Origin of the sequence: Chitinibacter sp. ZOR0017, assembly GCF_000799095.1 — a bacterium.
Lineage (GTDB): Bacteria > Pseudomonadota > Gammaproteobacteria > Burkholderiales > Chitinibacteraceae > Chitinibacter > Chitinibacter tainanensis.
The window spans coordinates 55,720-107,949 of sequence record NZ_JTLG01000029.1; the positions used below are offsets into that span (position 1 = coordinate 55,720).

Below are 52,230 nucleotides of genomic sequence, written 5' to 3' on the forward strand. Positions count from 1 at the left end.
CCCGTATGTCTGGTTGGTGCTGATTGTCACCCTGAGTACCGGGGTGATTGGCTTTGTGGATGATTACAAAAAAGTCGCACTGAAAAACCCGAAAGGCCTGTCGGCCAAGGCCAAGATGATAGGCCAATCGGCGATTGCCATTGGTGCGGCGCTGTTTCTGGTGAACGTAGGCCCGGATGCATCCAACACCGGCTTTATCATCCCGTTTTACAAAGAAATCATCTATCCATTTGGCGCGCTGGGCTTTTGCGTGCTGACCTATTTCGTGATCGTCGGTACCAGTAATGCAGTGAACCTGACCGATGGCTTGGATGGCTTGGCGATTATGCCGACCGTGCTGGTGGCTGGGGCATTCTGCATCTTTGCCTATGTGGCCGGTAATGCCAAATTTGCCACCTATCTGGGCGTGCCGCATGTGGTGGGCGCGGGCGAATTGATTGTCTTCTGCGCGGCCATGGTCGGTGCGGGCTTGGGCTTTTTGTGGTTCAACGCCTATCCGGCCGAAGTGTTTATGGGCGATGTGGGCGCGCTGGCGCTGGGCGCCGGCTTGGGTACTGTGGCAGTGATCGTACGCCAAGAAATCGTGCTGCTGATTATGGGCGGCGTGTTTGTGGTGGAGGCGCTGTCGGTGATGATTCAGGTCGCCAGCTTCAAAATGACGGGGAAACGGGTGTTCCGCATGGCGCCGCTACACCATCACTACGAACTCAAAGGCTGGAAGGAAACCCAGGTGGTGGTGCGCTTCTGGATTATCACCATGCTGCTGGTGTTGGTCGGCCTGGCCACGCTGAAACTGCGCTGAGGCAAAGATGACGCTCGATCAATTGCACAATCAACATTGCATCGTGGTGGGGCTGGGCGATACCGGCCTGGCGACCGCGCGTTGGCTGGCCAGTAAAGGCGCCCGGGTGACGGTGGCCGATTCACGCGCCACCCCACCCAATCTGGAACATCTGCGCACCGCCTTGCCTGAGGTGGCCGTGCGCTTGGGCGCTTTTCATGCCGACACGTTTGTCGACGCCGATGTGCTGATTACCAGCCCGGGCGTGCCACTGGCCACGCCTGAAGTGGCGGCCGCACTGGCGCGCGGGGTTCCGGTGCTGGGCGATGTCGAATTGCTGGCGCTGGCTTTGCAAGGCCAGCCGGGTAAAGTGATTGCCATTACCGGCTCGAACGGTAAATCCACCGTCACCACCATGGTGGCGCAAATGTGCGAGGCCAGCGGGCTGCGCACGGTGATGGCCGGCAATATCGGCGTACCGGTGCTATCGGCGCTGACCGAATGGGAAGCTCGTGGTGAATGGCCTGATGCCTGGGTGCTGGAGCTATCAAGCTTTCAGCTGGAAACCACCTATTCGCTGCGCCCTGCTGCGGCCACAGTGCTGAATGTGTCGGAAGACCATCTGGATCGCTATGCCGGCATGAAAGAATACGCCGCCACCAAGGCACGGATTTTTGAAGGTCTGGGCGTACAAGTGCTGAATCGCGAAGATGGTTATTGCCGGGGTATGGCACGTCAAAGCCGCGATGTGATTTGGTTTGGGGCCGATACACCCCGCAATGACAGCGAATATGGTCTGGTGGAAATCGCCGGTGACTTTAGTCTGCGCTGTGGCGAGTTTGAATTGCTGCGCGCCAGCGAATTGCCGGTGGCCGGTTTGCACAATGCCGTGAATGCCTTGGCGGCCATTGCCCTGTGCCGTGCGGCCGGTATGGCCACTGGCCCGCTGGTGGCCGCACTGAAAGCCTTTAAAGGCCTGCCCCACCGGGTGGAATTTGTGGCCGAAGTGGCTGGCGTGAAGTATTACGACGACTCGAAAGGCACCAATGTGGGCGCTACCGAGGCCGCACTCAAAGGTATGACCCAGCCAGTGGTGCTGATTGCCGGTGGCGATGGCAAAGGGCAGGATTTCCGCCCGCTAGTGCCTGCGTGCGAGCGGATTTGCCGCGCAGTGTTGCTGATTGGCCGCGATGGCCCGCAAATTGCCGAAACCCTGAACGAAGCCCGTTCGGCCTTCCTGCCCGACGATGAGGATAATTTCCTGCCGGTGCTGCAGCTGCCCTCACTGGAAATGGCGGTGATGATGGCCAGCAATATCGCCGAAGCCGGTGATGTGGTGCTGCTGTCGCCTGCGTGCGCCAGCTTGGATATGTTCCGTAACTACCATCACCGCGCCGAGGTGTTTATCGCCGCCGTGAAAGGGCTGGAGCAGCACTAATGCGCCAGATTTTCTATCAGGCCATGCGCCGCATGAAACCCACCATGAGCAGCTACGATCAGGCGCTGTTCTGGACGGTATTGCTGCTGCTGTCGATTGGCCTGGTGATGGTGTATTCAGCCTCGATTGCGATGGCCGAGGTGGATAAAGACACCGGTTTTCGCTCGCATTATTTCCTCGTGCGGCACGCGATTTTCCTGTTTGTCGGCGGCTGTGCAGCGCTAGTGGCGTTTAATATCCCGACCGAAAAATGGCGGCAATGGGCGCCATCGCTATTTATTGTGGGCACGATTTTGTTGGTGTTGGTGCTGATTCCGGGTATTGGCCGTGAGGTTAACGGCAGCCGGCGCTGGCTGAGCCTGGGCCTGATCAATCTGCAGCCATCCGAGCTGATGAAGTTTTTTGCCGTGCTATATGCCGCCGATTACACCGTGCGCAAAGCCAATAGCATGGAAGCCAAGCTGGGCGAGAGTATTAGCAAAGTGTTGCTACCCATGGCCTTGGTAATGGCGGTGGTGGGGGGCTTGCTGCTGCTGGAGCCGGATTTTGGTGCGTTTACCGTGATCACCGCGATTGCGATGGGTGCTTTGTTTCTTGGCGGTTTTAACTGGCGGCTGTTTCTGGGGCTGATTGTCTTTCTGGGTGTGGCCTTTGTCGGGTTGATTGCCTCGAGCCCGTATCGGCGCGCGCGGGTGCTGGGTTTTCTAGATCCGTGGCAAGACCCGTATGGCAAGGGCTATCAGCTGAGCCACTCGCTGATCGCGTTTGGGCGCGGCGAATGGCATGGCGTGGGTCTGGGTGGCAGTGTGGAAAAACTGTCGTACCTGCCGGAGGCACATACCGACTTTTTGATGGCAATTATTGCGGAAGAATTTGGCCTCATGGGCGTGGCGGTGGTGATTTGCCTGTTTGCCTTTCTGGTGTTCCGCACCTTTGCGATTGGCGTGCAGGCCACCAAGCTTGAGCGGCATTGGCATGCGCTGGTGGCACAGGGTGTTGGGATCTGGATTGGTTTTCAGTCGTTTATCAATATGGGCGTGAATATGGGCCTGATGCCCACCAAGGGGCTGACCTTGCCGCTGTTGTCGTTTGGTGGCTCTGGCATTGTGGCCAATCTGCTGGCCTTGGGGCTGGTGATGCGGATCGATTATGAAAACCGGCAGCAAATCCGGGGGTATCGCGTATGAGTAAGCGAACCTTGCTCGTGATGGCCGGTGGTACCGGTGGGCATATTTTCCCCGCGCTGGCAGTCGCCAATGCGCTGCGCGACAAAGGCTGGGATGTGGTTTGGCTCGGGGCTGCCGGCGCGATGGAAACGCGGGTGGTGCCACAGCACGGAATTGATTTGGTAACTCTGCAAATCACCGGGGTGCGCGGCAAGGGCTGGCTGAAAAAGCTGGTGCAGCCGTGGGTGCAGCTGAAAGCGATTTATAGCGCGCTGGATCTCATTTTCCGCCGTCGCCCCGATGTAGCGGTTGGGTTTGGCGGATTTACGGGTTTTCCGGGCGGCGTGGCGATGCGGCTGTGCTGGTTGCCGCTGGTGATTCACGAGCAAAACTCGGTGGCGGGGCTCACCAACAAGGTGCTGGCCAAAATTGCGAATCGGGTGCTGTTTGCCTTTCCGAGCGCGTTTCCTGGTCGCGAAGGCTGCATTGGTAACCCGATTCGACCCGAGCTACAGCAAGTGGCCTTGCCTGCGGCACGTTTTGCCGGGCGAACTGGGCCACTGAAAGTATTGGTGGTCGGCGGCAGTCTGGGGGCGCAGGTATTTAACGAAGAAGTGCCCAAGGCACTGGCGCAGCTAGCGCCGGAGCAGCGCCCGCACGTGATTCACCAAGCCGGTGAAAAGCATATTGATGCGCTGCGGGCCAATTATGCTGCGGCCGGGGTGACGGCGGAGTGCGTGGCTTTTATCGCCGATATGGCGCATGCCTATGCCGAGGCTGATCTGGTGTTGTGCCGCGCGGGGGCGCTGACGGTGTCTGAGCTGGCGAGTGTGGGTGCCGCGGCGATTTTGGTGCCATTTCCGCATGCGGTGGACGACCACCAGACAGGGAATGCCCGCTATTTGAGTGCGCAAGATGCCGGCATTTTGTTGCCACAACAGGAATTGAACGCCGCGAAGTTGGCGGATTGGTTTAGTCGACTGGATCGCGGTGCCTGCCAGCAAATGGCTGAGCGGGCACGGGCGCTGGCCCAGCCGGATGCGACGGCCAAAGTCGTGGCCGCCATTGAGGAATTAGCCGGATAGGAGTATGGGGTAGTGCCTTGAAAGGTATATAATTCTTGCCTTTCGGGCGTATACCCTAAGAAAAGATGAAACATAAAGTTAAACGAATTCATTTTGTCGGGATTGGCGGCGTCGGCATGAGCGGGATTGCCGAGGTTTTGCTCAATCTGGGCTTTGAGGTCAGCGGCTCTGACCTCGGTAGCAACGCGACCACCCAACGCCTGGCGGCGGCCGGCGCTGAAGTGCATCAGGGGCATGCGGCTGAGTTTGTTGCCCATGCCGATGTGGTGGTGATTTCCAGCGCTGTGAAAGACGACAACCCGGAAGTGGTGGAAGCGCGTGCGCGGCAGATTCCTGTGGTGCCGCGGGCCATGATGTTGGCCGAGCTGATGCGCCTGAAGCAGGGTATTGCGATTGCCGGCACCCACGGTAAAACCACCACCACCAGCCTGAGTGCCAGTGTGCTGGAAGCGGCCGGCTTAGATCCGACCTTTGTCATTGGCGGCAAGCTGCATGCAGCCGGCTCGAATGCCCGTTTGGGCCATGGCGATTTTCTGGTGGCCGAAGCGGACGAAAGTGATGCGTCTTTCCTGCTGCTGACCCCGGTGATTTCGGTGGTGACCAATATCGATGCCGACCATATGGATACCTATGGGCATGATTTCGAAAAACTGAAGCAGGCGTTTATCGATTTCCTGCATCACCTGCCGTTTTATGGTCGCGCGATTTTGTGCATTGATGATCCACATGTGCGCTCGATTCTGCCTAAAGTGACTAGCCCGATTACAACCTATGGCACTTCGGCCGATGCCATGTTGCGCGCCGAAAATATCGTCGCCGCGCATGGGCAGATGAAATTTGATGCGGTTTGGCAAAACGGCGAAACCCGCCGTCTAGCCGTCACGCTGAATATGCCGGGCATGCACAATGTGCTGAATGCACTGGCCGCGATTGCTATCGGGATTGAAGTCGGCGCCGATGAAGCGGCGATTGTGGCTGCGCTGGAGAAATTCCAGGGCGTGGGTCGGCGCTTCCAGCGCTATGGAGAAATCGCGCTGGCCAGTGGCGGCAGCTTCACCTTGGTGGACGATTATGGTCATCACCCGGTGGAAATGGCGGCGACTTTGGCTGCGGCCCGCGGCGCGTTTCCCGGCCGCCGTTTGCTGCTGGCTTTCCAGCCCCACCGCTACACCCGCACGCGTGATTGTTTTGAAGACTTTGTGAAAGTGCTCAACACCGTTGACGGCTTGTTGCTGGCTGAAGTGTATGCCGCCGGGGAAACCCCGATTGTGGCCGCCGATGGCCGTTCGCTGGCGCGGGCGGTGCGTGTAGCCGGCAAGATTGAACCGGTATTCGTGGAAAACATTGCCGAGATGCCGGCGGCAATCCTTGCCGCTGCCCGCGATGGGGACGTGATTGTGACGATGGGGGCCGGCTCGATCGGCAATACCCCGAAACTGTTGAGCGAGCAGAAGGCATGAAAGAATTTGGCAAAGTAGCCGTCGTGATGGGCGGTAGCTCTAGCGAGCGTGAAGTGTCGTTGATGAGCGGGCAGGGGGTCTTGGCCGCGCTGCAGGCGCAAGGCGTGGATGCGCATGCGTTTGATCCGGCAGAAAAACCGTTGTCGGCACTGAAAGACGAGGGTTTTGCGCGCGCTTTTCTGATTTTGCATGGTGGCCAGGGCGAAGATGGCACGATTCAGGGCGCACTGGAGTTTATGGGGATTCCCTATACCGGTTGCGGCGTGATGGCCTCGGCCATCGGGATGGACAAATGGCGCACCAAGCTGATGTGGCAAGCTGCGGGCTTACCTGTGCCGGCGTATGAGCTTCTGGCCGCGGATAGCGATTTTGCTACCGTGGTGGCGCGCTTGGGCCTGCCTTTGTTTGTGAAGCCCGCCAATGGCGGCTCTAGCGTGGGTGTGACCAAGTGTAAGAGCGTGGCTGATGTGGCGGCCGCTTATCAGGCAGCGGCGCAATACGATCCGCTGGTCTTGGCCGAAAAGGCGGTGCTGGGCGGGGAGTTTTCTTGCGCGGTGCTGGATGGCAAGGCTTTGGCGACCGTCAAAATTCAGCCTGCGACCGAGTTTTACGACTACGACGCGAAATACTATCGCGACGATACCGTTTACACCTGCCCGGGTTTGGTGGGTGAGCAGGAGCAAACTGCCCGCCGTCTGGCCGAGCAAGCCTACCGCGTACTGGGCGCAGATGGCTGGGCGCGGATTGATTTTCTGCAAGATGAAGAGGGCGCGATCTTCCTCTTAGAGCCAAATACCGCACCGGGCATGACCAGCCATAGTCTGTTCCCGATGTGTGCTCGCGAAGCGGGGATGAGCTACGAGGCTTTGGTATTGCGGGTGTTGGCCACCACGCTGGAGTCGCGTTAAGCCATGAACCAGCACCGTAACCTCGTTTGGCAGCGCTACGCTGGCGGCACTGTGTGCTGCGGCCGGCGGGCGCGTGCGCCGGAGGTGACGGATGTGGAATAAACCCCAGTTGATGATGTGGGTAGCCAATTTATTAACGGCGCTCGCCTTGTTGTTATTGTTTTATTCGCTGCTGTTTTTGGCGGTGCATTCGCCCTTATTTCCGATTCGGCAAATTAAAGTCGATGGTGATTTGGCGCACACCACCCGCGAGCAATTGCAATACGTGATTAAAAACGAATTGAAAGGCACGTTTTTTACGCTGGATTTGCTCAAAACCCGGCAGGATTTTGAAAAGCTGCCGTGGGTGCGGCGGGTTGAAGTGCGCCGCCGCTGGCCTGACAAGCTGGAGGTCAATATCGAAGAGCATCGTGCAATTGCGCGCTGGGGTAGTTCGGCTCTGCTGAATCAGCATGGCGAGCGCTTTGATGCCGCAAGTAATGAAAGTCTGCCCATTCTGGAAGGCCCGGAGGGCACCGAGCGGGTGATGGTGGAAGGTTTGCAGCGGCTGACGGAAGTATTGGCGCCACTGAATCGTAAGCCGACCCAATTGTGGTTATCCGAGCGACGCGCTTGGCGCTTTGAGTTGGATAAACAGTTAATGGTTGAAGTAGGCCGCGAAGAGCCAATTGAACGGGTAGAGCGTTTTGTGAAAGCGTATCCCAATTCATTGGCCCTGTTGCAGCAGCCATTTGATTATGTGGATTTACGCTATCCGAATGGCTTTGCGGTGAAACTGCCGCAATTTGTTCCGGTAGAGAAAAGTACTGTGGCAAAACCACCCGTTGCAGCAAAACCAAAAGCACTTAAAGCTTCGGCATGATTTATGCTTTTGGTTTGGTAAAAGCAAATAGAAAGATTGGGTTGTCGCGGTTTTTTAAAGTTAATTATTAAGATTGGTAAAAGAGGCTGTCAGTGACTAGGGACGCTAAAAATCTCATCGTAGGGCTGGATATCGGCACCTCGAAAGTCGTGGCTGTAGTGGCCGACGTGACTGAGGATGGCGCACTGAATGTAGTGGGCATGGGTTCAGCATCGTCCAAAGGCCTGAAACGCGGTGTAGTCGTTGATATTGAAAAAACCGTGAATGCCATTCAGGCCGCATTGGGCGAAGCTGAATTAATGGCGGATTGCAAAATCAGCGAGGTGTATACCGGCATTGCGGGTAGCCACATCAAGAGCATGAATTCGCACGGCATGGTGGCCATTAAGGATAAAGAAGTGACCCAGCAGGATATCGACCGGGTCATTGAAACTGCTAGCGCGGTAAATATCCCGGCTGATCACCAAGTGCTGCATATTCTGTCGCAAGAGTATGTAATTGATGGCCAAGAAGACGTAAAAGAGCCGCTGGGCATGTCTGGCGTGCGGCTGGAAGTGCGGGTGCATATTGTGTCTGGTGCGGTGTCTGCCGTGCAAAACATCACCAAGTGCGTGCGCCGGTGCGGGCTGGAAATCGCCGAAGTGGTATTGCAACCACTGGCCAGCGCCCATGCCGTGTTGACGGATGATGAGCGTGACCTGGGCGTATGTCTGGTCGATATTGGCGGCGGTACCACCGATATGGCGGTATTTATTAATGGCGCCATTCGCCATACCGCGGTGATTCCTATTGCTGGCGATCAAATTACCAATGACATCGCCATGGCGCTGCGTACGCCGACTGGCGAGGCCGAAAACATCAAAATTCAATACGGCGTGGCTCTGCGCCATATGACCGATCCACAAACCATGATCGAAGTGCCGGGCGTCGGTGAGCGTGGTGCACGGCAGATGAGCCGCCATACCTTGGCTGAAGTGATCGAGCCACGGGTGGAAGAGCTGTATAGCTTTGTGCAGGCCGAATTACGCCGGGTAGGGCTGGAAGATCGTCTTTCCAGCGGGATTGTGATTACCGGTGGTGCGGCATTAATGCCGGGTATGTGTGAATTGGCAGAAGAAATTTTCCATATGCCAGTTCGATTAGGTTTACCCCGTTATGTGGGTGGTTTGGCGGAAGTGGTTAAAAATCCGCGCTATTCCACGGCGGTGGGTTTGTTGCTGGTTGCGCGGCAACAAATGCAGAAAATCCCTGGGCAAAGGGGTGATAAAGGCTCAATTGGAGACATTTTGGGTCGGATGAAGTCCTGGTTTCAAAATAACTTTTGAAATTTTCGGGTAAGCGGTAAAATCGGGTTAACAGGAGAGACAGCATGGCATTAACCATTGAAGTTCCAGAAGTATCCCATCACGTTAATATCAAAGTGATTGGCGTGGGCGGTGCAGGTTGCAACGCAATCAACAATATGATCGAACACCAATTACAAGGTGTTGAGTTCATTTCTAGTAATACCGATGCTCAGGTATTGAAATTATCCAAAGCGGATAATGTGGTTCAACTCGGTGTGCAATTAACCAAAGGTTTTGGCGCCGGTTGTAATCCAGAAATCGGTCGCCAGGCGGCCGAAGAAGATCGTGAGCATATTTCCGAATTAATCGCGGGCGCTGATCTGCTGTTTATTACCGCCGGTATGGGCGGTGGTACAGGTACTGGTGCGGCACCAGTGATTGCGCAAGTGGCCCGTGAAAAAGGCATTTTGACCGTTGGCGTGGTGACCAAGCCAGGTCTGGACGAAGGTGGTCGCCAGAAAGTGGCGCAAACCGGGATCGACGAGCTGTCACGCTATGTAGATTCACTGATCGTGGTATCAAACCAGAAACTGGAAGAAGTACTGGGTGATGATGTAACGATCGATGAAGCATTCCGCGCGGCGGATAATGTATTGCGCAATGCCGTGGGTTCTATCGTTGAGATCATCAACTACCCAGGTCTGATTAACGTTGACTTTGCCGACGTGAAAACCGTGATGCGTGAAATGGGCATGGCCATGATGGGTTCTGCTCACGCCACCGGTCCAGATCGCGCGATTCGTGCCACTGAAGAAGCCATCCGCTGCCCGCTGCTGGACAATATCAGCTTCAAAGGCGCGCGTGGCGTGCTGGTGAATTTCTCAACCGCTCCCGGCAAGCTGAAAAAATCAGAAACTCGCCAAGCGCTGGAAATCATCGAGTCGCATGTGGCCGATGGCGCCTTGGTTAAACACGGTGTGGTTTACGATCCAACGTTGGCTGAAGACGAAATCCGCGTGACTCTGGTCGCTACTGGCCTGGGTGGCGGCAGCAAAGATATGAATAAGCCACAGCTGTCAGTGGTCAGCAGCCAGGCTCTGAAAACCGGTACCGACAATGCCGGTTACGATGATGCCTACGATACTCCGGCCATCTGGCGTAACAACCGTCGCAGCGCCGCCAGCGATGCGCCGGCAGCCCGTCCGGCCATGTCGAATATTGATATGGATATTCCAGCCTTTTTGCGTCGTCAGGCAGACTGAGGCGCGGCCGTAAATAAACGGCGACTATCAGGATCATTGGTACGATTCATCCAGCTTTCTGCCCGAGGCTGCTAAAATTGTGCCGGTAACTGATGATCAAAAGGCAGAATGCCCATGTTTTTGCAACGCACTTTGAAAAGCACGATCCGCGCGACTGGCGTGGGGCTGCATTCCGGCGAAAAGGTGACCCTGACCTTACGCCCCGCCCCAGCCGATCATGGGATTGTGTTCCAGCGCTCTGATTTGCCCGAGTCAAAGCCTTTCAAAGTGGGGCCTGAATTGGTGAACGACACGCGTCTCTCCTCCACGCTCGTCCAAGACGGCGTGCGTGTCGGTACCATCGAGCATCTGATGTCGGCGTTTGCCGGCCTTGGCATCGACAATGTGCTGGTCGATGTTGATGCGCCGGAAATGCCGATCATGGATGGTTCTGCTGCGCCGTTTATTTATTTGCTGCAAAGCGCCGGCGTGCGTGAATTGAATAAACCCAAGCAGTTTATTCGTGTGCTCCAGCCCGTGGAGGTGCACGATGGCGATAAATGGGTGAAATTCGAGCCGCACAATGGCTACAAAGTGGAACTGACCATCGATTTTCAGCACCCTGCTTTCAAAAAGTCGGCCCAAACCATCAGCATTGATTTTGCCAATACCAATTATGTGAGCGAAATTGCCCGCGCCCGCACTTTTGGTTTTATCCATGAAGTGGAATACCTGCGGGCCAATGGCTTGGCCCGCGGCGGCAATATGGACAATGCGGTGGTGATTGATGAATTTCGTGTGCTGAACGATGGCGGTTTGCGCTTTGAAGACGAGTTCGTCCGGCATAAGATTCTGGATGCTATTGGCGATCTGTATATCGTGGGCTACCCGCTGATCGCGGCGTTTTCCGGGTATAAATCCGGTCACGCCATGAATAATAAGCTGCTACGCGCGCTGCTGGCTGATGAGCGCAACTACGAGCTGGTCAGCTTTAGCGATGATGATGAAGTGCCTTCTTCTTTCCATGATTTGCCGCCGCTGAGTATCTGACATGTTTGCCGTGTTACGTCTGCTGTTGGTGATTGCCTTAGTGGTGATCACCTATGCCGGCGTACGCTACAGCCGCGATCGGCAGCCGCACTGGCTGCGCCTGATCCGCGCCGTGTTGTATCTTCTGCTAAGCCTGACCGTGCTGTCCGGTATTGGCTTATTCATTGAACGCCTGTCTCTGAGTTAATCACCATGGCTTTACCCCGCTTCTTTGTCGCCCAGCCCTTAGCTTTGGGGGTGCAATTTGACCTGCCGGAAGGGGTGGCGCGGCATGTGCAAGTGGTGCGGATGCAGCCTGGCGAAATGGTGACCCTATTCAATGGTGAGGGCGGTGAGTATCAGGCGCAAATCACCGCGATGGGCAAGAAAACCGTGAGCGTGCAGGTGCAAACATTCGCCGAGGTGAATCGCGAATCGCCCTTGCGCCTGACACTTGTGCAGGCGATTTCGGCGGCCGAGCGCATGGATTACACTGTGCAAAAGGCTGCTGAGCTCGGCGTTACCGTATTCCAGCCGGTGATTTCGCAATATTGCCAGCAGCGCTACAGCGGCGAGCGGGCGGAAAAACGTATCGCCCACTGGCAAGGCGTGGCGGCTAGCGCGGCCGAGCAGTGTGGCCGCACCCGCCTCATGGAAATTCGCCCCATCATCACGCTGGCGCAATATCTGCAGGCAGGGCTGCAAAGCGAATTAAATTTGCTGATGTGCCCAACCGGCGCGGTCCATCATTCCCAGCTGCCCGCTGCCGTGGCCAGTGCCACCGTGCTGGTGGGGCCGGAAGGGGGGTATTCGCCTAAAGAGGACGAAGCAGCTATTGCAGCGGGCTATACCCCGCTAATTTTAGGCCCGCGTATCTTCCGCACCGAAACCGTGGCGCCGGTGATCGCGGGCTTGCTGCAATTGCGTTATGGTGATTTTGCCTAGCTGCATGCACGGCGCTTTGTCATGGTTTGCAGCGTATAATTGCCGCAAACCATTTTACGCGCCGCCATGAATACCAAAGCCCTTTACCGCCGCTTACTCACGCATTTTCGCCCGTATCTGGGCGTGATCATTGCCACCATCATCTGCATGGCGCTGGCTTCTGCCTCGGAAGCCCTGTTGACGCTGCTGCTCAAACCCCTGATCGATCAGAATCTGGCCGGTGCCAGTGCGCTCGCCAAGCACGCGGCCTGGATTGTCCCTGCGCAATTATTCGGCCTGGCCATCATGCGCTTTGTGGGTAATTTCGGGAATGATTATGGCAATGCCTGGCTGGCGCAGCGGGTAATGCGCGATTTTCGCGAGCGGATTTACGCCAAGCTGATGCGCTTGCCAACGCGCTATTTCGATCAAACATCCACCGGCGTTTTGCTCTCGCGGGTGACCTACGATGTAACCCAAGTGATGGACGCGGGTACATCCACCTTGACCGGCTTGGTGCGCGATGGGGTCGCGGTGATTGGGTTTCTGGCGGTGATGTTTTATTCCAGCTGGCAGCTCACCTTGTTCTGCCTGTTTTTGCTGCCGCTGGTGGCGCTGAGTATCCGTCTGGTGGCGAAGCGCCAGCGGCGGTTGGCGCGCGAAACCCAAGATAAAATGGGGGAAATGAATTCGCGGCTGGATGAATCCTTGTCGGGGCAGCGCATTGTGAAAGTGTTTGGCGGGCAGGACGTTGAAGTGCGCCGGTTTGCCGAAGTGAATAACCGCGTGATGCGCCTGGGGATCAAGCAGGGCATGATGGTGGCGGTGAATTCGGGCGTGATTGTGCTGCTGATTGGCCTCACGATTTCAGTGGTGTTGTACTTTGCTAGCCTTCAGGCCCAAGCCGGGCAGCTCAGTGCCGGTTCGTTTATGTCGTTTATTGCCGCAATGGTGGCGATTCAAGGGCCAGTGCGCAATCTCACCAAAATTAATGAGCGTCTGCATCGTGGTCTGGCCGCGGCGGAGTCGATTTTTGCGCTGCTGGATGAAGTTGAAGAACCCGACCAAGGCCGCCATCAGGTGGCCCGCGTGCGCGGTGAGCTGGAATTACGCCAGCTGCGCTTCTGGTATCAGCCCGAGCACAAACCGGCACTGGACGGCATCGATTTGCAGGTGCAGCCCGGTCAAACCGTGGCCTTGGTGGGGCAATCTGGCAGTGGTAAGACCACGCTGGCCAATCTGTTACCGCGCTTTTATGAGGCGAGCAGCGGTGAAATCCGGCTGGATGGTGTGCCGCTTGCGGATTATCAATTGGCCAATTTGCGTCAGCAGATCGCCTTGGTAAGCCAGGATATGGTGCTGTTTAATGACACCGTGACCGCCAATATTACTTATGGTGCCGGTGTCGTGGATATGGCCCGGGTGCGCGCAGCGGCTGAGGCCGCGCACGCGCTGGAATTCATCGAAAAAATGCCGCATGGCTTTGATGAAATGCTGGGTGAAAATGGCGGTCGCCTGTCGGGTGGGCAGCGCCAGCGCATGGCCATCGCCCGCGCGATTTACAAAGACGCGCCACTGCTGATTCTGGATGAAGCCACCAGTGCGCTGGATACCGAATCCGAGCGCAAAGTGCAGGCCGCGCTCGAAAACCTGATGCAGGGCCGCACGACGCTGGTCATTGCCCACCGCCTTTCCACCATTGAAAAAGCCGATCTGATTGTTGTGATGCAAAACGGTCGCATTGTCGAGCGCGGCAGCCACGCCGAGCTGATCGCTCAGAGTGGCGTGTATGCGCAGATGCATGCGGTGCAGTTTGGTGCGGAAGTGGCTTAGGGGTATACGCTAGAAGCTATTCATCTGTCTTGCTTTGGCGTTGATACCTGATCTAGGTATTGCAGTTTGATAAAGCGATAAAACGTCGTCTCGGCATTCATTAGCGCAATCAGAAAACCGGCGCGGCCATCGAGAAAACCGCGCTTCATGATGTAGGTACGAAGAAAGGCCCACAGGCCGCGCAGAATGGCGACCGGCAGGCTGGCCCGCTGGCCGCGCTGAAAGCGCTGCTGGGCGCCAGCGCTGGAGTAGGCATTGATCTTTTGCAGCACGGTTTCGTAGTCGTCATAGGAATAGTGCAGCAACTCACCGTTCAGCCGCCCTGCCTGACCGTTAAAGACCAGCTTTTCATGAACTAAATCGTCGGAGTAGTGCGCGGTATCGCGGCGAAATAGTCGTGCCACCCAATCCTTGTTCCAGCCGCTGTGGCGCACCCATTGTCCGCAAAAACTAGAACGGCGCAGTAGCTGCCAGACAGCGACTTCTTGCTGCTGCATGGCCTGTTGTATCGATTGTGCCAGCTCTGCGCTGACAATTTCATCGGCATCCAGTGCCAAAATCCAGTCGGTTTGCAGTGCCGCCAGAGCGCGGTTTTTCTGCGGGCCAAAGCCGGGCCAATCCGGGGTTTGGATAATGTGCGCATCAAAGCGTGCCGCTATGGCTAGGGTGTTGTCGCTACTGCCGGAATCGACCACCACAATCTGGTCGGCCCAAGCCACTGCGGCTAAACAATCGGCCAAGTGGGCGGCGGCATTTTTGGTGATCAGGGCAATCCCTAGCGTGGGCATCGAATTCTCTGCGGGGGTAATGAGGCTGTTATAATCAGCGTTTGAGCGTTTTCATGCAAGGGATGCAAAGCTGAAATGAAAGTGAGCGGATTTACCTTTCTGCGTAATGGCTCCATGCTGGGTTATCCCTATGTCGAAAGCCTGCGCAGCCTGCTGTTGGTGTGTGACGAAGTGGTCGTGGCCGTTGGGCAGAGCGAAGATGATACGCTGGAGCAAGTACGCGCCATCAATGACCCTCGCATCCGGATTATCGAAACCGTCTGGAATGAAGGCATGGCCCAGCGGGGCTATGTGTATGCCCAGCAGAAAATGATCGCTCAGTTTAACTGCACCGGCGACTGGGCTTTTTATCTCGAAGGTGATGAAGTCATTCATGAAGACGATGCCCCCAAGATTCGTGCTGTGCTGGAGCAGCATCTGCACAATCAACAAGTGGAAGCGATCGCCTTTGATTACCACCATTTTTATGGTTGCCCGGACCTCGTGGCCAAAAGCCCGGCCTGGTACCGCCAAGCCCCACGGATCATTCGCAACACGATTCGTAGCTGGGCACCCGATGGCTTATTCTGGGTGGTAATGGATAAAAACAAAAAAGGCCGCTATCCACGTGCGGCCTTGGCCGGCTGCCCGATTTACCATTACGGGCATGTGCGCTCCGCTGAGAAAATGCAGGAAAAAAATCGCCAGGTGGCCAAATACTGGAGCCATGCGCCGAAAGCCCATGATTACTCGCAAATTGATGCCAGTATCCTGCAGCCCTTTGCCGGCACTCATCCGCAATCTGTGCAGCAATGGCTACGCGAGTACGCCGAGCCTACTTTCACGCCAGATCCTAGTTATCGTTTATCCAAGCGCGAGCGCCGCCATCACTGGATGATGAGATTGGAAAAGCTGCTAAAAAAAGATCTAACTAAAAAGCATTTTACGCTTGCTTAACTCAGCAGTGTTCATATTCAAATGCCCATAATCTTATCAAGATTCTTTAATCTGGCAATTGGTGCCGTACTATTTCTTTTTCCGCTACTTATTCTAACGGTCAAGGGGTCCTACAACTTTATTGCAGCACTTATGCTGCTGCTGAGTTTGATTTTTTGCGGAGTCAATCGGCGGTCAATTCGATTTGATCGTGAGGATTATATTTTCTTCGGCACCCTGCTGGCTTATCCGATCGTGCTGCTGCTAGCTGTATTGGTGCAAGGCGGGAAGTGGACGGCACTTGATTATCCTTGGCGGGTATTGGCTGTCATACCCATTGCTTTAATGGTTAAGTCGCTATCAACTCAAGCGCGACTGGCTACTAGTTGGACTTGGGGTTGGTTGGCAGGTGCATTACTGTCTGGCGGCATGGCTTTATTTCTAGTGCATTGGCAAGGCTGGTTAAGAGTTGGTGCTCACATCACTAATCAAATTCCATATGGACAAATTGCCGCGATTCTAGCTTTAGGCGCATTTGTGTCAATAGTGTTTTCAACGCGGCGATTATGGTGGTTAGTTTGCTGCTTAGCTGGTTGCGGAGGGGCCTATGCCATGGCTGTTTCTGGTACTCGAGGCGCATGGTTAGCTTTTCTAGTGGCAGTTATTCTTTTTCTTTTACAATTATTAATTGCGAATCGCCGTCATTTAGTTATTGCGTGTGTTCTCACTTTGGCTTGCGGGTATGCTTTAAATTTTTCCACCTTTGTTCAGTCACGACTTGAAGCAATACACGCTGATGTCAATGCGTACAACCATGGCAATGCTGACACCTCAACGGGCGTTCGGCTAGAGCTCTGGCGTTTGAGTGCCGAGATAGCTAAAGAGCACCCCCTTTTTGGGGCAGGGCCAGGTCATTTCAAAGAGGCGTTAGCCCCCAAACTCGGCGAAAAACCCTTTCTCGCCAATTTTGCCCATGCGCATAGCCAATACTTTGATACCTTGGCCAACGCTGGTTTTATCGGCTTGGCCGGGCTGCTTGTTTCGTTCCTGGCGCCTCTGGCTTTATTCTGGGGTCGGCTGCACTCTAATCAGCGCTTGGAGCGCGTGTTTGCCTTGCAAGGCTGTGGTTTGATTATCGTTTCTATGGTGGCCTGCCTCACCCAGCCACTGTATGCACACAATATCAGTGTCATTTTCTATTTCATTTGTTTGAGTGTCTGCTGGGGCTTTTCCTCGGCAAATGCAGTCCCTGCCCATCGATTAGAGGGTGGCATGGAATGACTTATTTGCGAGTTGCGCTAGTGATCGATCAGCGAGTACCCGTGCTGAAATATGGCGGTACTGAGCGGATGGTCACCTGGATTGCGCAACAGCTGCTGGTGGCCGGACATCAACTCATTCTCGTGGCACCGCAAGGTTCTGGTCTCGCTGGCGCTCTGCATTGGCAGGCAAATACCGAGGCTGAGGCGCGGCAAATCCTGCAAGCGCGGCAGCGTGAATTCGATATCGTGCATCTACATGGCTGGCATGCTGCTGGCCTGGGTTTGCCGGCGCTATCCACGCTACATGGTAATCTGCAAGCAGGTGAGGCATTTCCGATCCCCAATTGGGTTTGCATCAGTGCCGATCATGCAAGGCGTCATGGCCGTTCCACTTATGTGCACAATGGCCTGCCGATTGATGAGTATCCATTCGCGAGCGCACCTTCTCGCCAGGCTTTGTTCTTTTCCAAGGTCAAGCGCAAAAGCAAAGGTGCCGCAAGAGCCTTGGCATTAGCACGAAAGTACAACTGGCAGCTTGATGTCGCAGGCGGATCTCGCTTTGATCTGATTAAAGCAGGTGGCTTGTTTGATAGCTTTTCCCGCCAGATCCACTTTCACGGTGAGGTGGGGGGGCTCCAAAAGCTGGCGCTCTTGCAGCAAGCCCAATTTATGCTGTTTCCGATTGAGTGGGAGGAGCCGTTTGGGTTGGCGGTAGTTGAATCCATGCTGTGCGGCACCCCGGTCCTGGCCACACCACGTGGCTCGATGCCCGAATTGGTACGGCCAAGCGTTACGGGTCAGCTGTGCCAGTCCGATGCGGATTTTGCGCTGGCTGCCGAATCGGTTCAAAATATAGATCGTTTGCAATGCCGTGAATATGCTGCCGAGCATTTCTCTATCGCGCGTTGCGTAGAGCGTTACCTTGCGCTGTATCAGCGTGTGCTGCAAGGTGAAGTACTACCTTAATCCGCTTATCTCCGCTTTGCCAAAGGCCATGTATGTCTACCAATAGTGTCGGGATCGTTACTCCGCACAAATTTGAATTTACAGACCCCATCACCCTCTCCTCTGGCGCGGTGCTGCCGCGCTACGAGCTAATGGTCGAAACCTATGGCAGCTTGAATGCCGATAAGTCCAACGCCATTCTGATTTGCCATGCGCTGTCTGGCCATCATCATGTGGCGGGTAAGCATGCCGAGACCGATAAGGCGGCGGGTTGGTGGGACAATATGGTGGGGCCGGGCAAGCCGATTGATACCAATCGTTTTTTCGTGATTGGCCTGAATAATCTCGGTGGCTGCCATGGCTCAACCGGGCCATCAAGCATCAACCCTGAAACCGGTCAGCCGTATGGCTCGAGCTTTCCGGTGGTGCTGGTGCGTGATTGGGTTGAAACGCAGGCGCGTCTGGCCGATCGCTTGGGAATTCAGCAGTTTGCGGCCGTGATTGGCGGCAGTTTGGGCGGCATGCAGGCGCTGCGTTGGTCGATTACTTACCCTGAGCGCGTGCGGCATGCCTTGGTGATCGCCTCGGCGCCCAAGCTCACCGCGCAAAATATCGCGTTTAATGATGTCGCCCGCCAGGCGATTATTACCGACCCGGAGTTTCACGGCGGTGATTACTACCAGCATGAAGTGGTGCCGCGGCGTGGCCTGCGCTTGGCGCGGATGCTGGGGCATATCACTTATCTATCGGATGATGGCATGGGCGAGAAATTTGGCCGCATGCTGCGCAGTGGCGAATACAAATACGGCTTTGAGGTCGAATTCGAGATCGAATCGTATCTGCGCTATCAGGGGGATAAATTCTCCACCCGCTTTGATGCCAACACCTATTTGCTGATGACCAAGGCGCTGGATTATTTCGATCCGGCGCGCCATTACGGCGGCTCGCTGGCGCAGGCGATGCGGCAGGCGCAGGCCAAGTTTCTGGTGGTGTCCTTTACCTCGGATTGGCGTTTTGCCCCGTCGCGTTCGCGCGAAATTGTGAAAGCCTTGCTCGATGCCGATCGCAGTGTGTCATATGCCGAAATCGAATCGCAGCACGGGCACGATGCGTTCCTGATGGAAGACGCGCCGTATATGGCCGTGATGCGCGCCTATCTGAATAACGTGGCGAAGGAGATCGCATAATGGCTACCGCGTTGACTCTGCGCCCCGACTTACAACACATTGCCGCGCAAATCCCCGCTGGCGCGCGCGTATTGGATCTGGGCTGCGCCGAAGGCGATTTGCTGGCCTGGCTACAAGCGCATAAAAACGTGCGCGGCATTGGCGTGGATGTGGATGTTAATTCCATCGTCGCCTGCGTGGAAAAAGGTCTGAATGTCATTCAGGCCGACCTCGAAACTGGCTTGCAAAGCTTTGAAGATGGCAGCTTTGATTACGTGGTGCTCTCGCTCACGATTCAGGCCATGCACAATATTGAGCTGATTCTGCAAGAAATGCTGCGGGTGGGCAAAGTCGGGCTGGTTACCTTCCCGAACTTCGGTTTCTGGGAAAACCGCTGGCAGATTCTGCTTGGGCGCATGCCGGTATCGGAAACCATTCCCTACGAGTGGTACAACACGCCGAATATCCATTTCTGCACCGTGCACGATTTTGCCCGCCTGCTCGGTAAGCTAGGCATGCAGGTGGAACAGCAAATCGTGCTGCATCAAGGCGAGCGGGTGGAATTCTGGCCGAATCTGCTCGGTAGCTTGGCGCTGGTGCAATTTAGCCCGGCCCAATAGCCTTGCGTTAAGCACAATACCGGATTGGTGTATGGCCCGCAGAGGCATATGCTGCTTGTTTTTCAGTCGTATACCCAGGGGTAAAGATGGAGCAAGTTCGATTCGGCATCATCGGGGCGGGCCAGATCGCCGCCCGCTTTGTCGCAGGGCTGGCCGAAGTGCCGGCCGCCAAAGCGGTGGCCGTGTGTAATCGTAGCCCGGCCAAAGCTCGGCAATTTGCGGCCGTGCACCACATTGCCCAGGTATTTGATACCCCGGAAGAACTCCTCGCCAGCGACATCGATGCGGTTTACATCGCTACGCCTCACCCCAGCCACGCGGCACTGAGCATCGCCGCGCTGCGAGCGGGCAAGGCGGTGCTGTGTGAAAAGCCGGCGGCCGTCACGCTGGCGGAACTCGATGCCGTCTTGGCCGTCGCCCGCGACACGGCTTGCCTGTATATGGAAGCCATGAAGCCGCCGTTTTTCCCGCTCTACCAAGCCTTGCGTGAGCGCATTGCCGCCGGCGCAATTGGCGAGCTGCGCTTTGTGCGCGCCGGCTTTGCCAATCTGGTGCCCAATGCCTATGTGCCGGCCAGCCATGCCGTGCTCGACCCGGCTCAGGCCGGCGGTGGCCTGCTGGATATCGGCATCTACAGCGCGTTTCTGGCGGTGGATTGGCTGGGGGAAGCTGCGCAAATTCAGACTTTAGGCCGCATGGGCAGTACTGGCGTCGATGGCTTTGCCAGCCTGCAAGTACAACACGCACAGGGCATTAGTCAGCTCTACTGCGGGCTGGATTGCGCCGGCAGTGGCGAAGCGCTACTGGGCGGCACAGCGGGGCATATCGTGCTGCACGAGAAATGGTGGAATCCCACCAGCGCTACGCTGGTCAACGCCTTTGGCGAACGAGAAACCCTCACCCTGCCGGTGCAAGGTAGCGGCCTGAATTACGAAACCGCGCATTTTTGCGCCTTGCTGCAAGCCGGCGAGCGCGAAAGCCCGATCTTGCCGCATGCCAAAACCCGCGCCGCGCTTGCCATGGTGCTGGCCGCGCGCGAAGCGGTGCTGGGGTATACGCCAGAAAGCCATATTTAATCAAGATTAGCGCAGGATACCCATGAAAGACTATTTGCTCGATGAACGCATCATCAAAAAAATCGCCACCGGCCACGGCAGCTGCCTGGCCAGCGACGAAATTACCGTTGAGGGCTATCCCGTTGGCCTGATGTACCGCGAAAAACCGCTCAAAGAAGGCGATAGCGGCTGGCGCTTTTTCTCGGGCACCGAAGATCAGAAATACTTAAACAATCCGAAAAACCACAGCGAATTCGATGTGAATGTCATCGCCAATTACGATGCCAGCATTATCCCGCTACTCGCCTCGCCGGTCGGTAGTGTGTTCGAGCGCTTTGTAAAAAGCGAAAACGATGATGAATTCAAACCGGTGACGGATTGGTCGCCCTTAGATTAATCTACGGTTAGAGCGCTATTTTTCAGTCTTATACAGGAGAGCTTATGCTCCAGATCACCAGCCATTTCGATTCCGGTTCGATTGATGTGATTGATGCTACCGATGCCGCCAATATCCGCCTGAATTTGCGGCCGGATAATGCCGCCGATTTTGCGCAGTGGTTTCACTTTCGCCTCTCCGGCGCGCGCGATGTCGATTGCACCTTAAAGATCGAAAACGCGGGGCAGAGTGCGTACCCGGATGGCTGGGTGGATTATCAGGCGGTGGCCTCGTATGACCGTGAGCACTGGTTTCGCGTGGAAACCGAGTTTGATGGCCAGACGCTGACGATTAAACACACGCCGCACACCGATGTGATGTGGTTTGCCTATTTCGAGCCCTACAGCTGGGAGCGCCATCAAACCTTACTGGGCAATGCCGTGACCGCAGCGCCATGGGTGAAGCTGGAGCAGCTTGGCGTGACGCCGGATGGGCATGATTTTGATTTGCTGCGGGTGGGCATTCAGAAAGGCTATTACGGCATCAATAAGAAAAAAATCTGGGTAACGGCGCGCCAGCATCCGGGCGAGAGCATGGCCGAATGGTTTGTAGAAGGCTTGCTGGAAACGCTGCTTGATCCGCAAAACCCCATCGCGCGGGCCTTGCTGGAAAAGTGCGTGTTTTACGTAGTGCCGAATATGAACCCGGATGGCAGCGTGCGCGGCAATTTGCGCACCAATGCGCTGGGCGCCAATCTGAACCGCGAATGGCAAACGCCAACGCTGGAGCGCAGCCCCGAAGTGTATTGGGTGCGCGAGAAAATGCAGCAAGTGGGCGTGGATGCCTTTTTTGATATTCATGGCGACGAGAGTATTCCGCATAATTTTGTGGCGGGCTGTGAAAGCAACCCCTCGTTCTCCTGCCGGCAGCATGATCTGCAAGAAGCGTTCAAACAGGCGTGGCTGGCCGCCAGCCCGGATTTTCAGGTGGAGCACGGCTACGAAGTCGGCAAATTTGGCCCAGAGACGCTGACTTTAGGCACCAACTGGGTTGGGGATCATTTTGATTGTCTTGCCTACACGGTGGAAATGCCCTTTAAAGACACCGCCAATCGGCCGCTGCCCGAGGTGGGCTGGAATGGCGAGCGCTCAACGCAATTGGGCGCCAGTTTGCTGGCGGCGCTGTACGCCATCTTGCCGCAGCTCTAAGCGCGGCACTGCCAGAGATACCGGCGCTGCGGCGCCGGTTTTGCATTGATCTGGCACAAGCTTGCGCCAAGCCCGGCGGGGCAAGAATTTGCCTTGGCAAGCAGCGGCTTTGGGCGTAAGTTGAAGTTCTGTTCTTGGCTGGAGTCGGGCATGCTCAATCCGTTTGAAACTGCGAGCGTTACCTTTGCCACCCCGCTGGCGATGCTGGTGGCCTGCCATGATCGGGTGCGCCACTATGCGGCGCTGACCCGTACCCTTGTGACTCATCTGGAGCAACACGGCGCCGATGCGGCCGCGATTGCCGGCGCGCAATCCATACTGCGCTATTTTGATGTGGCTGCGCCGCTGCATCATCAGGATGAAGACGAAGACCTGTTTGCCGCCATGCTGCCGCTGGCCGATCCCACCCTGCGCGCGCACATCGAAGCCATTATGGCCGAGCACGACACGCTGGGGGCCTTGTGGCAAGAAGTGCGGCAGGCCTTATTGGCCGTGGTCGCGGGCGATGATAGCCAGCTTACCCATGCGCTGGCCGCGCGCTTTGCCCAGCTGTATCCAGCCCATGCACTGCGCGAGGAAGAAGACATTTACCCTTACGCCAAAGTGCTGCTGGATGAAGCCACCTTGGCTGAGTTAGGCCGGCGGATGGCGGCACGGCGCGGGCAGCGTTAACTGCCGGCGTTTTTCTCCTGCACCACAATCCGATATTCGCGCACATCCAGCGGCTCGGTCTCGCCGCCTTGCCACGGTTTGCGATACACAAAGCGCAGCGTGGCTTCACCGCTGTCTTTGGCCTGAAAGCGCCAGATGGTATCGCCGATCACCGGCCGCGCCTGTGGATCACGCGGGATAAATTTCCAATCTTGTGTCATGGTCAATGGCGCCGCGGCGGGCGGCTCGTAAAACCACAGATAGCCAGTGCTGGGGCTAGACGGCAGTTTCACCGTCAGGGTTTCACGCGGCTGCAGTTTGATCTCTTGCTGGTGTTCCAGCTGGGTGACCAGCTGCTCGGCCATGGCCACTGGACTGGCGCACAGGCCGGCCAGCAGCAGGCCGCCAAGAGGGCGTCGTAAATCCAACATCACCATGCTCCGCTAAAACCGAGGAGCTTTCATGCTACGGGGGCGGCGGGTGATGGCGCTGTTAATAAATCCCCGTGCAGGACGTTAAAAATTACACGGCTATGGGTATGCCTTTGAGGGCATTATTTATCAATACTTGTGTGGCTATACCTTGGGTTAGTATGGGCGAAAAAAGACCGGCGCTCGGCCGGTCTGTCGCGTAGCAGGGCGGAGTTTAGCCCAAACGACGGCGGAATAAATCGAACGCCAGCTGATAGCCCAAGAGTGCCAATTGCGGGTCATAACGATCGCCTTCGTCACGCATAAAAGCGTGCGGGCCATTGAATTCATGCCAAGTGAAGGTTTTGTCGGCGGCCACCAAAGCCTGATACACCTGCGCGCGGCCTGCCGCTGGGATATGCGGGTCTTGCTTGCCCCAGATCATCAGTAATTCGCCGCTGATGTCCGCCAGCCGTTCCATGCTGTGCTGGCCGGGCAGATTGGGGATGACATTGGTGTGCAGGTCGGTGGCGTAGAAACACGCGGTGGCTTTGATGTCCGGCTGCAGTGCGGCGCGGAAAGCCAGATGACCGCCGATGCAAAAACCCATCGCGCCAAAATCGCCGCCATGCCAAGGCTGCTGTTTCACCCAGGCGATCATTGCGGCGTTGTCGGTATCGTAGCCTTCCACCGATTTGGTCATTTTGTCGGCATTGCCTTTATCGCGGCCGGCGTCGTCATACGCCAATACGGTGCCAATGGGGTTGAGCTCATGGAATACTTCCGGCACCAGCACGTTATAGCCGTGGCCGGCGATGATTTTCGCCGCGCGCTCAATCGGGCCGGTTTGCTGGAAAATCTCGGAATAAAACAGAATCGTTGGGTATTGGCCCGCTTCGGCTGGGCGGTGCACATAAGTGCGCATCACGCCGGTCGGGGTGGCCAGATCGGTGATTTCGCTTTTGATCATCATAGGTCTGTATTCCTTTAATAAATCGAATGATGGATTAATTGGTGATGCCAAATCGCTTCACTGGATCGCCCCACATATTGAGATAGAGGGATTTCAAGTTGGTGGGTAATATCTTCCACGCCCATGAAATCTGAGTTATTGGTGTTACTGTAAGAAATAAATTCTCAACGAAAGCGACATCAATTATCTGGCGAGTGAAATCATCGCTTGTGTGTGTATAGGCTTGAGAGAAGAAACGAAAATAATGCTCAACCAATCGAAGATCATTGCTTGAGATGGCTGCATTTACTCTGTCACAGATTTGCTCGAGAAATACAGCTGCAGGGAATCCAAAGTCAAGCTGGCAGTCAAAATGCCTGGCTTGTAAAGACTCAATTTCCTCAGAAAAAGCCAGAGGAAATTGGGTCTTAAACTGTTCAATTAAATCCAGAACTTCAATTGAACTTGGCATAATCAGCCAGTTAGCTTTTCCAGTGCTTCGCGGTATTTCGCCGCGGTTTTTTCCGCTACTTCGGCGGGCAGGGCCGGTGCGGGTGGGGTTTTATCCCAGCCGGTGCTTTCCAGCCAATCGCGCACGAATTGTTTGTCGTAGCTCGGTGGGTTGGTGCCAGGCTGGTATTGGTCGGCTGGCCAGAAACGGCTGCTGTCTGGGGTCAGCGCTTCGTCCATCAGGCGCAGCACGCCGTTTTCATCGAGGCCAAATTCAAATTTGGTGTCGCCGATGATAATGCCGCGGGTGGCGGCGTATTCGCTGGCGGTTTTGTACAGCAAGATCGCGGTGTCACGCACTTTGGCTGCGAGTTCTGCGCCCAAGATTTCTTCACACTGCGCGTAGCTGATGTTTTCGTCGTGATCGCCCACTGCCGCTTTGGTCGATGGGGTGAAGATTGGCTCTGGCAGTTTGTCGGCCTCAACTAGGCCGGCTGGCAACTGGATACCGCACACAGTACCTTGCTGCTTGTATTCTTTCCAGCCGCTGCCAGCGATATACCCCCGCACAATCGCTTCTACCGGCACCGGTTTCAGGCGTTTGCACACCACGGCGCGGCCTTCGACTTGCGGGCGGTCGGCTTCGGAAACCACGTCTTCGGGTTGATCGCCGGTGAAGTGGCTAGGCACCACGTCTTTGAGCAGATCGAACCAGAAATTAGAGATCGAAGTCAGGATCTTGCCTTTTTCCGGAATCGGCTCGGCCAGAATCACGTCAAACGCCGACAGGCGATCGGTGGCGATCATCAGCATGCGCTGATCGTCAATTTCGTACAGATCGCGCACTTTGCCCGAGTAGATTTTTTTCAGGCTGGTGAGATTGGTGGAAGTCAGGCCGCTCATCATTGCTCCAGAAGCGTGGTGGATCACCACTAGGACGAATCAAGGCGGTATTTTGCCTGAATCGCTGCGCTTTGCCTATTTACGCGGCGCTTGAGCCGCCCAGCGCAAGGCTATTTTCAATCGGCTCGGGGCAAGGCTGCGGGCTGCCGGTATGGCGCACCAGCCGATAGACTTTCACCCCTTCATTGCGATGATCGAGCCGGGTTTCCCAGCCTTCGCTGCGAAAGCCCAGCGCATGGTAAAAATCGTAGGCGCCCTGATTATTGGCAAAGCAGATGGTGGCCATTTCGCTGCAACGGTGGCGCTCTTGCGCGATGGTGGTGAGCGCGCAGACCAGATAGCGGGCCACGCCCATGCGGCGGGCGCGTGGATTAACAATCAGATGGCCAATCCAGGCGCGGCCTTGGTGTTTGGCGTTATACAGGCTGGCGTAGCCCAGCACATGCTCGTCATTGCAGACCACAAAGCCATCTTCATGGCCGGCCAAGTGCTGCAGCAGTTTCAGCGGTTCTGCTGGCCATTCGGCGCGGGGAAACAGAAAACGCAATTCGGTCGGCGTTTGCGGCCAGCTCACGATCAGGCTGAGATCATCCAGCGTGGCCCGGCGCAAGCGGTAACGGGGAGCGTTCATAAGCAATGACGATAGTTTGTCAGCAAAACAACCATCTTAGCGGAATGTTGTCAGCAAGGTGAAATTATTTGCCCGCGGCGGCGGCAGTGGCGGCGCGGCGCGAGTGAGGGCGATGATGCAGTCTGGGGTATTGCCCATGGTGCCTTTGCTAGATTGCCTTGTCGGGCAATACCCATGACTAATGGTTGCCGTAGTGGCCGCTTAAAGTGTTTCTTTGATGGCGCGGGCTTGCTCTAGCGCGTCTTCGGCGGTGGCGGCCAAGACATTGTAGTGGCCCATTTTCCGGCCCGGACGCGCCATCTTTTTGCCATACAGGTGCAGCTTGGCATTTGGCGCGGTGAGCAGTACGTCCCAACGTGGCTCGGCCCCCTCTTCACCCCACACATCGCCCAGCAGATTCACCATCACGGTGGGCTGCAGCAGATCGGGTTTGCCTGGATACAGCCCGCACATGGCGCGCACTTGCTGTTCGAACTGGCTGGTGAGGGTGGCGTCGAGCGTATAGTGGCCCGAGTTATGTGGGCGTGGCGCCATTTCATTGATCACCAGCGCATCGCCTTCCAGCACGAAAAATTCCACCGCCATCACACCGATGTAGTCGAGTTTTTCTGCCAGCGTCATCGCCATGGCACGCGCGCGTTCGGCGACTTCGGGCTTCACCCGGGCCGGCACGATCGAGACATCGAGAATGCCATCGACGTGCTCGTTTTCTGCCACCGGAAAGCTCGCCACTTCATTGGCGCGAGTGCGGGTCACAATCACCGACACCTCGGCCACCAAGGGCAGCATTTTTTCCAGCACACAGGGCTGATGCTTCATTTCGGCATGCGCAAAACGCGCTTCTTCTGCGGTTTTCACGCGCACCTGCCCTTTGCCGTCGTAGCCCAAGCGCGCGGTTTTCAGAATGCCGGGCAGATACGGCGCGAGGTCGCCTTCCAGGCTGGCGGCGTTTTTGACCGCCAGAAACGGCGCGGTATCCAGCCCCGCGTCGCGGATAAAGGTTTTCTCGGCGATGCGGTCTTGCGCAATGGCGACGCAATCGCCGGATGGCGAAACCGGCACGCCTTGGGCGGCCAGCCAGCGCATTGAGTCGGCATTCACATTTTCAAATTCGGTGGTGATGGCCGCACAATGCTCCGCCATGTACTGCAGCGCTGCTGGATCGGTAAACGATTTGCACAGGTGGACATCCGCAAAATCCGCCGCGGGGGCGTGTTGGTCCGGGTCGAGCACGGTCACGCGGTAGCCCATGGTTTTGGCTGCCGTGGCGAACATGCGGCCCAGCTGGCCGCCGCCCAAAATGCCCAGCATCGCCGGGGGCAAAATAGGGGTTGTCGCTTTATTGCTCATCGTTGTCTTCCTTCCATTGCAGTCTTGCTTTAAAAGCCTGGTGGCGGGCAAATCCCCATTGCCCAAAGCCGTATATCCCGCCAGCGATCATCGCCATTGGGTTTGCAGCCCATACCCCCTCAAGCCAATTGGGATAAGTGCCGCTGTAATGCCAAAGTGCCGCCAACAGCAGGGAACAGGTCAGTCCCCAAAATAAACAGCCCTTGACCAGTATGTAATACCAGCAAGGGCGTAGATCGGTAGGCGGCGTGCGATCGATCATTCGACAGCGGGTAATTCCATGGCCAGCACGGTTTGTTTCTGGCTTTCGCGGAAATCATTCAGCTGTTGCGCCAGCGCTGGGTTGCTACCGGCCAGCATCGCTACGGCAAAGAGGCCGGCATTGGCAGCGCCCGCTTCACCAATCGCGAAGGTGGCCACCGGAATGCCTTTGGGCATTTGCACGATCGACAACAGCGAATCTTCGCCGCGCAGATATTTGGATGGTACGGGCACACCCAAGACTGGCACGGTGGTTTTCGCGGCCAACATGCCTGGCAAATGGGCTGCACCGCCGGCGCCAGCAATAATGCAGGTCAGGCCGCGGGCTGCCGCTTCTTCAGCATATTGAAACAACAAATCCGGGGTGCGGTGGGCCGATACCACTTTGCATTCAAACTCGACGCCAAAGGCTTTCAGCTGCTTGGCTGCGTGTTGCATCACTTCCCAATCGCTATTGCTACCCATTACTACGCCGACTTGAACCATCGCCGTGAACTCCAAACGCAAAAGCGGTCAATTTTACCGAAAAAACAAGTCGTTCCGATAGGGGTTTGGACAAAAGGTGCTGCCTTGTATCAGGAAAATTACCTACAGTATTAGCATTGACTAATATTTGCGACTGGGGCAATATCTTGTCATACAGCTAGTCTGCATGTGGCTGTAGTGTTTCATTTCCATCCTATGTCTTACTGAGCGCCATTTCGATTCGTCGAACTGGCGTTTTTTTTGCCCGAAAGTTGTGCGTTGCTTGGTTTTGCCTGCACGATCCTGCTAAATTGAAGCTTCATTGCCAATGAGGTGCGATTTGATGCGGTCTTGCGGCGGCCTTTGCCGGCCTGTGTGGCGCCCAGCCCCTGCGTGCAGGATGCGCCGCCCTGCGGATGTGATCTATGCGTAGCTTCGGCCCGCTCTCGCGCTATCTATTTGGCCGCATCCTGTTTTACAGCCTGTTGCTGTCCTTGCTCACTAGCCTCGTGAACGGCTGGGTGGCGTATCAGGATGGTTTGGCGCGCCAGCGCGCCCAAGTGCAATCGGTGATTACCGCCTACCAGAACAGCCTGACCAAGGCGATTTGGGAAGTCGATTACGAATCCGCCCAAATCCAGCTGCAAGGCCTATCCCGTTTTCCGGCGATTTTGTCCGCGCGCATTGTCAGTGCCGGCCCCAAGCTCGAATACCGCAAAAAAGACGCTAATCAGCAGCAAATCACCGAGCTCAAGGTGTATTCGCTGCAAATGCCCAAGGCCAATCAATCGCTCGGCACTTGGGAAATCCGCCTGGATCGCGAATTACTGCGGCAGGAAGTCTGGCGCGAAGCGCTGCGCTTTGCCTGGATTGTGAGTATTGAGCTCTTTCTGATTGCCTTTCTGATTTTTCTATTATTCCGCCGCAATATTTCACTGCCAATTCAGGCTTTGTCTGAGCACGTGCAGCGGATGGACGAAACCCGGCTGGCGATATCTGCCCCCTTGCCCGAAGAAAAACATCGGCATGAAATTCACGAGCTAGCGGACGGGGTAACCCGGCTGCAGCATGATTTGCTGGCGCAATTTGCGCTGCGCGATGCCAATGCCCGCGAGCTGGCCGAACACCGCGATCAGCTGAACCAGATTTTGCTACAGCAAGAACATCAGCTGGATGTGGTGGTGCAGCAAATGGCCGATGGTAGTGCGGTGATTAGTGGGCAGGGGCGAATCTTGTTTGCCAACCCGGCGTGGTCCGCGATGCTCAATTGCGGTTCGCCACAGGCGGTGGTGGGCTTCTGGCCTTTGCAATGGCTGCTCAAGCCCGGCTGGAGCAATATTCAGGGGCGCTTACTGCAAACCGATACCTTGCTGGGTGAATATCTGCTGCTGAATCGTCGCGATGCGCAAAGCTTACCGGTGGAGGCCAGCTTTTCGGTGCTGGAGCGCGATATGGATGGTGTGCCGGTGCGGATTCAGATCATGGTGCGGGATTTATCGTCCCGACTGGAAACCGAACGGGTATTGATTGCCGCCAAAGAAGCGGCCCTGATGGCCAGCCAGACTAAATCGGCGTTTTTGGCCAATATGAGCCACGAAATCCGCACGCCTTTGAATGCGGTACTGGGTTTTTCTAGCCTGTTGGCCGAAACCGATCTTGATGCCGAGCAACAGCAATATATTCAGAATATCCGCCACTCCGGCACCGCCTTGCTGACTTTGCTGAACGATATTCTGGATTTTTCCAAGATCGAAGCGGGGCAGCTGCAGCTGGAAAATATCGAGTTTGATCTGCGCCGGCTGCTGGAAGACACGCAAGACATCATTGCCGCCCAGGCCCAGCACAAGGGCTTGGAGCTTCTGTGCCTGGTGGATGCGTCTGTACCACTGCAGGTCAATGGCGACCCTAGCCGTCTGCGGCAGATTTTGCTCAATCTACTCAATAACGCCGTGAAATTCACGCCCAAGGGCGAGATCATTACCCGTGCCCGCCTGGTGCAGCGCCACGGCGAGCAGGCGCGCATTCGCATCGAAGTCGCCGATCAGGGGATCGGCATTGCCCCCGAGGTGCAAAGCCAGCTGTTTCAGCCTTTCCATCAAGCGGATGTCTCAACCACCCGCCGCTTTGGCGGCACCGGCCTGGGCTTATCAATTTGCCGGCGGCTGGTGGAGGCCATGCAAGGCGAGATCGGCGTAAGCAGTGAAGTTGGGCAGGGGGCGCAATTCTGGTTTGAAATCGAGCTGGGCTTGCCGGCCAAGCGCACCAGTTCGCCCGCCCCTGCCGCGCTACATGGGCGGCAAATCGCGCTGTTGGCCACATCCATCACCGGCCGGCATAAATTACAGGCTGATCTAATGCAAATGGGCTGCGTGGTGCGCAGCTATGCCGACGAAGCCAGTCTGCTGAGCGGCATAGCCGCTACGCCGCCGGAGCTGGTGCTGGTGGATCTATTATTGGGCGTGAGTTTGCCGGTGCATTTGCCGGCGCGGATTCACGCGGTGGCCGGCTGCGCGCAGGTGCCGGTGGTGCTCTCGGTTGCTCAAGGAGTGCAAGGGCAGGGCGCACAAGCCGATGAAGCCGGCTTTGCCGCCTATTTAAGTAAACCGATTCATTTTGAAGCTCTGGAGCAATGCCTCGCCCATGCCTTGCAACCCGAGCAGGCCGGCGAACAGGCCGGACTGCTGACCGTGCACAAGGTTGCCGAGCTGGCGGCCAAAGCCCGCCGCCACGTCTTGCTGGTAGAAGACAACCCGATGAATCAGAAAGTTGGCGTGCTGATGCTGGAAAAGCTCGGCTGCCGGGTGGATTTAGCCAGCGATGGAGTGCAGGCGGTGCGCGCAGTGCAGCTGCATGACTATGATCTGGTGCTGATGGATTGCCAGATGCCCGAGCTGGATGGTTTTGACGCCACCCGGCAGATCCGCGCGCTTGGCGGCCGCTATCAGCAGCTGCCGATCGTGGCGCTGACTGCCAATGCCTTTGCCGAAGATCGCGAGCAATGCTTTAGCGCCGGCATGAATGACTTCATGACCAAACCGGTGCAGATCGAAGCCTTGCAAACGGTGCTAATTCAATGGGTGCGCCCTAAAGTACAAGTGTAATTTGGCCCTACTTGCCGATACAGAAACGACTAAAAATCACCCCCAGCAGATCGTCGCTGGTGAATTCGCCGGTGATTTCATTCAGGCTATTTTGCGCTAGGCGCAGCTCCTCGGCCAGAATTTCGATTTGCAAGTAGGCCGCATCGGCGGTGTGCAGGTGCTCGCGCGCGGTGCGGATCGCAGTCAGGTGACGCTCGCGAGCGATAAAGACGTCATCGTTGATACCCTGCCACCCTATCTGCTTCAAAAGCTTGTCTTTCAAGTCGCGCAGGCCAATACCCCGCTTGGCGGAGATGTGGATTTCATCTTCAGCCACCACGCCGGGCACTTCGCCGGTGAGGTCGATTTTATTGAATACCCGCAGCACCTTCAGCTTGGGGGGTAGCTTGGCCAAGATGTGCTGATCGTGGGCGGTGATGCCTTCGCGGCTATCGAGCAGCAAGAGCGCCAGATCGGCCTTTTCGACTGCGGCCCAGGTGCGCTCGATGCCGATGCGCTCCACGGTGTCGTCGGTCTCGCGCAGGCCGGCGGTGTCGATCAGGTGCAAAGGTACGCCATCAATCGACAGCAGCTCGCGCACCGTATCGCGGGTGGTGCCGGCGATGTCGGTCACGATGGCGATATCTTCACCAGCCAGCGCATTCATCAGGCTGGATTTGCCCACATTGGGCTGCCCGATTAACACCACATGCATGCCTTCGCGCAGCAGTTTGCCTTGCGTGGCGGTGGCGAGAGTATGTTCAAGCTGGGCGGTAATGCCGGCCAGTTTGCCGCGCGCATCGGCGGCTTCGAGAAAATCGATGTCTTCTTCGGGGAAATCCAGCGTGGCTTCTACCAGCATGCGCAGGGTAATCAGCTCATCGACTAATTTATGTACTTCGCGCGAAAAGGCGCCATCCAGCGATTTGAGCGCCGATTTGGCGGCCGCTTCGGATTGCGCGTCGATGATATCGGCCACCGCTTCGGCTTGGGCCAGATCGAGTTTGCCGTTTAAAAACGCCCGCTTGGTGAATTCGCCCGGCTGTGCGTGGCGCGCGCCCAGCTCGATGCAGCGTTTGAGCAGCATGCTCATCACCACCGGCCCGCCGTGGCCTTGCAATTCGAGCACGTCTTCGCCGGTAAAGCTGGCGGGATTGGGGAAGAACAGTGCCAGCCCTTCGTCCAGCACCGCGCCATCGGCGGCTTTGAAACGGGCAAAATGCGCAAAGCGGGGCTTGAGCTCGCGGCCAATCAGTCCGGCGATCAGGGCCGAAAGATTGCGGCCGGAAATGCGGATCACCCCAACCCCGCCACGCCCCGGTGCGGTGGCGATGGCGGCGATGGTGTCTTGGACGTACAAAGTCATGGCGGCAGCCCGATACAGCGGTAAAACCTAATGATAACGCAGACTGCCGCCTGCTCGCTGCGTGGCAGCTTAGTGATGCATGCCGCTCATGCCCGCGTTGGCCGTATCACTCATCAGTAGCGTTGGGTCGAGCATGCCGAAAATCATGGCGATGTGGGCAATCACTAGGAAGATCGCGACAAAGATTGCGTGTAATTTCAGTTTGCGCTCTTCATCCCACGCTTTCCCGATTAAGCCCAAATCCAGCAGCGCCATCCCGCCCAGTGGGATGATCCCGGCCAGATAGCAGCCCACCGCAATGACATCGGCCGCGCCCAGCCAGCCGCCGCTGGCGGTGAGTGGAATCACGGCAGTTTTCATCAGGTAGATAAATACGCCGGTGAAATAGATACCACCGGTGATGCTGGCCCAGCGGTTAATCCGGCGCAGCCAGCCGCCTTGCGGGCGGCTAAACAGGATAAACAGCTCGGTGATGGCCACGGTTTCCGCCAGGATGACCGGAATGGCCATAAACAGAAGCAGATTCCACGGTTGATTGTCGGCCAGTAGGGCCATGTAATGGGTCATATTCATGATGTTCTCCGCGGGCGTACGCAAACGCCCGGCATAAAAGCAGGTGAACTAGGGCGCAAATTGCGCCGTAGCGTGGCAGGGTGATTTACTGCGCGGCGGCTTTCGGTGGCGGAGAGGGCGGGGTGATGTAATGCGAGGCATGCGCATGGCTCAGGGCGAGCGTGCGCGGGGTTTGGATGGGGATTAAGGGCAGCAACACCACCGGGGCGGTTGGCACGGCGCAATGGGCGAGGCAATCGGGCGCGGCTGAGAGCAGGGTTTGGCTGCTGCTGGTGGTCGCGGTGCTATCGCAGTGGTTGTGGCTAGCCGTTGCTGGGCTCGCCGGTAGCGCCCGCAAGCTGGCAAACAGCGGCCCGCTACTCAATAGCAGCAAGAACGCCAGGAAGCTGGCTAAGCAGGAAGTCAGAACGGAGCGCGACATCTAGCATTAGGCTCAGACGATTCGGTTTAGTTCCCAGTCTGCCAAACTTTTTGGCTGGGATTGTTGTGTTAACGCAAGTTGGGGGTATGGGACTGAAACCCTTGATCGAGATTGTATAGATGCATATACCCTGGGCAATAAAAAAGCCACCCGCAGGTGGCTTTTTTAGCGTTGGTCACTTAGCTGTTTTTCGCCAGCTGCGCTTGCTTTTCAACTTGCTTGGTAATCACATACTGCTGTGCGATCGACAGTACGTTATTCACCACCCAGTACAGCACCAAGCCGGCTGGGAAGAAGAAGAAGAACACCGAGAAGACGATAGGCATCCACTTCATCATCTTCGCCTGCATTGGATCAGGTGGCGGTGGCGACAATGACGACTGCACATACATCGACACGGCCATGATCAGCGGCAAGATGTAGAACGGATCAGGGATCGACAGATCGTGAATCCAGAATTCCCACGGCGCTTGGCGCAATTCCACCGCGGCCAGCAGCATCCAGTAGAAACCCATAAATACCGGAATCTGTACCAGCATCGGTAAACAACCGCCCAGCGGGTTCACTTTCTCGGTTTTGTACATCTCCATCACGGCCTGCTGGAATTTCATCCGGTCATCGCCGTGGCGCTGTTTCAGGGCTTCCATCCGTGGGGCCAGTTGGCGCATTTTCGCCATCGAGCGATAGCTGGCGCTGGCCAGTGGGAAGAAGGCGGCTTTAATCAGCAGCGTGACCAGAATGATCGACCAGCCCCAGTTGCCCACGAAGCTGTGGATAAACTGCAGCACGGCAAACAGTGGCTTCGCGAAGATGGTGAACATGCCATAGTCTTTCACCAGATCAAAGTCTTTGGCGGTGTCTTTCAGGCGCTTGGTTTCTTGCGGGCCCACATACAGTGGTACCGATTTTTCCAGCTTCGCGCCAGCGGCGATGGTTGGCAAGTCGATGGTTGAGCTCACTGCAAACTGGTTGTCTGGCAGCGCTTTCATCTCATAGCGACAAGCATTCGGTGCGCACTGAGCCGCGCCGCCATTGGGCGACATGATCCAGCCCGAAACGAAGTAGTGCTGAATCATCGCAATCCAGCCATCGTTTGCACTTGGCGTGTATTTGGCTTCGCCTTTGCGGATTTTATCAAATTCCACTTTTTGGAATTTACCTGCATCGGTGTAGACCGCAGGGCCAGTAAAGGTGTGCGTGCCAAACATACCTGGGTTTTCTACTTGGCCATCACGGGTCAGGCGGTAGTAGGCGCTGGCATTGATCGGCGCGGCGCTACCGTTCGCGATCTCATACTTCACGTCGATCAGATAGCTATCGCGTTTGAAGGTGTAGATCTTGGCCACTTTAACGCCGCTGGCGGTCGTGTGCTCCAGGCGCACCGCGACTTCGTTCTGACCATCGGCCAGCTGATAGCTGGTTTGCGCGCTGGTGAACTGATTTTTGTGTGTTGGCAGATCGCCACCCAGCAGGCCGGTTTGCGCCACATAAATGTGCTCGCCTTCGTCTTGCAACAGGGTGAATGGTTTTTTCGGATCTTTGGTGTCACCGTGTTTCAGCAGTTTCACTTCACGCAGATCGGCACCATTGGTATCGATCACGGCGGTTAGCAAATCGGTGCGAACGGCAATGCGATTGCCTTTGGCCAGGCGGCTATTGTCGGCCGGGGTAGCTGCATTGCTGCCGGTGGCCGTTACGGCGCTGGCGGCAGCCGAAGCTTTGGCAACGCTAGAGGCGTTTTGCTTGAGCTGCGGATATTGCTGCTCCATATAGTGTTGCCAGAAGAACAAGATGCCGAACGACAGGGCAACAAACAGGACGAGTCTCTTGGTATCCATTTGGACGGACGAGCTCCCACTCACTCAGGGGTTATTGATTAGGGTACCGGATCATGCCCGCAGCCACCCCAAGGATGGCAGCGACACAAGCGGCGGGCAGTCAGATAACTGCCCTTGGCGGCACCGTATTTCTGGATGGCTTCAATGCTGTACTGCGAGCAAGTCGGGGTAAACCGGCAGCGCGGGCCCAGCAAGGGGCTGATCATCAGCTGGTAAAGTTTCACGAGTGCGATGATAAGGCGCGACATGTGCGAATTTTCTTGAACAAGCTCAATAAAGCTGCACGTGCGGCGGCGCTTTCCTGACGGGTGAACGCCTTACGCGAACGCACCACGATATCCAGCCCGGCTAACTGAGTGGCATTTAACCGGAAAGTTTCTCGAATGGTGCGTTTGATGTAGTTGCGACCCACGGCCCGTTTGTCGGTTTTTTTGCCGACCACCAGGCCCAGACGGGCTGCCTGACCTGCATTCGGTTTGCCCAGCAGCTGGAAGTAATCATTCCCCACTGAAGCGCGCAAACTAAAAACGGATGAAAAATCATCCGTTTTTAGTAGACGCGCTGAGCGCGTAAAGCGGTAGCGAGGGACGCTACTCATACTGTGGCCTGCGCTGGCAAACTCAAGCAAGGCTTAAGCAGACAGTACTTTGCGGCCTTTAGCGCGGCGTGCGTTCAGGACGCGACGGCCACCTACAGTGCTCATGCGAACGCGAAAGCCGTGAGTACGCTTGCGTTTGATTACAGAAGGTTGGAAAGTACGCTTCATGATGAATCCTAGATAGACAAAGGTGCAGTAAACACGCGATTTAATCAGTGTGCAGTCTGTTTTGTCAAGATAAAATGTTTCGGGTCAAAGGTGTAAAGGCTGTGGATAAGTTTTGGATGAAGCGGTACAATGGGGCGCTTCCCGTTTCAACCCCTGTCACTTTTTTCGCGAGCGCTGGCCCTGTTGGGCTGTGAGTGCGGGTGAAGTGTCGCCACGGCAAACAAAAACATAAGTATGCAAACAGAAGCCCTTTGGTCACATTGCCTGAATGAGTTGCAGCAGAGTCTGGCTGCCAGTCAGTACAATATCTGGATCAAGCCCCTGGCCAATAGTGCGCAGCTGATTGATGGCAGCTTGGTCATTGCCGTTCCCAATCAAATTTTCCTGCAATTTATTCGTGATCGCTATCTGGGCATGATCGAGATGGCCGCGGCGAAAGTGTGCGAAGGCTTGCCGCCGCCGATCGAATTGCGCGTGGGCGCTGCGCCCGCGCCTGCTGTGGCCGCCGTGGCGCCTGCGGCGAAAGTGGCTGACGCTATGCCTGCGCCCGAAGAGGCGCCCGTGGCTGCTGCTGCCGCGCCCGCTTTGCAACCCAAACCCGCCAAGCGCTTTGATGCGGCGGGCTCTAATCATGAATTATCCCGCCTGAATCCAAGTCATACCTTTGATACGCTGGTGACTGGTAAGGCCAACCAGGTGGCGCGTGCCGCCGCAGTGCAGGTAGCAGAAAACCCGGGCGTGAGTTACAACCCGCTGTTTGTGTACGGTGGGGTCGGTTTGGGTAAAACGCACTTGATTCAGGCGATTGGTAATTTTGTACACCAGCACAATCCACAAGCCAAAATCCGCTACATCCATGCGGAAAAATACGTGCAAGACGTAGTGAAAGCCTATCAGCACAAATCATTCGACGAATTTAAAAAGTACTACCACTCGCTCGATGTGCTGCTGGTGGATGACATTCAGTTCTTTGTCGGCAAAGACCGCACACAGGAAGAGTTCTTCTATCTCTTTAATGCGCTGCTGGAAAGCGGCAAGCAGATCATTCTCACCTCGGACAAAATCCCCCGCGAAATCGAAGGCCTGCAAGAGCGGCTGACTAGTCGCTTCTCGTGGGGCCTGATCGTGCCGATCGAGCCGCCAGAAACCGAAATGCGGGTGGCGATCTTGATGAAAAAAGCCGAGGCCGAGCATTTCAAGCTCGATGCCACGGTGGCTTTCTTTATCGCCAAAAACATCCGCTCGAATGTGCGTGAGCTGGAAGGTGCGCTCAAGCGGGTGATGGCCTACGCGCGCTTTACCAATCAGGCGATTACGGTTGATTCGGCTAAAGAAGCGCTGCGCGATATTCTGGCCTCGGGTAGCCGGCAGGTGTCGGTGGAAAACATCCAGAAAACCGTCGCTGATTTTTACAAAATCAAGGTGGCCGACATGCACAGCAAAAAGCGCACGCGCGATATTGCTCGCCCGCGGCAATTAGCCATGGCGCTTACCAAAGAGCTGACGCAGATGAGTTTGCCGGCGATTGGCGATGCCTTTGGCGGCCGTGATCACACCACGGTGCTGCATGCCTGCCGAACGATTCAGGATTTCCGCCAAACGGATCAGGAATTGGCGCATCAATACGGCGTATTGCTGCAGATGTTGCGTTCCTGAGCGAAAACCCTGCTGCGGGTATTTCGCAATCTGAAAGCCGCCCTGAAATCGGGTAGAATCGAGTGTTAATTTATTCAACCATTTGACTGGATTAGGTGAGGGAAAATGCAACTGCTGCAAGCTGAACGCGATTCGCTCTTGAAACCACTGGCTACCGTGACCGGGATTGTGGAGCGTCGCCATACTTTGCCGATTCTCTCTAATGTGCTGATCAAAAAAGACGGCGACAAACTGGTGTTTACCGGCACTGATCTGGAAATCCAGATCAGCAGTTCGCAAAGCGATGGTTTTTCGGGGGGCGACTTTGCCATTACCGTGGCCGCGAAAAAGCTGTCGGATATTCTCCGCGCTATTCCGGATAAAACCGTGGTGTCGTTTGAAGAGGCCGATGGCCGTCTGACCATTAAAGCCGGCAAGAGCCGTTTTGCCCTGCAAACGCTGCCGGCCAATGATTTCCCGCAGCTGGCGGTGGATAACAACACCCGCGCTACGGTGCGGATGCCGCAAGGCCAGCTCAAAGCGTTGCTGGGTCGGGTGCAATTTGCCATGGCGCATCAGGATATCCGCTACTACCTGAACGGTATGTTTATGGTGACCGAGGGCAATCTGCTCAAATTGGTGGCCACCGATGGCCACCGCTTGGGTTTTGCCTCCACTGAGCTCACTGCTTCGTTTGATAAAAACGAAGTGATTTTGCCGCGCAAAACCATTCTGGAACTCTACAAACTGCTGGCTGATGTGGATGACGAAGTCGCCATCGACATCGCGGGCAATCAGGTCAAATTTACCTTTGGCAATATCGTGATCCACAGTAAAGTGGTGGATGGCAAATTCCCGGATTACAACCGGGTCATTCCGGTGAACAACCAGCGCCTGTTGTCAGTCGAGCGCACCGCCTTGCTGGCGGCAATGCAGCGCGCGGCCATTCTGTCGAATGAAAAATTCCGCGGCGTACGTCTGGTGCTGACCGAAGGTAGCCTGAAAATCCTGTGCAACAACAATGAACAGGAAGAAGCACAAGAAGAGCTTGAGGTGGTATATGCCCACGAGCCACTGGATGTGGGCTTTAACATCCAATACCTCCTGGATGTATTAACCAATCTTTCGGTGGAAACCCTGCACTGCTACTTCGGGGATGTGAATTCCAGCGTGCTGGTCACTATCCCGGATAACGAGCACTTCAAATACATCGTCATGCCAATGCGCATTTAGTCGTTTGGTGAAGCTACAAAAGGGCGCTTGCGCCCTTTGTATTTTGCCCTTTGGTCTTCACCCCGCATTCTGATTGAGTCTTATGAGCGAACATCAACATCCTGAAGCAAACCCGGCCGAATATGGCGCCGACAGTATCCGTATCCTGAAGGGCCTTGAAGCCGTCCGCAAACGTCCCGGCATGTATATCGGCGACACGGGCGATGGCACAGGTCTGCATCACATGGTGTTCGAGGTGCTGGATAACGCCATCGACGAGGCGCTGGCCGGTCATTGCGACACGATCAAGGTCATTATCCACGCCGATAACTCGATTTCGATCGAAGACAATGGCCGTGGTATCCCTACCGCGATCAAGGAAGACGACGAATTCAAACGCTCGGCGGCCGAAATCGTGATGACCGAGCTGCATGCGGGCGGTAAATTCGACCAGAACAGCTACAAAGTCTCAGGCGGTCTGCATGGTGTGGGGGTGTCGGTGGTGAATGCGCTGTCGGATTGGCTGCGCCTCACCATTCGCCGCGATGGCAAAGTGCACACCATGGAATTCCGCCAAGGTGAAGCCGTAGCGCCCCTGAAAGTCATTGGCGATACCGACAAGCGCGGTACCGAAGTGCATTTCATGGCCAGCGCCGAAACCTTTGGCGTGATCGAATTTCATTTCGAGATTTTGGCCAAACGGATTCGCGAGCTGTCATTCCTGAATAACGGCGTGAATATCCTGCTGATCGATCGTCGCAATGGGAAAGAAGAAAATTTCAACTACACCGGCGGCGTGAAAGGCTTTGTTGAATATGTCAACCGCGCCAAAACCGTGTTGCACCCGCATATTTTCTATGCGCTGGGCGAAAAAGACGGCATGACGGTGGAAGTGGCCATGCAGTGGAACGATTCTTACCAAGAATCGGTGCAGTGCTTTACCAATAATATTCCGCAGCGTGATGGCGGTACCCACATGACCGCACTGCGGCAGGTGATGACCCGCACGCTGAATCAATACATCGAAAGCCACGAATTCGCGAAAAAAGCCAAGGTAGAAACCAGCGGCGATGATATGCGGGAAGGTTTGTCTTGCGTCTTGTCGGTGAAACTGCCAGACCCCAAATTCAGCAGCCAGACCAAAGATAAACTGGTTTCTAGCGAAATCGGCCCGGTGGTGAATGAAGTGGTAGCGCAAGCGCTGGCGGATTTCCTGCTCGAAAACCCGAACGACGCCAAAATCATTTGTAGCAAAATCGTCGACGCTGCACGCGCGCGCGAAGCCGCCCGCAAAGCGCGCGAGATTACCCGCCGTAAAGGCGTGCTGGATGGCCTGGGCCTGCCCGGCAAACTGGCCGACTGCCAGGAAAAAAATCCGGAATTGTCTGAGCTGTATCTGGTCGAGGGTGATTCCGCCGGCGGCTCAGCCAAGCAAGGCCGTGATCGCAAATTCCAGGCCATTCTGCCGTTGAAAGGTAAGATTCTGAACGTGGAGCGCGCGCGTTTTGATCGTATGCTCGCTAGCCAAGAAGTTGGCACGCTGATTACCGCGCTCGGTTGCGGCATTGGTAAAGACGATTTCAATATCGAAAAACTGCGCTACCACCGCATCATTATCATGACGGATGCGGACGTGGATGGCTCGCATATCCGTACCCTGCTGCTCACCTTCTTCTATCGCCAGCTGCCTGAGCTGGTGGAGCGCGGCTACATCTACATCGCACAGCCGCCACTGTTTAAAGTGAAGCAGGGTAAAAAAGAAACCTATCTGAAAGACGAGCAAGAGCTGAAGCAGCATTTGCTGCGCGCCGCCATGGATGGCGCCGAGCTGCTGCCGGGCGCGGAAAAGCCAGGCATCAGCGGCGAAGCGCTCGAAACGCTGGCCAAACAATACTTCGTGACCGAAGCCGTGATCGAACGCGAAAGCCGCTTTATCGATCCGATGATCCTCAATGCCATGCTCACCATGGCCCCGATCAATCTGGCCGACGAAGCCGGCGCCCAAGATACCGCTGCCCGTCTGACGGCGGCAGTGAATCACCCCGCATTTACCTTCATTGCCGAAAGCGTAGAAGGCGGCTGGCAAGTGCGCATCGAGCGGCATTTGCATGGCGTGCTGACCCAGCAATACATCGACAGCGATTTCATCTTGTCGGGCGACTATGCGCAGATCAAGCGCATGGCCGATATGCTGCTGGGCCTGATCGGTAGCGACGCCAGCGTGCGCCGTGGCGATCATCATCAGCCGGTAAAATCATTCAAAGATGCGCTCGATTGGCTGTTAGCTGAAGTGCGCCGCAATATGACGATTCAGCGCTATAAAGGTCTGGGCGAGATGAACCCCGAGCAGCTGTGGGAAACCACCATGGACGTCACCGTGCGCCGCCTGCTGAAAGTGAACATCGAAGACGCCATCGCCGCCGACGAGATTTTCACCACCCTGATGGGCGATCAAGTCGAACCACGCCGCCATTTCATCGAGCAAAATGCGCTGGTGGCGCGGAATCTAGACGTTTAAAGATTTGTAGGATCCCATTAACTTCTAGATATTTCCCACTTTTCTAGATTGTTGGGATTTCAGTTTGAAGCTAAAAAAGCCCCGCAAGGGGCTTTTTTATTAAGCTCTTGTCTTATTTATAGACGAAAACCGCCGTAGGATTTGGAATAGCCTGCGTAGGATTTTGTTTGTTATGGGTTACACCATCGATATTTTAAAGCCCAATCATAAGGGGCTCAGGCACTGCATACGCAGAGCCAGCGAGGGAGTTAGTCGCCGGTAACAGAAGTAAAGCTGCCGCTCAGTGAACATTACTCATCGGCCGCAATTCGGCCTTAGCGGCCGCTGTTGTGCTACTACAACCACATAGATCAACTTACTTATTCGGCAGCTTCATTGTGTACCGACAATTTTTGTCAGCTTATGCCAGTATGAACTCCAGGCATTCATCAGGCTTTAACCTACTGCACTGCAACCCTTCGAAACAGCCATTCAGCGCTTGTTGTAGCAATAGTCGATGATTTCATTGAATCCCACCTCTTCATGAGCCAATCTCACCTCTAATTCGTTAAGGTGTGCGACGTTGGGCAATTCATCAGTTGCCGATATTTCAACCGAGAATTCGGAATTGTAACCTTTTCCAACCCTCGATAGCTCAACGCTGAGCTGGTTCAAAATATCATCTCTGAGCAAGAGTTGATTTCGCCGAAAACGGATAAGTCGGTGGCAATCGAAGAAATCTGAACGCTTTGTCGAGTCATAGTTTCTACCGCTCCAGCCAGTTTTTCGAGTGGCACGATATAAAGCGCGTTCTTGAGTATCTTTCCATACACGAAAATCAAAATGGTTGGTTGGGTTTGGATTCTCGTGTGTGACCTCAGCGTAAAAATTGATACCCCCATGTTGGTTTTTATCAAGGAGCGCCAAAGTCCTATTCTGTGCGGACAACATGTGTTTGAGTGATGTGGGAATGACGAAACGCATTACTTTCGCTGCATCCAAAATACGTATTTCTCGCGGGTGCTCCTCGTCATCTCGATCCCAGTGTCGTTCTCGTCGTTTGGGTATCCACTGAATATCCGTGCCCAAGAGTCGCACAACTCCGGATGAGCTGAATGGAACCACATGAATTGTTTCCTGTACTGTATCATCAAGAAGGAAAAAATACGCTCTTTCGTTCCAAATTAGCGACTCCGCTATTTCCACTATCAATTCACGTATTGATTTATCAATTAGATGTGGTGCGTTTCTCGTCTTAACGTTACCCAGTAACTTTTGCATGAGTTCGTTGTCATTCGACACGATTTCAAATAAAGTGCCGCCTCGATGGTTCATTGAATCAAACGATCTCGTAAAATCTTCATTAAACATCCGACGATTGAAATCAGGCCTCTCTCGCTCGATTTTAATCAGAAATCGATCAATAAACTCCAGATCAGCATCATTTTGGTGATGCCAGAACAAAGGCTTATCTCTAAAGATTTTCATACTAAGCCCCTTCACCTTCCTCATGCAATCGACGATTAAGATTGGTTATGCGGTAGTCAATCTCGAAGTCTATTGAATCTAGTTGCGGTACCACATGTTTTGCGAAAAACAAGTGAGACGCATCGGAACTCGCCCTCAGAAATTCCCTCACAATTGTTTTTTGGTGCAGTTTCCCTCGTGCCATTCCCATGACGTCGTCAAAACCATCATGTCTGGCGCGGTGTTCAAACGATATTTTCCAATTCATCCGGATTAGATCACGCGGTGACGCACTCATACTAAAACTATGTGGGTTTGAGAGGAGTATCATTCTCTTGAAGTACTGCTGTTTGTCATTTGCGTTTTCAATCCAAGCATTGAAGTTTGCTATCGCACTCTCAGACAATTTTTCGTTGTCAAAATATGCCCCGTAAAGAATGGCAAAGCCTATGACTGAAGCCAGATCATTGATCACTGATGATATTAGATGGATTCGGAACTCGTTACTTACATCCAGTTGTGGGTCAACAAATCTTGAATCTGCAGCTAGAAACGCAAGGGTCATGAATGTTGGCAGAACCATATCCAGCTTGCTTTTATCATTTTGCTCAAGAGCACTTATACATGCTTCGGCAAGCTCAAAGTAGATCTGTCCAAAATGGTCAGGAAGTTCATCATTGTGCTTTTGTTCGAAGATATGTCTGATCATGCTGCCATTGCCGAGCTGGGCAATTGCAACTTCTCGGGCAGAAGCAAGCTGCTGAGTCATCTCAACAATGTTTATCTTAGGTAGTTTGTACAGCTCTTCGGTGTAGTGCTCATATACATAATACCGGTCCATAAGTTGGGCTGTATTCTCGAACCAGTGCGGTAGTTTCCAGTGACTATGCAAGCTTGCTAGGACAACTTGCGTTGCCGGCTCTGACATTTTCAATTTGGCCAGTAAGCCCACAAACTCTGGAAGCATGCTCTGGTAGTAGTCACACACAGCGGGTAGGATTTTTGCGTAGTTCTGCAACAGTTTTTGAACCGCCAACTGTTGGACGTATTTTGGCTTGGAAAGACGTCGCCCTTCGATCGCTTTCTCAAACTCAATACGTTCGACGATGAAGGCAAGCTCTACTTGCAAAAAGGCGGGTAAACAGCGCAGGGATTCTTCGGTCCACTCGTCTTTTGAAAAGAAATTTTTCAATTCCTTTTCAAAGAGAATCATTCCGCGTAGTGTTTCTAAGCAAAGATTGCTCCCTAGCGCAGCCCATGTGTCCGCTATACCAATCTGTGCCCTTGCTAATATGGCAGTATCAGCTGGAGCCATTGAGGTGAAAGCGTGCTCAATAATATCCTTGAATCTTTTGATCTCTTGCATGCCAATCTCGAATTGAAACCGTGCTGCATAAACTGGAATACGAGTCGAGAAGCGGCTAATGAGTTTTAATACGAGCTCGAGGTCTCCAACTTGAAAAGCGAGCTCAATATGGCCAGCCAATCTGTCGACGAGCTCATTTTCGAGCCATTGGTGATCAAGTCTTTCTTCAATTAGCTGTTGCTGGCTACTCATTTTTAGCGCCATAGAAGTGGCAGAGTCCCCGGCAAAAAACCATTGCTTATGCTTGTGCCGTCTTGGAAACCAATAGCTTTCCTGATCTATTGTGTGTTTTCGTTGAAGGTAGTGAAAAAGCAAAGCCGTATAGCTGTCGGTCAATGCAGGTAGATTATATTCCAAACCCTCTTTACTAGTTTTTACTCGTTCATCAATATATGAAAGTTGTTCAAGGCCCCGTCGCGCAGCCTTTGAATGGTAGTTAGCCAATGAACTTGAATTATTACGGTTTGAAACACCATCAATGTGCCGCACAATGTTGGGGAGTATTTCACTATTTATTAGGCTGTTTAGGTCAAAGAAATTAAATAGGCGCTGGCCCAATGGAAATAAAACTAACGAGCTCAACAGAGTCAAAACCGAACCGCCGACATATACGAAAAGGCCGGGTTCTAATCCAAACAAAGGCAAGGATGTTGCGGCTAAACAGAACATCGCGGAAAACACCAAGACTCGAGAATATACGCTGCCAACCTGCTCGTTAGTCAGCATTTGGATAATATCCCGGCGAAGTCTGGTGTAACCAGCGCTCAGAATAATGCCAATTGTAGCGAAGTAGATCGAGAATATTGAAGTGAGCAGTTGGGCGTAAAGTCTGAGCTGATCGACATTGTACTTTTTGTCTTCTGCACTAAGTGGTGGGAGCCATGGCAGGTTGTTTCTGACGTAACCCTCAACGAAAATCAGGGTTGCCAAACCCAAAATGACCCCAAACAGGCTTTTCACCCCGATCCATGTGAAAGAGCCTATGATGCGGACGTTAGCCTTTGCTTTTGAGACTGATGCGCTTCCTTTGTATGCGCTGCGCTCGAAAGCAAAACCAATTTTTCCTAACCATGTCCGAAACGTCCAAAACCACGACTTGGAACTCGCCCAGATTTTCAACCAGTCAATCAAAAAGCTCTCCCTCTCTATGCTTATTCCAATGGCGAGGTCGTGTAACTCTATCGTTCTGTGAGTAGTTACGGAATATTCAATTTTTTGGAAGCTATTTAGGTTCAAACCTTCAAGAGACTGCACAAATTCTGAGTGACAGCTTAAACATTGCTTGTCTTTATACATCTCATCTGCGCTGAGCCCGCGCCATTGTCCGATAGCAACACTACACTAAGGCCAACCCCCAAATTTTAAGCTACGCAACCTAGGCAACATCTCGTGAAACATACACTTTTGCAGATATTTGTTTTTGTTGTCTTTGTATATCGCTAAGAATAATACCAGTGTTTTATGCGGTTTTAGGTGCTTATGCCTGATAGTACACGCCAAAATGGGACTATGGTCCAACGCTTGCTGGCTCTGCCGCGTGAAAAGCTCCGTTTCAGGCATATTGTAGTGGCGCACTGATTTTGCAGCGCGACACAGAGGTTTTAAATGTCAGCTAAGGCCGATGAACTGCCGCCGCTACATCAAAAACAGCAGACTGCTGTTCGGCCAAAGCTGACTTTCATCTTCAAGACAGAGGGTGTCCTAAATTTTGTGTAAACGGTCATTTGGCAGGAAACTGCCGTATTGTCCGGAGGCACCATGTAAGCTGAGACCTACAGCGCATACCATCTAAAGTTGAGGGAGGTCCGTCAATCAATGAAGTTACGCCGCATGTAGCGCTGAACTTCGTCAGCTGCATCGTGCTCCGGCCACGAGCAGTCTGCTAACCGGAGTCATCCGTAACTCATCATTCCACCAGTCTGCTCGAAATGCCGCGCAGACTGGTCATTTAAACACTAAGCTTTGCATGTCACCAAACTCGGTAGGGGTTTTTAATGAAGCCTTTTGCCAATGCGGATGTAGCCGCAAAATTCAACACATATCCGCCAAATGTGCAGCTGAGGCTTCTTGCTCTCAGAGAGCTTATCTTCCAAACTGCTGCCATGACGCAAGGTGTCGGAGAAATTGAAGAGTCACTGAAATGGGGCGAACCAGCCTACCTTACAAAAAATAAAACCGGTAGCACGATTCGCATCGACTGGAAGGAAAAGGCCCCAGATCAATACGCGATGTACTTCAACTGTAAAACCAACTTGGTTGAAACCTTCAAGACCTTATTCCCTAATGACTTTAAATTCGAAGGAAACAGAGCGTTGGCATTATCGCTAGAAGGAGTGCCTCCGGTAGATTCCCTAGTAATATGCATAGCCGCCTCTCTTACTTATCACGTGAAGAAGAGAACCGCAGGCGGCATTCCCCCTTCAATCAAGAGCACTTGTGTCGACATGGAGGATCAAACCTCTTATCCCAAACGTTAGCATCTTCCAATTTGATAGAACGCTAGCATTTACAAAATGCCGCATTTAACTTTGGCTTTGGCAAAGCAGGAGTAGATTTCATCACACAAAACTCAGCCCGCAACATGACCCTTTCCGGCTATTCTTTTTTCTAGTAACGGCATTGGCAAATCAGCCTTGCAGACATTACGTGTGTTGCGAATAAAGGGAAACTTAGTTTGCCCCCCCGTGCGCAACCCAATATTTTATGTCATTGGAATATTCGTATAGAAAAATACTTCAGGCACTTCGCTGGTATAAATAAATTGAAATGGTTTTTCTGTTTTGCGAGTCTTTTTGAGTGCAAGTTGCGCATTTAATCGGCAAAAACTCTGCTTGGGGCGCAACCAAAATGTTGGCTAAAACGACGTGAGAAACTAGCGACTTCTTGATATCCCAATGCCGTTGCAACTTCAGCAACACGTTGTCCCTGACGTAACCGTTCGCGCGCGACCTGCATACGGATATCAAAGACCAACTGAGCCGGGGCTAGCCCATAGAGACGCTGGCATAAGCGATGTAATTGTGTTGTGCTCAATCCCACTTGCAGTCCCAATTCGGCTACCGACCAATTAGCGGAGGGCTCATGCCGGATGGCGTCCAACACTTTGATCAAAGCTTGCTCGCGTTCTGAACGCACCCCAACCAGCCCAAATAAGCGCTCTAATTGTTGGCTTAAAATTTCCAAGGCAGGTAGCTGCAAAGTGCTGTGATAACCAGCATTACTCAGCTGCGACTCTCGCTGTAGCAGTGATACAGAGTCATATACCAACGTGGCATATTCGGTATGGCTCGTCCATGGTTCATCACGCTGTAACTTTGCCCAACGTGGATCCTCGTTAAGTAAAACCCAAGCATGCGGCATCGGCTTCTCACCAATACGACGAAAGCCACGTCGTCCTCGCGCGGGCAAAACACCATATTGACCCGCCTGAATGATCCAGCGCCGCTCACCCTCAAATAGCTCGGCCTGACCGCCCAATAGCACCAGCAACACGTGAAATGGCGCATCAATCCGTTCGACTTCACATGGGCCGCTCGGGGTGCCAACCCCACACATATACAGACCATAGTTACGCAGCGCCGGACAAGATGCCTGATGAAACACATGCGCCCCCACCAAGCGTGAAGTCTCAGACGCAGGCTCATCAGCCAAATCAAAACGTTCGTAATAAATGGTCGCCATAAGTCGTTGAGCAAAGCAGATAAGTTTTGGGCGAACATCAATTGCTAGCCCGATTCAACTCACTACGTTTGCTGCATTCTCCCTGAGCATGTTTGGACAAATTTCCTGCCAAGTTAGGACATTCTATTGAGATGAATCGATGACTAGAATCCAAGAAGCATACATGGTGAATAAGATTCATCACATAGGTCGATTAAGTCCAAAAGAAGGCACTTATCAAGAATAGAGGCTCAGATCACATTGCACATCACAACTTAAGGCGATGAGCTATGCAGGCGTGTTACTGATTACTTTCGAACAAGATTTTTGAATTTCGCTTCAACAGCAGCGAGAGTGCTTGGCGATTTTTCAACCGCGCCAAGCAGTGGAGTAAATCCGACACCTACGAGTGACTGGATTCAAATTGAATAAGCGCGTACAGCGTTTTGGATGGAGACTACAATGAAAATAATCGCCCCTTGGCTGGGTGGACTCATGCTCTCTGCGTGTGTTCCCTCCCTTGCAGCATTGCCCCTGCCGCCGATCTTAAGCCACGATAATCACGCAGCGGAGTGGAAACCGAATGTCGCCTATGTGGCAGGTTCTGTGGTGACCTATCATGGGCAGCAGTATCGCACCAAATGGTGGAGTCAAAACACGCCGCCACAGCCAGTAGACTGGAGTTCGTGGCAACGAGTCGAGGCGATACCAGATGGTGATTACACCTTGAAACTGCAGTCTAGTTATGCCAATCAGGTGGACTGGTATGAGAATGATGTGCTGATTTCAACTCAGAGTCTGACCCCCGCCGCCAAGCAAGCCACTGAATTAGTAATCAGGGGGCGCAGCAAGGGCAACTACACGTACAAGGCCGTGGTATTAAACGCAGAAGGCACAGCCACCAGTGCGCCAATGCCGGTGATGGTGCTGCATGATGATCAAAACTACAAAGTCGGCGTACGCACGTTTAATTTTACGGATTTAAACCGGCTCGACCCGCTAGCCGATACGCCACGCCAACGTGAGCTGATGGTGAAAATCTGGTATCCGGCCAGTCCGAACACCACCCAACCCGTACTCAATCACTGGTATCACAGTGTGAAGGCCCCTTTCATCAACCCATGGGACGCCGAGCTACTAAATGTCCCAAGCGAAAGCCGTCTAAATGCCGAAGTGGCCGACAAAGAAAATCCATTCCCAGTGTTGGTCTTCTCACCAGGCTATGGTGCCAATCTCGAATCAAGCCAATTTTTATATCAAGACCTAGCCAAGCAAGGTTATGTGATTGTCGTCATCGGCCACACCCATCAGCACTCCATGGTCACAATGGCCAATGGAGAGGAAATCCGCATCGACTGGGACAAACGCGCCAATGACTTCGCTGGCGGAATCACACTCGATGAACTGAATGCCTTGATGACCAGCTTGAAAGACAAGCCATTAACGGCAGAAGTGAAGCAGCAGATTTACGATGCATTTGCCAAGTGCGAAGGCGACCGCAAGCAGCTGAAAATCTGGCAGGACGATACCCGTTTTGTATTAGCCGAGCTGGAAAAACTCAATGCTGATCGCAGCAGTGTATTTGCCAGCCGCCTAGACTTATCGCGGATCGGCTTGCTCGGTACATCGTATGGCGGCACCAAATCACTGCAATACCTCAGTGAAATCGACAATCCATCGATTCGCGCGGCAGCCAATATCGACGGGCAGGATTATTACCTGACCGCCACACACCAGTTCAATAAACCCATTCTACTGATGTCAACCGAGAGCTGGGTACCCAAGGATTTCGACCTGATCTATGACATCGCCAGCAGTGATGCGTACAACGTGAAGATTAAAGGCAGTTTGCACGGGGACATCACCGATAGCACCTTTCTGTTGAATAAACTCAAGCCGAATGTGGACTTTTTAGGCCCAATTGATGGAAAAACCATGCTCGACATCACCAATAAATCGGTACTGGCTTTCTTCAATCAATATGTAAAAACCCAGCCACAGGCGCCAGTACGCAAAAATGTATTGGAATTCCTGAAGGACTATAGCGAGCCGCAAGTGCAATTCAAGTTGCAGTAATGGTTTGAGTATTTACTAAATGGCCAAAGCTCGATTGATATCGTGCTTTGGCGCCAGCGACACAGATCGCATCTGGAGCGAGACAATGATTAAACTAAAACACCTCAGCATGGCATTGGCACTATGTGGCGCGATGCACACCGCAATGGCTGCACCGAGCTGGCAAGCTGCCTCGGTCTACACCAAAGGCGACACCGTCAGCCACCAAGGGCGTGACTGGGAGGCTCAATGGTGGACCCAAGGCGAAGCGCCGGGGCAGGCCAGCGCCTGGCAAGAAACAGTAGCCGCGGGCCAAACAGACTGGCAAGCCAAACGTGCATACAAGGCAGGCGAACAGGTGCGTCATCAAGGCCTGCTTTATCAAGCACGCTGGTGGACGCAAGGCGAGCAGCCGGGTAACAAGGAAGTCTGGAAGCCGGTCACCGACCAAGTTGCACCCGATTACCGCGTGATCGGCTATTACATTTCGTGGGGGCGCTACGATCATTTTGGCAATTACACCCCGCGGAAAATCCGGGGCGATATCTATACCCACATCAACTACGCTTTTGCTGCGGTATCTGCCGCTGGCGAAGTGATTAAAGCCGATCCGGGCCCGTGGGGTGATGATGCTAATTTTGCCGAACTATCACAGCTCAAAAAAACCTACCCGCAACTCAAAACGCTGATCTCGGTAGGTGGTGGTGGCAAGGGCTCGAAATATTTTTCAAATGCAGCGCTGACTCAGCAAAGTCGTGAAAAATTTGCCAATAGCGCGGTGCAATTTATCCGTAGCAATGGTTTTGATGGCGTTGACATTGATTGGGAATTTCCTACATTCACGACCCATCCTGAGAACGTGATTCGCAGTGAAGATTTAGCCAATTTCCCATTACTATTCAAAACGCTACGTGCCGCTCTCGATGCAGCAAGCCAAGCCGATGGTAAACGCTATTTGTTGACTCTAGCTTCAGAATCAAATCCGGTCAATATTCCGAAAATCGACTGGAAAACCGTCGCGAGCAATGTCGATTGGATCAATGTGATGAGCTACGAGTATGCTGGCGCATGGAGTTTAGATAGCGGCCACGTAGCACCGCTGTTTGCCGACCCCGTTTCAGGTAAACCCGCCAAGTACAATGTCGATGGCACAATTCAAGCCTATCTGCAGCACAGCGTAGCACCGAGCAAACTCAACCTTGGCATGGTCTATCCCGGCCATATTTGGACCGGTTGCCCAGCGGAAAATCAAGGGCGCTACACCCGTTGCCAAGCAGTTGGTCAAAGCACTTGGGGATATGAAAGCGAGGGAGCACTGGATTATCAAGACATCAAAAACAATTACGTCAACAAAAATGGGTTTACCCGCTATTGGTCATCAGAGGCCAAAGTGCCCTATTTATTCAAACCCGATGGTGGCGTATTTATCACTTACGAAGACCCTCAATCGATCACCGAAAAACTGCAATATCTAAAGCAAAACAAGCTGGGGGGGGCGTTTGTTTGGGAAGTCACGGCAGACAGAGAGCATGATCTATCGACGGTCATTGCCAAGTCGCTGCGTGACAAATAAGTAGCAGTCATCGGACTTGTTCGGTATGGGGCACTGTGAGCCAGTGTGCGAATGGGCGACAGTACATGGATATGATTCGCCCACGGTGCTCCATGCACAGATTTGAACAATAATCTACAAAGTTAGCAGGCCGATTAAAGGTATCGCTCTGAAGTAATTACGTTCTATTTCATTGCAGATTGAGGTTTTTTTCGCCACAAAGGCTCGAAGTTCCGGCATCCACAACACCACCATAACGGTGGTTTGCCGCCCAACGAGGCTGAGCGCAGTTATTGGCTTGGCTATAACAATGTGGCCAAA

At 54.4% G+C, this 52,230-nt stretch carries 49 protein-coding genes (1 of these 49 only partly in view); 29 read left to right on the forward strand and 20 right to left on the reverse strand.

From position 1 onward, the window contains the following. From mraY to msbA, 13 genes are all read left to right on the forward strand, one after another. Positions 1 to 802, forward strand: partial view of a phospho-N-acetylmuramoyl-pentapeptide-transferase gene (gene mraY, locus L991_RS10300; protein WP_028450236.1) — the 3' portion only. The gene continues 284 nt to the left of window position 1, outside the view; only the last 802 of its 1,086 coding nucleotides appear in the window; the start codon falls outside the window, past its left edge; its stop codon occupies positions 800 to 802. Positions 803 to 809: 7 nt separating this feature from the next. Further along, a complete protein-coding gene (gene murD, locus L991_RS10305) occupies positions 810 to 2,219 on the forward strand; it encodes a UDP-N-acetylmuramoyl-L-alanine--D-glutamate ligase (RefSeq protein WP_047394964.1) in 1,410 nt (469 codons plus the stop codon). Then, entirely contained in the window at positions 2,219 to 3,406 is a 1,188-nt protein-coding gene (gene ftsW, locus L991_RS10310) for a putative lipid II flippase FtsW (protein ID WP_081986629.1), read from the forward strand. The genes murD and ftsW overlap by 1 nt, the downstream gene beginning before the upstream one ends. After that, entirely contained in the window at positions 3,403 to 4,470 is a 1,068-nt protein-coding gene (gene murG / locus L991_RS10315; protein ID WP_047394966.1) for an undecaprenyldiphospho-muramoylpentapeptide beta-N-acetylglucosaminyltransferase, read from the forward strand. The genes ftsW and murG overlap by 4 nt, the downstream gene beginning before the upstream one ends. A gap of 65 nt (positions 4,471 to 4,535) precedes the next feature. Then, complete coding sequence (murC, locus tag L991_RS10320) at positions 4,536 to 5,930, forward strand: UDP-N-acetylmuramate--L-alanine ligase (protein ID WP_028450232.1); 1,395 nt, start codon at positions 4,536 to 4,538, stop codon at positions 5,928 to 5,930. Continuing rightward, positions 5,927 to 6,838, forward strand: a complete 912-nt coding sequence (locus L991_RS10325; protein ID WP_047394969.1) for a D-alanine--D-alanine ligase — start codon at positions 5,927 to 5,929, stop codon at positions 6,836 to 6,838. Before murC ends, L991_RS10325 begins: the two co-directional genes overlap by 4 nt. A gap of 91 nt (positions 6,839 to 6,929) precedes the next feature. After that, the gene (locus L991_RS10330) at positions 6,930 to 7,700 is read left to right on the forward strand and encodes a cell division protein FtsQ/DivIB (RefSeq protein WP_047394972.1); all 771 of its coding nucleotides are present in this window, start codon (positions 6,930 to 6,932) and stop codon (positions 7,698 to 7,700) included. 92 nt (positions 7,701 to 7,792) lie between these two features. Continuing rightward, complete coding sequence (ftsA, locus tag L991_RS10335) at positions 7,793 to 9,025, forward strand: cell division protein FtsA (protein ID WP_197053864.1); 1,233 nt, start codon at positions 7,793 to 7,795, stop codon at positions 9,023 to 9,025. 44 nt (positions 9,026 to 9,069) lie between these two features. Then, positions 9,070 to 10,248, forward strand: coding sequence for a cell division protein FtsZ (gene ftsZ / locus L991_RS10340; protein ID WP_051258975.1), 1,179 nt, complete (start codon positions 9,070 to 9,072; stop codon positions 10,246 to 10,248). Positions 10,249 to 10,362: 114 nt separating this feature from the next. Then, positions 10,363 to 11,277, forward strand: a complete 915-nt coding sequence (lpxC, locus tag L991_RS10345; RefSeq protein WP_028450227.1) for a UDP-3-O-acyl-N-acetylglucosamine deacetylase — start codon at positions 10,363 to 10,365, stop codon at positions 11,275 to 11,277. Between the two features lies 1 nt (position 11,278). Then, entirely contained in the window at positions 11,279 to 11,464 is a 186-nt protein-coding gene (locus tag L991_RS10350; RefSeq protein ID WP_047394975.1) for a hypothetical protein, read from the forward strand. 5 nt (positions 11,465 to 11,469) lie between these two features. Then, complete coding sequence (locus L991_RS10355) at positions 11,470 to 12,201, forward strand: 16S rRNA (uracil(1498)-N(3))-methyltransferase (RefSeq protein ID WP_047394978.1); 732 nt, start codon at positions 11,470 to 11,472, stop codon at positions 12,199 to 12,201. Positions 12,202 to 12,267: 66 nt separating this feature from the next. Then, complete coding sequence (msbA, locus tag L991_RS10360) at positions 12,268 to 14,013, forward strand: lipid A export permease/ATP-binding protein MsbA (RefSeq protein WP_047395108.1); 1,746 nt, start codon at positions 12,268 to 12,270, stop codon at positions 14,011 to 14,013. A gap of 20 nt (positions 14,014 to 14,033) precedes the next feature. On the opposite strand, the gene L991_RS10365 is transcribed toward msbA, so the two are convergent. Then, positions 14,034 to 14,801, reverse strand: coding sequence for a glycosyltransferase family 2 protein (locus L991_RS10365; RefSeq protein ID WP_047394981.1), 768 nt, complete (start codon positions 14,799 to 14,801; stop codon positions 14,034 to 14,036). 75 nt (positions 14,802 to 14,876) lie between these two features. Between L991_RS10365 and L991_RS10370 the strand changes: the two genes are divergently transcribed. The 9 genes from L991_RS10370 (at position 14,877) to L991_RS10410 (ending at position 23,020) form a co-directional block, all read left to right on the forward strand. Beyond that, positions 14,877 to 15,737, forward strand: a complete 861-nt coding sequence (locus tag L991_RS10370) for a glycosyltransferase (protein WP_047394985.1) — start codon at positions 14,877 to 14,879, stop codon at positions 15,735 to 15,737. Positions 15,738 to 15,758: 21 nt separating this feature from the next. Beyond that, positions 15,759 to 16,997, forward strand: coding sequence for an O-antigen ligase (locus L991_RS10375; RefSeq protein ID WP_047394988.1), 1,239 nt, complete (start codon positions 15,759 to 15,761; stop codon positions 16,995 to 16,997). Continuing rightward, complete coding sequence (locus L991_RS10380) at positions 16,994 to 17,944, forward strand: glycosyltransferase (RefSeq protein ID WP_052190810.1); 951 nt, start codon at positions 16,994 to 16,996, stop codon at positions 17,942 to 17,944. Before L991_RS10375 ends, L991_RS10380 begins: the two co-directional genes overlap by 4 nt. A gap of 32 nt (positions 17,945 to 17,976) precedes the next feature. Beyond that, the gene (locus tag L991_RS10385) at positions 17,977 to 19,110 is read left to right on the forward strand and encodes a homoserine O-acetyltransferase (protein WP_047394992.1); all 1,134 of its coding nucleotides are present in this window, start codon (positions 17,977 to 17,979) and stop codon (positions 19,108 to 19,110) included. Then, positions 19,110 to 19,709: a methionine biosynthesis protein MetW gene (gene metW, locus L991_RS10390; protein ID WP_047394995.1), complete on the forward strand. Its 600-nt coding sequence runs from the start codon at positions 19,110 to 19,112 to the stop codon at positions 19,707 to 19,709. Before L991_RS10385 ends, metW begins: the two co-directional genes overlap by 1 nt. An 86-nt stretch (positions 19,710 to 19,795) precedes the next feature. Beyond that, positions 19,796 to 20,785, forward strand: a complete 990-nt coding sequence (locus L991_RS10395) for a Gfo/Idh/MocA family protein (RefSeq protein ID WP_047394998.1) — start codon at positions 19,796 to 19,798, stop codon at positions 20,783 to 20,785. Between the two features lie 22 nt (positions 20,786 to 20,807). Then, positions 20,808 to 21,161: a DUF2185 domain-containing protein gene (locus tag L991_RS10400; protein ID WP_047395001.1), complete on the forward strand. Its 354-nt coding sequence runs from the start codon at positions 20,808 to 20,810 to the stop codon at positions 21,159 to 21,161. A gap of 44 nt (positions 21,162 to 21,205) precedes the next feature. Then, positions 21,206 to 22,348, forward strand: coding sequence for a M14-type cytosolic carboxypeptidase (locus L991_RS10405; protein WP_047395003.1), 1,143 nt, complete (start codon positions 21,206 to 21,208; stop codon positions 22,346 to 22,348). A gap of 150 nt (positions 22,349 to 22,498) precedes the next feature. Continuing rightward, the gene (locus tag L991_RS10410) at positions 22,499 to 23,020 is read left to right on the forward strand and encodes a hemerythrin domain-containing protein (protein WP_047395115.1); all 522 of its coding nucleotides are present in this window, start codon (positions 22,499 to 22,501) and stop codon (positions 23,018 to 23,020) included. Here the strand turns inward: L991_RS10410 and L991_RS16560 are convergent. From L991_RS16560 to purE, 8 genes are all read right to left on the reverse strand, one after another. Continuing rightward, the gene (locus L991_RS16560; protein WP_052190811.1) at positions 23,017 to 23,430 is read right to left on the reverse strand and encodes a protease inhibitor I42 family protein; all 414 of its coding nucleotides are present in this window, start codon (positions 23,428 to 23,430) and stop codon (positions 23,017 to 23,019) included. The two genes, L991_RS10410 and L991_RS16560, sit on opposite strands and share 4 nt — an antisense overlap. A gap of 214 nt (positions 23,431 to 23,644) precedes the next feature. Further along, a complete protein-coding gene (locus L991_RS10420; RefSeq protein WP_047395006.1) occupies positions 23,645 to 24,382 on the reverse strand; it encodes a dienelactone hydrolase family protein in 738 nt (245 codons plus the stop codon). 34 nt (positions 24,383 to 24,416) lie between these two features. After that, positions 24,417 to 24,833 carry a hypothetical protein gene (locus L991_RS10425; RefSeq protein ID WP_047395010.1) on the reverse strand — a complete coding sequence of 139 codons (417 nt, stop codon included), beginning with the start codon at positions 24,831 to 24,833 and terminating at the stop codon, positions 24,417 to 24,419. Between the two features lie 2 nt (positions 24,834 to 24,835). Then, positions 24,836 to 25,714: a phosphoribosylaminoimidazolesuccinocarboxamide synthase gene (locus tag L991_RS10430; protein ID WP_047395013.1), complete on the reverse strand. Its 879-nt coding sequence runs from the start codon at positions 25,712 to 25,714 to the stop codon at positions 24,836 to 24,838. A 79-nt stretch (positions 25,715 to 25,793) separates the two neighbouring features. Beyond that, the gene (locus L991_RS16565; protein ID WP_052190812.1) at positions 25,794 to 26,345 is read right to left on the reverse strand and encodes a GNAT family N-acetyltransferase; all 552 of its coding nucleotides are present in this window, start codon (positions 26,343 to 26,345) and stop codon (positions 25,794 to 25,796) included. Positions 26,346 to 26,546: 201 nt separating this feature from the next. Further along, a complete protein-coding gene (locus tag L991_RS10440) occupies positions 26,547 to 27,695 on the reverse strand; it encodes a 5-(carboxyamino)imidazole ribonucleotide synthase (protein WP_047395017.1) in 1,149 nt (382 codons plus the stop codon). Next, complete coding sequence (locus L991_RS10445) at positions 27,685 to 27,957, reverse strand: hypothetical protein (protein ID WP_047395020.1); 273 nt, start codon at positions 27,955 to 27,957, stop codon at positions 27,685 to 27,687. The genes L991_RS10440 and L991_RS10445 overlap by 11 nt, the downstream gene beginning before the upstream one ends. Next, positions 27,954 to 28,442, reverse strand: coding sequence for a 5-(carboxyamino)imidazole ribonucleotide mutase (gene purE, locus L991_RS10450; protein WP_028450209.1), 489 nt, complete (start codon positions 28,440 to 28,442; stop codon positions 27,954 to 27,956). Before purE ends, L991_RS10445 begins: the two co-directional genes overlap by 4 nt. 404 nt (positions 28,443 to 28,846) lie before the next feature. Here purE and L991_RS16570 point away from each other — a divergent pair, with 404 nt between their 5' ends. Continuing rightward, positions 28,847 to 31,522, forward strand: coding sequence for a response regulator (locus L991_RS16570; RefSeq protein WP_052190813.1), 2,676 nt, complete (start codon positions 28,847 to 28,849; stop codon positions 31,520 to 31,522). 7 nt (positions 31,523 to 31,529) lie between these two features. Here the strand turns inward: L991_RS16570 and mnmE are convergent, their stop codons facing one another. The 7 genes from mnmE to rpmH form a co-directional block, all read right to left on the reverse strand. After that, positions 31,530 to 32,867 carry a tRNA uridine-5-carboxymethylaminomethyl(34) synthesis GTPase MnmE gene (gene mnmE / locus L991_RS10460; RefSeq protein WP_047395022.1) on the reverse strand — a complete coding sequence of 446 codons (1,338 nt, stop codon included), beginning with the start codon at positions 32,865 to 32,867 and terminating at the stop codon, positions 31,530 to 31,532. A gap of 69 nt (positions 32,868 to 32,936) precedes the next feature. Beyond that, on the reverse strand, positions 32,937 to 33,440 hold the full coding sequence (locus tag L991_RS10465) for a DUF6803 family protein (protein WP_047395024.1): 504 nt from the start codon (positions 33,438 to 33,440) through the stop codon (positions 32,937 to 32,939). A gap of 85 nt (positions 33,441 to 33,525) precedes the next feature. Continuing rightward, positions 33,526 to 33,861, reverse strand: a complete 336-nt coding sequence (locus tag L991_RS10470) for a hypothetical protein (protein WP_047395026.1) — start codon at positions 33,859 to 33,861, stop codon at positions 33,526 to 33,528. A 179-nt stretch (positions 33,862 to 34,040) separates the two neighbouring features. Then, positions 34,041 to 35,699, reverse strand: coding sequence for a membrane protein insertase YidC (yidC, locus tag L991_RS10475; RefSeq protein WP_047395028.1), 1,659 nt, complete (start codon positions 35,697 to 35,699; stop codon positions 34,041 to 34,043). 38 nt (positions 35,700 to 35,737) lie between these two features. Next, positions 35,738 to 35,947, reverse strand: coding sequence for a membrane protein insertion efficiency factor YidD (gene yidD, locus L991_RS10480; RefSeq protein WP_047395031.1), 210 nt, complete (start codon positions 35,945 to 35,947; stop codon positions 35,738 to 35,740). After that, a complete protein-coding gene (rnpA, locus tag L991_RS10485; protein ID WP_047395033.1) occupies positions 35,920 to 36,297 on the reverse strand; it encodes a ribonuclease P protein component in 378 nt (125 codons plus the stop codon). The genes yidD and rnpA overlap by 28 nt, the downstream gene beginning before the upstream one ends. 33 nt (positions 36,298 to 36,330) lie before the next feature. After that, positions 36,331 to 36,465 carry a 50S ribosomal protein L34 gene (gene rpmH / locus L991_RS16975; RefSeq protein WP_081986631.1) on the reverse strand — a complete coding sequence of 45 codons (135 nt, stop codon included), beginning with the start codon at positions 36,463 to 36,465 and terminating at the stop codon, positions 36,331 to 36,333. A 234-nt stretch (positions 36,466 to 36,699) separates the two neighbouring features. Here rpmH and dnaA point away from each other — a divergent pair, with 234 nt between their 5' ends. The 3 genes from dnaA to gyrB all read left to right on the forward strand — a co-directional run bounded on the left by dnaA (position 36,700) and on the right by gyrB (position 41,830). Continuing rightward, on the forward strand, positions 36,700 to 38,121 hold the full coding sequence (dnaA, locus tag L991_RS10490; RefSeq protein ID WP_047395035.1) for a chromosomal replication initiator protein DnaA: 1,422 nt from the start codon (positions 36,700 to 36,702) through the stop codon (positions 38,119 to 38,121). A 105-nt stretch (positions 38,122 to 38,226) separates the two neighbouring features. Next, positions 38,227 to 39,333: a DNA polymerase III subunit beta gene (gene dnaN, locus L991_RS10495; protein ID WP_047395038.1), complete on the forward strand. Its 1,107-nt coding sequence runs from the start codon at positions 38,227 to 38,229 to the stop codon at positions 39,331 to 39,333. An 82-nt stretch (positions 39,334 to 39,415) separates the two neighbouring features. Continuing rightward, positions 39,416 to 41,830: a DNA topoisomerase (ATP-hydrolyzing) subunit B gene (gene gyrB, locus L991_RS10500; protein WP_047395043.1), complete on the forward strand. Its 2,415-nt coding sequence runs from the start codon at positions 39,416 to 39,418 to the stop codon at positions 41,828 to 41,830. A 471-nt stretch (positions 41,831 to 42,301) separates the two neighbouring features. Here the strand turns inward: gyrB and L991_RS10505 are convergent, their stop codons facing one another. Both L991_RS10505 and L991_RS10510 read right to left on the reverse strand, forming a co-directional pair. Beyond that, positions 42,302 to 43,297 carry a hypothetical protein gene (locus L991_RS10505; protein ID WP_047395125.1) on the reverse strand — a complete coding sequence of 332 codons (996 nt, stop codon included), beginning with the start codon at positions 43,295 to 43,297 and terminating at the stop codon, positions 42,302 to 42,304. A gap of 1 nt (position 43,298) precedes the next feature. Further along, entirely contained in the window at positions 43,299 to 45,938 is a 2,640-nt protein-coding gene (locus L991_RS10510) for a hypothetical protein (RefSeq protein ID WP_197053865.1), read from the reverse strand. A gap of 698 nt (positions 45,939 to 46,636) precedes the next feature. On the opposite strand from L991_RS10510, the gene L991_RS10520 reads away from it, so the two are divergent. After that, on the forward strand, positions 46,637 to 47,119 hold the full coding sequence (locus tag L991_RS10520) for a DUF1801 domain-containing protein (RefSeq protein WP_081986632.1): 483 nt from the start codon (positions 46,637 to 46,639) through the stop codon (positions 47,117 to 47,119). A 334-nt stretch (positions 47,120 to 47,453) separates the two neighbouring features. On the opposite strand, the gene L991_RS10525 is transcribed toward L991_RS10520, so the two are convergent. After that, positions 47,454 to 48,323, reverse strand: coding sequence for an AraC family transcriptional regulator (locus L991_RS10525; RefSeq protein ID WP_047395050.1), 870 nt, complete (start codon positions 48,321 to 48,323; stop codon positions 47,454 to 47,456). Between the two features lie 441 nt (positions 48,324 to 48,764). Here L991_RS10525 and L991_RS10530 point away from each other — a divergent pair, with 441 nt between their 5' ends. After that, positions 48,765 to 50,378, forward strand: a complete 1,614-nt coding sequence (locus tag L991_RS10530) for a carbohydrate-binding protein (protein WP_197053866.1) — start codon at positions 48,765 to 48,767, stop codon at positions 50,376 to 50,378. A gap of 85 nt (positions 50,379 to 50,463) precedes the next feature. Continuing rightward, the gene (locus tag L991_RS10535) at positions 50,464 to 51,930 is read left to right on the forward strand and encodes a glycosyl hydrolase family 18 protein (protein ID WP_052190814.1); all 1,467 of its coding nucleotides are present in this window, start codon (positions 50,464 to 50,466) and stop codon (positions 51,928 to 51,930) included. A gap of 114 nt (positions 51,931 to 52,044) precedes the next feature. On the opposite strand, the gene L991_RS17755 is transcribed toward L991_RS10535, so the two are convergent. Beyond that, positions 52,045 to 52,230: hypothetical protein (locus L991_RS17755; protein WP_231550532.1), on the reverse strand; the 186-nt coding region annotated here is incomplete at its 5' end.

Excerpts from the sequence above, each read along its gene's own strand:
- murD (WP_047394964.1), top strand. The coding sequence starts at position 810 with ATGACGCTCGATCAATTGCACAATCAACATTGCATCGTGGTGGGGCTG.
- ftsW (WP_081986629.1), top strand. The coding sequence starts at position 2,219 with ATGCGCCAGATTTTCTATCAGGCCATGCGCCGCATGAAACCCACCATG.
- murG (WP_047394966.1), top strand. The coding sequence starts at position 3,403 with ATGAGTAAGCGAACCTTGCTCGTGATGGCCGGTGGTACCGGTGGGCAT.
- murC (WP_028450232.1), top strand. The coding sequence starts at position 4,536 with ATGAAACATAAAGTTAAACGAATTCATTTTGTCGGGATTGGCGGCGTC.
- L991_RS10325 (WP_047394969.1), top strand. The coding sequence starts at position 5,927 with ATGAAAGAATTTGGCAAAGTAGCCGTCGTGATGGGCGGTAGCTCTAGC.
- L991_RS10330 (WP_047394972.1), top strand. The coding sequence starts at position 6,930 with ATGTGGAATAAACCCCAGTTGATGATGTGGGTAGCCAATTTATTAACG.
- ftsZ (WP_051258975.1), top strand. The coding sequence starts at position 9,070 with ATGGCATTAACCATTGAAGTTCCAGAAGTATCCCATCACGTTAATATC.
- lpxC (WP_028450227.1), top strand. The coding sequence starts at position 10,363 with ATGTTTTTGCAACGCACTTTGAAAAGCACGATCCGCGCGACTGGCGTG.
- L991_RS10350 (WP_047394975.1), top strand. The coding sequence starts at position 11,279 with ATGTTTGCCGTGTTACGTCTGCTGTTGGTGATTGCCTTAGTGGTGATC.
- L991_RS10355 (WP_047394978.1), top strand. The coding sequence starts at position 11,470 with ATGGCTTTACCCCGCTTCTTTGTCGCCCAGCCCTTAGCTTTGGGGGTG.
- msbA (WP_047395108.1), top strand. The coding sequence starts at position 12,268 with ATGAATACCAAAGCCCTTTACCGCCGCTTACTCACGCATTTTCGCCCG.
- L991_RS10365 (WP_047394981.1), bottom strand. The coding sequence starts at position 14,801 with ATGCCCACGCTAGGGATTGCCCTGATCACCAAAAATGCCGCCGCCCAC.
- L991_RS10370 (WP_047394985.1), top strand. The coding sequence starts at position 14,877 with ATGAAAGTGAGCGGATTTACCTTTCTGCGTAATGGCTCCATGCTGGGT.
- L991_RS10375 (WP_047394988.1), top strand. The coding sequence starts at position 15,759 with ATGCCCATAATCTTATCAAGATTCTTTAATCTGGCAATTGGTGCCGTA.
- L991_RS10380 (WP_052190810.1), top strand. The coding sequence starts at position 16,994 with ATGACTTATTTGCGAGTTGCGCTAGTGATCGATCAGCGAGTACCCGTG.
- L991_RS10385 (WP_047394992.1), top strand. The coding sequence starts at position 17,977 with ATGTCTACCAATAGTGTCGGGATCGTTACTCCGCACAAATTTGAATTT.
- metW (WP_047394995.1), top strand. The coding sequence starts at position 19,110 with ATGGCTACCGCGTTGACTCTGCGCCCCGACTTACAACACATTGCCGCG.
- L991_RS10395 (WP_047394998.1), top strand. The coding sequence starts at position 19,796 with ATGGAGCAAGTTCGATTCGGCATCATCGGGGCGGGCCAGATCGCCGCC.
- L991_RS10400 (WP_047395001.1), top strand. The coding sequence starts at position 20,808 with ATGAAAGACTATTTGCTCGATGAACGCATCATCAAAAAAATCGCCACC.
- L991_RS10405 (WP_047395003.1), top strand. The coding sequence starts at position 21,206 with ATGCTCCAGATCACCAGCCATTTCGATTCCGGTTCGATTGATGTGATT.
- L991_RS10410 (WP_047395115.1), top strand. The coding sequence starts at position 22,499 with ATGCTCAATCCGTTTGAAACTGCGAGCGTTACCTTTGCCACCCCGCTG.
- L991_RS16560 (WP_052190811.1), bottom strand. The coding sequence starts at position 23,430 with ATGTTGGATTTACGACGCCCTCTTGGCGGCCTGCTGCTGGCCGGCCTG.
- L991_RS10420 (WP_047395006.1), bottom strand. The coding sequence starts at position 24,382 with ATGATGATCAAAAGCGAAATCACCGATCTGGCCACCCCGACCGGCGTG.
- L991_RS10425 (WP_047395010.1), bottom strand. The coding sequence starts at position 24,833 with ATGCCAAGTTCAATTGAAGTTCTGGATTTAATTGAACAGTTTAAGACC.
- L991_RS10430 (WP_047395013.1), bottom strand. The coding sequence starts at position 25,714 with ATGAGCGGCCTGACTTCCACCAATCTCACCAGCCTGAAAAAAATCTAC.
- L991_RS16565 (WP_052190812.1), bottom strand. The coding sequence starts at position 26,345 with ATGAACGCTCCCCGTTACCGCTTGCGCCGGGCCACGCTGGATGATCTC.
- L991_RS10440 (WP_047395017.1), bottom strand. The coding sequence starts at position 27,695 with ATGAGCAATAAAGCGACAACCCCTATTTTGCCCCCGGCGATGCTGGGC.
- L991_RS10445 (WP_047395020.1), bottom strand. The coding sequence starts at position 27,957 with ATGATCGATCGCACGCCGCCTACCGATCTACGCCCTTGCTGGTATTAC.
- purE (WP_028450209.1), bottom strand. The coding sequence starts at position 28,442 with ATGGTTCAAGTCGGCGTAGTAATGGGTAGCAATAGCGATTGGGAAGTG.
- L991_RS16570 (WP_052190813.1), top strand. The coding sequence starts at position 28,847 with ATGCGTAGCTTCGGCCCGCTCTCGCGCTATCTATTTGGCCGCATCCTG.
- mnmE (WP_047395022.1), bottom strand. The coding sequence starts at position 32,867 with ATGACTTTGTACGTCCAAGACACCATCGCCGCCATCGCCACCGCACCG.
- L991_RS10465 (WP_047395024.1), bottom strand. The coding sequence starts at position 33,440 with ATGAATATGACCCATTACATGGCCCTACTGGCCGACAATCAACCGTGG.
- L991_RS10470 (WP_047395026.1), bottom strand. The coding sequence starts at position 33,861 with ATGTCGCGCTCCGTTCTGACTTCCTGCTTAGCCAGCTTCCTGGCGTTC.
- yidC (WP_047395028.1), bottom strand. The coding sequence starts at position 35,699 with ATGGATACCAAGAGACTCGTCCTGTTTGTTGCCCTGTCGTTCGGCATC.
- yidD (WP_047395031.1), bottom strand. The coding sequence starts at position 35,947 with ATGTCGCGCCTTATCATCGCACTCGTGAAACTTTACCAGCTGATGATC.
- rnpA (WP_047395033.1), bottom strand. The coding sequence starts at position 36,297 with ATGAGTAGCGTCCCTCGCTACCGCTTTACGCGCTCAGCGCGTCTACTA.
- rpmH (WP_081986631.1), bottom strand. The coding sequence starts at position 36,465 with ATGAAGCGTACTTTCCAACCTTCTGTAATCAAACGCAAGCGTACTCAC.
- dnaA (WP_047395035.1), top strand. The coding sequence starts at position 36,700 with ATGCAAACAGAAGCCCTTTGGTCACATTGCCTGAATGAGTTGCAGCAG.
- dnaN (WP_047395038.1), top strand. The coding sequence starts at position 38,227 with ATGCAACTGCTGCAAGCTGAACGCGATTCGCTCTTGAAACCACTGGCT.
- gyrB (WP_047395043.1), top strand. The coding sequence starts at position 39,416 with ATGAGCGAACATCAACATCCTGAAGCAAACCCGGCCGAATATGGCGCC.
- L991_RS10505 (WP_047395125.1), bottom strand. The coding sequence starts at position 43,297 with ATGAAAATCTTTAGAGATAAGCCTTTGTTCTGGCATCACCAAAATGAT.
- L991_RS10510 (WP_197053865.1), bottom strand. The coding sequence starts at position 45,938 with ATGTATAAAGACAAGCAATGTTTAAGCTGTCACTCAGAATTTGTGCAG.
- L991_RS10520 (WP_081986632.1), top strand. The coding sequence starts at position 46,637 with ATGAAGCCTTTTGCCAATGCGGATGTAGCCGCAAAATTCAACACATAT.
- L991_RS10525 (WP_047395050.1), bottom strand. The coding sequence starts at position 48,323 with ATGGCGACCATTTATTACGAACGTTTTGATTTGGCTGATGAGCCTGCG.
- L991_RS10530 (WP_197053866.1), top strand. The coding sequence starts at position 48,765 with ATGAAAATAATCGCCCCTTGGCTGGGTGGACTCATGCTCTCTGCGTGT.
- L991_RS10535 (WP_052190814.1), top strand. The coding sequence starts at position 50,464 with ATGATTAAACTAAAACACCTCAGCATGGCATTGGCACTATGTGGCGCG.